Raw genomic sequence first — 41196 nt, forward strand, 5'->3', positions numbered from 1 at the left:
CGCGACTCGTCAGCGGGAGCGGCGAGAAATACCAGGGTGAAGCGTCCCTTTTCACTCTCCTTGCGACGCACCTCCTTGAGCCCCAGCAGGTCGCAATAGAAATGCAGGGAGGCGTCGAGATCGGCGACCCGAACCATGGTATGCAGGTATTGCATGAGAATCTCCTTGTTCACAGTGGGAGCGAATGGGGGCATTCTGTCACCGATCCGCCATCACCGCGACGAGATCGATGCCCCATGAGCGACTATTGTGACCTGGCACCGGCCCACCCGTTTCATGGCCCCTACCATGATCACGAATATGGCTTCCCGGTGGAAGACGACGACACCCTCTTCGAGCGTCTGGTCCTGGAAATCAACCAGGCCGGACTATCGTGGCTCACCATCCTGAAGAAGCGCGATGCTTTCCGCTCGGCTTTCGAGGGCTTCGCCATCGACCGGGTGGCTGCCTACGGTGACGCGGAGCGGGCCCGCCTGCTGAGCGACGCCGGCATCATCCGCAACCGCCTGAAGGTCGATGCCGTGATCCACAATGCCGGCGTGATCCAGACATTGCGCGAGGAACATGGCAGTTTCCGTGCCTGGCTGGACAGGCACCACCCGCTCCCCCACGCCGACTGGATAAAGCTGTTCAAGCGAACCTTCCGCTTCACCGGTCCCGAGATCGTCGGCGAGTTCCTGATGAGCACGGGATATCTGCCCGGCGCCCATCGCGACGATTGCCCGATACAGCGTCGTATCCTCGCCGCCGCACCGCCCTGGAGTCGCGAGGCATGAGCGCGTCATGGATTCGGTGACCCAAGCCGCCCTGGGGGCGGCCATCGGCGGCGTCGTGCTGGGCCGACGCCTGGGACGCCGGGCCGTGCTGTTCGGTGCCGTGTTGGGAACCCTGCCGGATCTGGATGTGGTCATCGATTACGGCGATGCGGTGGCCAATGTCACGCGTCATCGGGGGTTCAGCCACTCGCTGTTCGTGCTCGCCGGCCTGGCAACGGCCCTGGCCCTGCTCGCCCGACGATTGGTACCACGGCTCGAGATCGGCCTCGGTCGTTGGCTGCTGTTCTTCGGCCTCTGCCTGATGACCCATCCATTGCTCGATGCCCTGACCACCTACGGAACCCAGATCTGGTGGCCCCTGGACATCCGTCCCACGGCGTGGCCTCTGGTGTTCATCATCGATCCCTTCTACAGCCTGCCGTTGCTGGCTGGCATCATCGTGGCACTGGTCACCGGCAATGGATATCGCGCCCCAGCCTGGGGGCTGGCCTTGTCCTGTGCCTACCTGGCTGCCTCGCTGGGCGCCAAGACGCTGGTAGAGCATCGCCTGGCGCCGGTTCTGGCCGAACGCGGCCTCACCGACGCCCCGCGCCTGGTGCAACCGACACCTTTCAACATTCTGCTGTGGCGCGCCACCCTCATCGAGGGTGACAATTATCATGAAGCACTGATCAGCGTCTTCGATGGCGATCATCCACCGGTGCTGGAAACCTTCTCGCGCGGGGCCGCGCTGGAATCGTCGGCCCTGACCAGCCAGGCCGGGCAACGCCTGGACTGGTTCGCCGGCCCGTTCCTCCGCTACGACATCGTCGCCCGAGGCGACCGGGAACGCCTGGTGGCCACCGATCTCAGGCTCGGCTTCCCGGGCTTTCATCCGTTTCGCTACGCGCTTGCCGACCGCCAGGCTTCCGCGTGGCGTGTCTTGCCGACGACCCGCCAACTGACCGAAGCGCGTGGCAACGACCGCGCCGCCATGGGCCGTCTCGTCGGGCGTATCCTGGCACCGGACCCCATGCTATGCACCAGTCATTTCGTACCCCGAGAATGGATCGTCAAGGTGCCGGCTCCGTGCCGCCGACCACCACATGACGAAAGGCGGGCGGCCGAAAGACCGCCCGCCGACTCCTCCGAACCGGGATAGACGCCTTAGAGGCGTGCCACCAGCCCGTCGATCGCCTGACGTGCCTCGCCCATGGCAGCGTCGCGCTGCGCCTCGCCCATGGCCAGCCCCTCGGCGAATACGGTATCGACCTCGGTGATGCCGATCAGTCCGAGCATGTGCTTGAGATGCGGCGTCTGACTGTCGAGCTCAGTACCGGCGTACTGGCCGCCACGAGCCGCGAGGATTGCCGCTCGCTTGCCCTCGATCAGCCCCTGAGGTCCCGCTTCGGTATAGCGGAAAGTGACGCCAGCGCGCAGGATGCGATCGAACCAGGCCTTCATCTGTGACGGAATGCCCAGGTTGTAGAGTGGCACCGCCAGCACCAGGACATCATGCGCCTGGAGCTCATCGATCAAGGCATCGGAACGCGCCGCCAGTTCACGCTGCTCGGGCGTGCGCTCGTCCGCCGGCACCTGCCAGCTGGAAAGCTCCGGCAGCCCCAGGTGCGGCAGCTCATCGGCGATCAGGTCGCGGGTGGTGATGGCAACGTCATCCCGCCCGGCAAGCTGAGCCTTGAAATGCTCGGCCAGTGCCAGGGAATTGCCATCGAGGATGGAAGACGTCAGAACGAGAACGCGAGTGGTCATGGTGATCTCCTTCATACAGCAGGCATGGAAGAATGATCACCAGTATATGTTCGTTTTTGTCGATGATAAGCGGGAAAAACCGCACCTAACTTTCGAAACATTCGAACAAGGTATCTCATGCTGAATGTCGAAAAGCCGGCGAGCGAAGGCTAGACAAGGCAAAAATCAGCGAAGAGGCGGAGTTTGCAAGACGTAAATGAGCACTCTGAGCTGATGTTTAACGCCGTATAACCGAGCGCAGACACTTTCCCCACATCTAAGGAAATGCTGAATAAATAGCCGAGCGTCGTGAAGCGCAAGGCGTCCGGAGCACAGAAAGCGAGACATAACATGTCGTTAGGCGAGCTTTCGCGCACCGCATAACGCAGCGATTTGCACGCGCAGGCATTTAAGCAGTATTTCCCTAAGGGGCGATGCCTTGCCCACACCCCCGATACACCCGATCATTCAACGTCAGAGTCACCCGGGCCGGCCAGGGCTGCCCGCTCATGTCGTCGAAACAGGCTCGCGCCTCGATGCGCAGTTCGAAAGGCCGCGCCGCCTGACCGCTGGCCAGCGTCACACTCCCCGTCTCGTTGTCGAGCGAGGTCACGCGATACGGCAAGGTGACTTCGCGATCGCCATAGTCCAGCGTCATGGCAATCCGTGGCGTGTCATTGGCCAGCTCGATGTGCCATCCCGGCTCGTTGCCACTGGCCCGGAACATCACGCCGGGGTGCGACGCCCGGGTCAGGACGCGGTGTCGGGTGTCCTGCTGGCATTCCAGGCGACCTCGGTCGTTCTCGACCACGGCCCCCTCACCCTTTGACCAGAAGCTCAAATCCCCCTGCTCGTAACGGGCACCGCTGGCCACCACGGCCGGACTCAGACGATAGGCGCCATGTGCCGACCACAGGCGAAGCGTCTTCTCGTCATGGGCGGTCACCAGTTCCTGATCCGGCATGCAGCGCCAGCCGACGAAATGCTCGGCATCACCGGGAAACAGCGCCGAAGGCAACAGGGGTGCCTTGGCCGTATCGTCGGAGCCTCCGAAATCCGGCGGCGCGACGCCAGACTCGTGAGCGGACGTGGCACAGCCGGCCAGGCCAAGAACCAGCAGAGAAGCACCGAGATGTCGCAAGGCAACGGCGGGAAGGCGAGGCATGGCAAATATCCTTGTAGAGTTGAAGTCCATCGAATCTACAGGATAACAGCCGCCGGAGGACTTGCCCTCGTCCGGCGGCGCGTTGTCATGCATTTCCCTGCCGCTCAGGCGTGACGCTGCCTCAGCTGCCGTGCGGCCTCGACCATGTTGGCCAGGGCCGGCTCGACCTCGGCCCAGCCACGAGTCTTGAGGCCACAGTCGGGATTGACCCAGAGGCGCTCGACGGGAATCCGTTCGGCCGCTTTCTCCATCAGTTGCACCATCCAATCGACCTCGGGAATGTTCGGCGAATGGATATCGTAGACGCCCGGCCCGATCTCGTTGGGATAGTCGAAATCGCGGAAGGCATCGAGTAGCTCCATGTCGGACCGCGAAGTCTCGATGGTGATGACATCGGCATCCAGTGCGGCGATGGAAGCGATGATGTCATTGAACTCCGAATAGCACATGTGAGTGTGGATCTGGGTGGCATCGTCGGCCACGGCGGCGCTCAACCGGAAGCAGTCCACCGCCCAGTCGAGATAGCCCTGCCACTCGGCCTGACGCAACGGCAGTCCCTCGCGCAGCGCCGGCTCGTCGATCTGGATGGCGCGAATGCCCGACGCTTCCAGGTCGGCCACTTCGTCACGCAGGGCCAGGGCAATCTGCCGGCAGGTGGTCTCGCGGGGCTGGTCATCGCGCACGAAGGACCACTGCAGGATGGTCACCGGGCCCGTGAGCATGCCCTTCATCGGCTTGTCGGTCAGCGACTGGGCATAACGGCTCCAGCGCACGGTCATCGGCTCGGGACGCGCCACATCGCCGAACAGCACCGGCGGCTTGACGCAACGAGAACCATAGCTCTGCACCCAGCCGAAGCGAGTGAAGGCAAATCCCTCGAGCTGCTCGCCGAAGTACTCGACCATGTCGTTACGCTCGGCCTCGCCATGGACCAGCATATCGAGGCCCAGGGCTTGCTGGCGGGACACCGCCTCGGCGATCTCGGCCTGCATGCGCGCTTCATAGTCGGCGGCGGACAGCTCGCCCTGCTTGTAGGCGCGACGCGTCTGGCGAATCTCGGTGGTTTGCGGGAAGGAGCCGATGGTGGTGGTCGGAAACAGCGGCAACGCCAGGTGCCGACGCTGGGCTCGTGCCCGCTCGATATAAGGATGCGCCCGCTCGCTGTCGGTGCGGCTCACCGCCGACAGACGCTGAGCCACGGCCGGACGATGGATGCGCGGCGACTCGCGGCGTGCAGCCAGCGCCGCGGCGGCATCGGCGAGCAAGGCCTCGTCGCTGGCCGTGAGGCGACCGCTCAGGGCGCGACCCAGCACCACCGTTTCGTCGAGCTTCTGCCGGGCGAAGGCCAGCCAACTCTTGAGCTCGGCATCGAGCTCGGTCTCGGCGGCCAGATCCACCGGCACATGCAGCAACGAGCAGCTCGGCGCCACCCAGAGACGCTCCCCCAGACGCGCCTTGACCGACGCCAAGCGCTCGCGCAGCGCCACCAGATCGGCCCGCCAGATGTTGCGACCATCGATGACGCCCAGCGACAACACCTTGTGGGGCAGCAGTCTATCCACCACCGTGTCGACCTGCTCCGGCGCCCTGACCGCATCGAGGTGCAGGCCATCCACCGGCAGGCCGACGGCCAGCGACAGATTGTCCCCGAGCCCGCCGAAGTAGGTTGCCAGCAGCAGCTTGACCGGCGCCGACTGCAGGTAATGATAGGCACGCTCGAAGGCCTGCCGCCAATCCGAAGGCAGATCCTGCACCAGGGCAGGTTCGTCGAGTTGCACCCATTCGACGCCCTGCTCGGCGAGCCGTGTGAGTACCTGGCCATAGACCGCCAGCACCTCATCGAGCAACGCGAGGCGATCGACGTCCTCGGCATTGTCGCCACGCGCCTTGCCCAGCCACAGCCAGGTCAGCGGACCGGTCAGCGCCACCTTGACCGCATGGCCCTCGACTTTCGCTTCCTCGACCTCGTCGAACAGTCGCGAACTGGCCAGCCGGAAGCGTTGTCCGGCATGCAGCTCGGGAACCAGGTAGTGATAGTTGGTATCGAAATACTTGGTCATCTCGCAGGCGGCGGCAGGCTCTCCGCTGGGTGCTCGGCCCCGGGCCATGCGAAAGGTCGTGTCCAGGTCCACCTCGCCCCGGGCCAGTTCGTCTTCGGCGCCGAATCGCGCCGGCACCGCCCCCAGCAGCACCGAAACATTGAGCACCTGGTCGTAGAAGGCGAAGTCACCCACGGTCACCAGATCGAGGCCGGCTTCTCGCTGCGCCGCCCAGTGGCGCCTGCGCAGCTCGCGCCCTTCGGCCTCGAGGGCCTGGCGATCGAGCTCACCCTTCCAGTAGGCTTCGGTGGCTTTCTTCAATTCGCGGTCCGCGCCGATGCGCGGATAACCGAGTACGTGTGTCAGCGTCATGGTGAATCCCGAGCGGTTTGATCGATGCCGCCCAGTCTCGCTAGCCACCACGACTGAATCAAACTAAACTTATTAATCTTCAACATGAATAAAGCTCAGGATAATGCTCGAACTGCGCCACCTTCGCACCCTCGTTGCCCTGCGTGACGCCGGCTCCCTGGTGGAAGCCGCCGAACGCGTGCACCTGACCCAGTCCGCCCTTTCCCATCAGATCAAGGATCTGGAGGAGCGGCTGGGCAGCCCGCTCTTCCTCCGCAAGACCCGGCCGGTGACCTTCACGCGAGCCGGCTTGCGCCTGCTGGCCCTCGCCGAGCAGGTGCTGCCCCAGGTCCGCATGGCCGAGCGCGACCTGGCACGCCTGGCCGGCAACGAACAGGGCCGGCTTCACATGGCTATCGAGTGCCATAGCTGCTTTCAATGGCTGATGCCAACCGTGGACCATTTCCGTGACCACTGGCCCGAAGTGGAGGTCGACATCCCCGGCGGCCATCATTTCGAGCCACTCCCGGCCCTGGCCCGGGAACAGCTCGACCTGGTGATCACCGCCGATCCCCAGCCACTGCCCGGTGTCCATTACGAGCCGCTGTTCCGCTACGAAGGGCTCCTGGCAGTCTCCCGCCAGCACTCCCTGGCCGGCAAGCCGCATGTCACGCCCGAGGCGCTCGCCTGCGAGACCCTCATCACCTATCCCGTGGAGCATGCACGCCTGGATGTCTTCACCCAGTTCCTGGACCCTGCCGGTGTACAGCCCAAGGAAATCCGCACCGCCGAGTTGACCATCATGATGATGCAGCTGGTGGCCAGTGGCCGAGGCGTATGCGCGCTACCCAATTGGGCCTTGACCGAGTACCTGGAACGCGACTACGTCAAGGCCGTGCGACTAGGCGAACGTGGCGTATGGAGCACCTTGTTCGCGGCGATCCGCGAGGACGCCCGAGAAGCGCCCTGGATGGAGGATTTTCTGCGTACCGCCCGGGAAACCTCCTTCGCGGTACTGGAAGGCATCAAGCCGGCCTGAGATCCGTCCTAGGCCCGGCGATGTTCATGCGTTTCATCCATGGGATGTTTCCTGCCAGGGAATCAACAGCGTGAAGCGCGCCCCGCCCAGCACCGCGCTGGTATCCACCACCACGCTGCCGCCGTGCCAGGCCATGACCCTCTGCACGATGGACAGTCCCAGGCCATAGCCGCCCGACCGTCGGTCGCGGCTGTCGTCGAGGCGGGCGAACGGCTTGAATATCTCGTGGCGCGCACGTTCCGGCACTCCCGGGCCATCGTCCTCGACATCGAAACGCACCAGACCAGGCTCGCCCTCCACGCTCACGCGAACCCGCGATACCGCATGGCGACAGGCGTTGGAGACCAGGTTCTGCAAGGCACGCTGCAGATATCGAGGCTCGGCGGTGGCTTCGACCTCAGGACCGTCGACCAGCTCGATGGTAAGATGGGCGTGCAGACCATCCAGGGACGCGATGACCCGCTCGGCCAAGGCGCGCGCCGCTACCGGCTCGAACTGGAAGCCCGCGCCATTGACCGCATGACTGTCGAGCCGCGCATAGGTGAGGATCTCATCGACCAGGGCGTCGAGTTCGGCGATATCGCTATCCGCACCGCGCAACTGGCGTCGCACCGCCGGGTCGTCGGTCATGTCCTCGACCATCTGCACCGCAAAGCGTATCCGTGCCACCGGCGTGCGCAACTCGTGAGAGACCGCACGGGTCATGTCCTGCTGGGCCCTCAGCAACGACTGAACCTGCTCCGCCATGCCGTTGAAGGCCATCCCCAGGCGCCCGAGAAAGTCACCGCTGTGCACCTTGACGCGGGTATCCAGATGCCCGCCGGCGATCCGCGTGGCCGCCTGCTCGAGACGCGTCACACGCGATTCCACGCCTCGCACGATCAGATAGATGACCACCGCCAGAACGCCGAGCACCATCACCACCACGAGCGACAACACCTGAACCGATGGCGGCCGATAGGCTCGCAGGGGCCCGACGGCCAGGCCACCGGTTTCGCGCACCTCCCCCGGCCCTCTCAGATACAGCGATAGCGCGCCATCCGCGGGATGCGAGCGCGCCACGACATCGAGTTCGGGAACCTGCTCGAACCGTTCCGCGACGTCTGGCGGCACGCCGCCTAGCGTCAAGGGCACCGCTGGATTGCTCAGGTCCGAGAGCCGCTCTTGCCGGGCTTGCGGATCCATCTTGCCCAGCCAGGCTCCCAGTACGCGCGCCAGCGCCAGCAGTTGGGCTTCGCTCACGTCGCCCAGTTCGGCCCGCAACAACCGGGACTCGCCGGGTAACCGATGATGCAGCTCCCAGTTCCCGCTCGAGGTGCGACTTACCAGGGTGTGTCCCTGAGACAGGCGCAAGCGTTCGAAATAGCCCAGCGGGTAATTGTCGCTCGCATGCAGGGACAGATCGATGCCGAGCCGTTCACCGAGACGGGCCAGCCAGGCAGCTCGCTGCGCCCGCGCCATCGTTCCCAAACGCTGCGCGAACAGCGTCATCGGCACCTCGGCCAGCCGTTCCTGATACTGCTCGCGACGCACCTGGTCGACCAGAGCGATGGCCGACAGGGAAAGCCCGAAGGCCAGCACCAAGGCGAGGGCCAGCAACGCATAGACGCGCAGGAAGGTACTGTCGACCAGGGTACGTGGCAGCAGGCGAGCCAATGTCATTAAGCATCCCGAACGAACAGATAGCCCTTGCTGCGCACCGTCTTGATGCGATGCGGATGATGCGGATCGTCGCCGATCTTCGGCCGGATCCGCGATACACGGACATCGATGGAGCGATCCTGCCCGTCGTACCGTATGCCGCGCAATTGCGCGAAGATCTCTTCCCGAGTCAGTACGCGCCCGGCATGACTGGCAAGCAGCCAGAGCAGGTCGAATTCGGCGCTGGTCAGGTCGATACGCGCGCCTCCCAGCCAGGCCTCGCGGGTTCCACTGTCGATCTCGAGATCACGGAACACCAGACGAGCGTCGGCAGTCCCGAGATTCGATGGCTCACTGCGGCGCAACAGGGCACGCATGCGCGCTAGCAACACACGGGGCTGCACCGGCTTGGCCACATAGTCATCCGCCCCCATCTCGAGTCCCAGCACCTGGTCCATGTCATCGGTACGGGCGGTGAGCATCAGGATCGGGCCGGCGTAGTCGTCCCGCACACGCCGGCAGATCGTCAGCCCATCCTCGCCCGGCAGCATGAGATCCAGAATCACCAGGTCCGGTTGCAGGTCGAGGATGCATTGTGCCCCTCGGTTGCCGTCGGCCTCCAGCGTCACGCGAAAGCCATTGGCGACCAGATAGTCTCGGGTCAGTTCGGCCAGCCGCTCATCGTCTTCGATTATCAGCACATGTTCCATGTCAGGGGAGTTCACACTAGCTTCCATTCTCAGTCGTCACCTCGACAGGCAGTGGTCGGTCAACGGAGCGTTGTCGTCGGTACGACACCCCGAACAAATGCCTTCTCCCGAGAACCCGGCATGACGTGCAGGTCGGTCGCGTCCGCCGGCGGGAAAAGGCCGTCCCGTGGAAAGGATACTCGACATTGGCCTCTTTCGCTTTATCCGGAAACGACCCGAAAGCGCGTGATCGGCTCAACCACGCGGGCTCGTCGAGCCCCTCGAAATCACCCCCTGAATGCTCACAGCCCCTCCACAGCTTATCCACTTGAAGGGCCGAAAAAAGCACACTATCTTGTGTTCCAACTCAACCGGAACACAAGATAGTGTGCCCTTAGCAACTTTCAAAAATCCTGTCAACAACCGCTCAACGGCGGTCTTCATCACCCATTTTCAACTCCTAAGGTAGGGAACCCCGGCGCCATGGATACCACCGCTACTCCGGACCATCCGTCCGTCTCCGTTACCGCCCCGCAGACGTTGCGTGTCATCAAGCGCAACGGCGACGTGGTGCCCTTCGATGGCGGCAAGATCGCCGTGGCCCTGAGCAAGGCCTTCATCGCCGTGGAAGGTGACAACGCCGCGACGTCCTCCCGTGTCCGCGACTTCGTCCAGCGCGCCTCGGAGAGCATCGAGCAAGCCTTCCAGCGCCGCATGCCCGACGGCGGCACCCTGCATATCGAGGACATCCAGGACCAGGTCGAACTGGCACTGATGCGGGCCGGCGAGCAGAAAGTGGCGCGTGCCTATGTGCTCTATCGCGAAGAGCATGCCCGGGCCCGAGCCGAATCCGGCGCCGACATCACCAAGCCTCACCCCACGCTGAACGTCACCGCGCCCGATGGCAGTACCCGCCCGCTGGACCTCGGCCGGGTCGAGACCCTGGTGTTCGACGCCTGCGAGAACCTGCCCCATGTCGAGCCGGGCAAGATCGTCGAGGATTCGCTGAAGAACCTCTACGACGGCGTAACCGTGGATGGCGTCTCCCAGGCGCTGATGATGACCGCCCGCACCCTGGTGGAGAAGGACCCCAACTACACCTACGTCACCGCGCGACTGCTGCAGGACAACCTGCGCCGCGAGGCGCTCTCCTTCCTCGGCATCGCCGACGAGGCCACCTACCAGGAAATGGCCGACTACTACAAGCCGGCCTTCCAGGCCTACATCGCCCGCGGCATCGAATTCGAACAGCTCGATCCGCGACTGGCGGAATTCGACCTCGAACGCCTCGGCGACGCCCTCGATCATACCCGCGATGCCCAGTTCACCTACCTGGGTCTGCAGACCCTCTACGACCGCTACTTCATCCACCGCGACGAGGTACGCTACGAGCTGCCCCAGGTGATGTTCATGCGGGTCGCCATGGGCCTGGCGCTGAACGAGGACGACCGCGAGGCGCGGGCCATCGAGTTCTACGAGCTGCTCTCCAGCTTCGACTACATGGCCTCCACGCCGACGCTGTTCAACGCGGGCACCGTGCGCAGCCAGCTCTCCTCCTGCTACCTGACCACGGTGCCGGACGACCTGGACAGCATCTACAGCGCCATCCGCGACAACGCCCTGCTCTCCAAGTGGGCCGGCGGCCTCGGCAACGACTGGACGCCGGTGCGCGCCCTGGGTTCCTACATCAAGGGCACCAACGGCAAGTCCCAGGGCGTGGTGCCCTTCCTCAAGGTGGTCAACGATACCGCCGTGGCCGTCAACCAGGGCGGCAAGCGCAAGGGCGCGGTCTGTGCCTACCTCGAGACCTGGCACCTCGACATCGAGGAATTCCTCGAGTTGCGCAAGAACACCGGCGACGACCGCCGCCGGACTCACGACATGAACACCGCCAACTGGGTGCCGGACCTGTTCATGAAGCGTGTGTTCGACGATGGCGAGTGGACACTGTTCTCGCCGGCCACCTGCCCTGACCTGCACGATCTCTACGGCGCGGCCTTCGAGAAGCGCTACGAAGAGTACGAGGAAATGACCCGCACCGGGCAGCTCAAGCTCTTCAAGCGCGTGCGCGCCAAGGACCTGTGGCGCCGGATGCTGTCGATGCTGTTCGAGACCGGCCACCCCTGGATCACCTTCAAGGATCCGTGCAACCTGAGAAGCCCTCAGCAGCATGCCGGCGTGGTCCACAGCTCCAACCTGTGCACCGAGATCACCCTGAACACCTCGGTCGACGAGGTCGCGGTGTGCAACCTGGGCTCCATCAACCTGGCCCAGCATGTGGTGAACGGCGAGTTCGACAGCGACAAGCTGAAGAGGACCGTACGCACCGCCGTGCGCATGCTCGATAACGTCATCGACATCAACTATTACGCCGTCCCCCAGGCAGAGCGTTCCAACTTCAAGCATCGCCCGGTGGGACTCGGCATCATGGGCTTCCAGGACGCCCTCTATGCCCTGGACATCGCCTATGCCTCCGACGAGGCCGTGACCTTCGCTGATCGCTCCATGGAACAGGTCAGCTACCACGCCATCGAGGCCTCCAGTGACCTGGCCGCCGAGCGCGGCCGCTACGAGAGCTACGAGGGATCGCTGTGGAGCCAGGGCGTGCTGCCCATCGACTCCATCGAAAAGCTCAAGACCGAGCGCGGCGAGAAATACATCGAGGTCGATACCTCCACCACCCAGGACTGGGATCGTATCCGCGAGAAGATCGCCGCTCAGGGCATGCGCAACTCCAACGTCATGGCCATCGCCCCGACCGCGACCATCTCCAACATCTGCGGCGTTTCACAGTCCATCGAGCCGACGTACCAGAACCTGTTCGTCAAATCGAACCTGTCGGGCGAGTTCACCGTGGTCAATGCCTACATGGTCAACGACCTCAAGGAACGTGGCCTGTGGGACGAGGTGATGATCAACGACCTCAAGTACTACGACGGTTCGGTGAAAGCCATCGACCGTGTCCCCGACGATCTCAAGGCCAAGTACGCCACGGCCTTCGAGGTGGAGCCCAAGTGGCTGGTGGAGGCCGCCGCGCGGCGTCAGAAGTGGATCGACCAGGCGCAGTCGCTGAATCTCTACATCCAGGGCGTTTCCGGCAAGAAGCTCGACGTGACCTATCGCATGGCCTGGTTCCGTGGACTCAAGACCACCTACTACCTGCGCGCCCTGGGCGCCACCTCGGTGGAGAAGTCCACGGTCGACCGCGGCAACCTCAACGCCGTGAGCAACGCCTCGCCCTCCGCTGCCCCGGCGCCGGGTCCCGAATCCTCGCCTCAGGCACAGGAACCGCGCGGCGTCGACGACTTCCTGCAGGGCAAGAGCGGCAGCGGTTCCCGGGCGCCCTCGGCGGGCGAAATGGACGAGCTGGGCTGCGAGGCCTGCCAATAATCCAGGAGTCGAGAGGGAAGATGACGCTTCCCTCTTCTCTCTTCACTTCCGAGGAACGAGAAAGCACATGATCGATTGGGACGATTTTCACGAAGACGACAGCGCGGTGGCCGAGCAGCCTCAGCCGGCTCCCGCCCCGCAGCCGACGGCCCAGCCGGCCCCCGAAGCGCCCGCTGCGGAAGTCCGCGACAGCGCCGGCACCTACCGGGTCGCCGAACAGGATCGCCTGGCCCGCGCCCGTCAGTCCATCGACGAGCTCGACGTGGCCGCCGGCCTGGAGGAGCTGGAGATGGGCGCGGCGCGCATCGAGGTCGACGACAAGCAGATGATCAATGCCCGCGCCGACCTCAACCAGCTGGTGCCCTTCAAGTACGAGTGGGCCTGGCAGAAGTACCTGGATGGCAGCGCCAACCACTGGATGCCCCAGGAAGTGAACATGAACGCCGACATCGCGCTGTGGAAGAGTGCCGACGGCCTCACCGCGGACGAACGGCGCATCGTCGAGCGTAGCCTGGGCTACTTCTCCACCGCCGATTCGCTGGTGGCCAACAACCTGGTGCTGGCACTCTACCGCCTGATCACCAATCCCGAGTGCCGCCAGTACCTGCTGCGTCAGGCCTTCGAGGAGGCCATCCATACCCACGCCTACCAGTACTGCGTGGAGTCGCTGTCCATGGATGAAGGCGAAGTCTTCAACATGTACCGCGAGATCCCCTCGGTGGCCGCCAAGTCGGCCTGGAGCCTCAAGCATACCCAGTCGCTGGCACGCCCGGACTTCCAGACCGGCACCCCGGAGACCGACCAGGAACTGTTGCGCAACCTGATCGCCTTCTACTGCGTGACCGAGGGTATCTTCTTCTACTGCGGCTTCAGCCAGATCCTCTCCATGGGCCGGCGCAACAAGATGACCGGCGTCGCCGAGCAGTTCCAGTACATCCTGCGCGACGAGTCCATGCACCTGAACTTCGGCGTCGACATGATCAACCAGATCAAGATCGAGAACCCGCATCTGTGGACGCCGGAGTTCCAGGACGAATGCACCCAGATGATCCTCGAGGGCACCGAGCTCGAGATCGCCTACGCGCGCGACTCCATGCCGCGCGGCGTGCTGGGCATGAACGCGGCGATCATGGAGGAATACCTGCACTTCATCTGCAACCGTCGTCTGGCCCAGATCGGCCTCAAGGAGCAATTCCCCGGCGCGCAGAATCCCTTCCCCTGGATGAGCGAGATCATCGACCTGCGCAAGGAGAAGAACTTCTTCGAAACCCGCGTCACCGAATATCAGGTCGGCGGCGCATTGAGCTGGGACTGATCGACGAGCGACGGGAGGTAGCAACATGGTGGCAACCTCGAACTTCAGCGTGCGGCCGCACCTTGCGGTGCGTACCCACCGGCCTCCGTCGCATGGGGAACGGGCCATTCAGTGCCCGCCCCCTTTCCGATGATGACGCCCCACCCGGCCTCGCTGGGTGGGGCGTTTTTCATGGCTCCCGGCGGCTTCGGCACCACCGGCACGTTCGCCGCCCGGGCAAGGCCCTGGCACAGGTGTATCAATGGAGGGCAAACCGATGCATGTATCCCAAGCTAACGGCACCCGACGCGACGCCCATGACTGGCAGTCGGCCCTGGATCGCGCCCTGGCCGCGCATGGTGGCGAAGATGCCTTCGCCCACTACCCGCATGTGGCCTACGCCTTTCCCTCGTCATCGCCGAACCCCTACACCCGCGAATACCCCTTGCTCGACTACCGGGGCCTCAAGGAGTGGGCCACCCACCGTGGCTGGCGCGTCCGTCCCGCGCCCGAACGCGCCCCCGAAGGCGAAGAGTACAGCCCGCCGGTGCGCTTCACGCGCCTCGAGGCCGAGACCCAGCGCTACCACTGAGCCTGCCGTCACCACGCCACCGCCCCCGATGCCAGGGGGCGGTGGCGTCCCTCGTTCGTTACGTCGGCGAGACCGAATCGATTCATCCCGATTTGTCGCCAAGGCGCTCCGGTGAGATCATTCGCGCACTATCCTTCTTCGACTACCGAGGTTGCTTCATGCCCCACCGCGCCGCGTCCTCCCTTCTCGTCGCCGGGACCCTGAGCGTGTCAGGAATGGCCCTGGCCCAGCCGGCCACGCTGGACCCTCTCGAGGTCACTGCCCCGCGTCTCGATCGAGAACTCTACGACACACCGGCGGCCGTCTCGGTGGTGGATCGCGAGAAGATCGCCCAGGGCCAGCAGCGTGAGCGCCTCGACGAAGCACTGGCCACCGTGCCCGGCCTCTACCTTCAGAATCGCCACAACTTCGTCCAGGGCGAGCGGGTATCGATCCGCGGCTTCGGCGCTCGCACGCCCTGGGGCGTGCGAGGCATCCGGGTGCGGGTCGACGGCATTCCCTACACCCTGCCCGACGGCCAGGCCCAGCTCGACGCCATCGACCTGGACAGCGCCCAGCGCATCGAGGTCCTGCGCGGTCCGGCGGCGGTACAGTACGGCAACGCCGCCGGCGGAGTGATCGACGTCACCACGGCCGACGGCGAGAGCGACCCCGGCACCAGCCTGCGCGTCGAGGGCGGCAGCGACGGCTATCGCAAGCTGAACGTCAGCCACGGCGGCGTCAACGGCCCCTGGTCGCACCATGTCAGCGTCTCCGCGCTGGGCATGGACGGCTATCGCGACCACAGCAGCGTCGAGAAGTATCTGCTCAACGCCAAGCTGAAGCGCGAGCTCGACGCCGACCGCTCTCTCACCGCCATCGTCAACCTGCTCGACAACCCGCGCTCGGAAGATCCCGGCGGCCTGACCGCCGAGGCCGTGTCCGAGGACCGTGAAGGCACGATCGACAGCAACTTCTACTCGCCGACCCGCATCGACGCCGGCCAGTCGGTCGATCAGCAGGTCCTCGGCCTCGAGTACGAGGACCGCGCCGCCGGCCCCGGCGAGCTGACCCTGCGCGGCTTCTACCTGCAGCGCGATTTCGAGCAGCAGCTCGCCTATGCCGGCGACAGCTTCGTCGCCTATGACCGCAACTACTACGGTGCCAACGCCGAATATCGCCAGTCGCTGTCGCTCGGCGGACTGCCGCTGAGCTATGTCACCGGGGTCGAGGTGGCCCGCCAGGAGGACGATCGCTACCGCGACGACGTCACCATCGACGGCGTCCATCAGAACCGCGCCGCCGCCGAGACCCAGACGGCCTCCTCGCTGGGTGTCTTCGCCCAGGGCGACCTCGACCTGACCGACCGCTGGACCCTCTCGCTGGGCACCCGCTTCGACCACATCGACTTCGATATCGACGATGACTACTTAAGCGACGGCGACAACAGCGGCGATCGCACCTTCGACCAGTGGAGTGGCAGCGCCGGGGTGAACTATCGCTACCTGCCCAACCACCAGGCCTACCTCTCGGTAGGCACCGCCTACGAGACGCCGACCTTCACCGAGTTTGCCAACCCGGCCGGCGTCGGCGGCTTCAACCCCGACATCGAGCCGCAGAAGGCCTGGAATCGCGAGATCGGCCTGCGCGGTCACTTCACCGACAGCGGCCTGGACTACGACGTCGCGCTGTTCTCGACCCGGGTGCGCGACTCGCTGATCGCCTACAAGAACAGCGACGGTCGCGACTTCTATCGCAATGCCGGACGCAGCCGCCAGGACGGCCTGGAACTGGCCCTGGGCTGGCAGTTCGCCGATGACTGGCGGCTCGACAGCGCCCTGACCCTGGCGCGCTACGAGTTCCAGGACTACGTGGACGACGACGGCAACGATCACGCCAACAACCGCATTCCCGGCCTGCCCGAGCGCACCTGGGTCAACCAGTTGACCTGGCAGGGCGTCGGCGAGCGCTTCGCCACCCTGGAGACCCGTTACGTCGGCTCCATGTACGCCGACGACGCCAACAGCGTGAACGTGGACGATTACTGGCTGGCCAACCTGCGCGCCGGCGACGGCTGGCGGCTCGGCAACGATACCCTGCTCAAGGCCTATGTCGGCGTCAGCAACCTGTTCGACCGAGAACACTACGACAATATCGTCATCAACGACCAGCGCGGGCGCTACTTCTCCACGGCGCCGGACCGCAGTGTCTACGCAGGGATGGAACTGACCTTCTGACCGCACGACCCGGCACGCTTCGCTGGGTGAGATTGCAAAGCCAGCAGCGGAGTGCGCCACCCTTCCCGGTGTCCTTTACTCGACACATGGCCCACAATGAAAGGACACCGGGATGAATCTCATCATGGCACCACAGCGTCCCATCGACACCGAACGCGACCGCCGCTGGCAGGCGGTCGTGCAACGCGACGCCTCGGCAGACGGCCGCTTCGTCTACGCGGTGCTGACCACCGGCGTCTATTGCCGCCCCTCCTGTCCATCGCGCCGGGCAAAACCGGAAAACGTCTCCTTCCACGACAGCCCGCAAGACGCCGAAGCGGCGGGCTATCGCCCCTGCAAGCGTTGTGCGCCGAACGCCGCTTCGGCCAACACCCCGGTCACCGCACTCGTCGAGCGGGTCTGCCGGATCATCGAGCAGGCCGACGAGCCGCTCGGGCTGCTCGAGCTTGCGGAACGGGTCGGCTTGAGCCCTTCCTACCTGCACCATCGCTTCAAGGCCGTCACCGGCCTCACGCCTCGAGCCTATGCCAGGGCGCACCAGGCACGCCGGGTACGCGAAGCGTTGAGCGATCCGGGCATGGACATCACCCAGGCTATCCATGGCGCCGGATTCCGCTCCAGCGGCCGCTTCTACGAAAACGCCGATGCCATGCTCGGCATGACGCCGACGACCTACCAGCGCGGCGGCCCGGACACCGTCATCCGCTTCGCCGTCGGCGAATGTTCGCTGGGGGCGGTGCTGGTGGCATGCAGCCCGCGCGGCATCTGCGCCATCCTGCTGGGCGACGATCCCGACAGCCTGGCCCGCGACCTCCAGGACCGCTTTCCACAGGCCAAGCTCTGTGCCGGCGCGGATGACTTCGAGGACTGGGTTGCTCGGGTGATCGGCCTGATCGACGATCCCACCCTGGGCACCGAACTGCCCCTGGACATTCGCGGCACGGCGTTCCAGCAACGCGTCTGGCAGGCCCTGCGCGAGATTCCCGCCGGCACCACTGCAAGCTACGCCGAGATTGCCGAGCGCATCGGCTCGCCCTCCGCCGCCCGAGCCGTCGCTCGAGCCTGCGCGGCCAACCCCTTGGCCGTGGCGATTCCCTGCCATCGGATCGTACGCCAGGACGGCGAGCTCTCCGGCTATCGCTGGGGCGTCGAACGCAAGCGAGCCCTGCTGGAACGGGAGGCCAACTAGCCGCGCGGCAGGGAGGTCTCGAGATACGGCGCCATCATGGCAGCGAACCAGTCCATGAAGACATCGACACGCACCGCGCGGTGCCGACGATGCGGATACAGCAGCGAGACCTCCATGCCATCGGCCCGGTGCTGGGGTAACACTTCGACCAGCTCGCCGCTTTGCAACAAGTCATCGATATCGAAGCGCGGCACCTGGATGAGACCGAGCCCGGCTCGGCAGCAGGCGATGTAGTTCTCGGCGTTGTTGACCACGACCCGACTTGCCAGCTCGATATCCCGAACCTGTCCATGCTCGACCACCTCGAAGCCCTGCTCGCGCCCACTATGCGGCGAGGCGTAGCCCACCATGAGATGCCCCGCGGCAAGGTCGTCGACCTGGCGCGGCATGCCGTGGCGTCTCAGATAGTCGGGACTGGCGCAGTTGACCAGGGCGACCCGACCCAGCCGGCGCGCGACCAGATCACTGTCCTGCAGAGGACCGAAACGCACGACACAATCGACCCCCTCGGCCACCAGATCGACATGGCGATCCGAGGCCCCCAGCACCACCTGCAAGCGCGGATACCGTTCCAGCAACTGCCCCAGCGCCGGCGCGACGAGTCGCCTGGCCACGCGGCTCGGCACATCGACGACCAGCCTCCCCGACACTTCCTCGCTCGGTAGCCGGAACAAGCGTTCGAGCTCTTCCGCTTCCGCCACCAGGGTCCTGGCTCGCTGCAGGAAACGTTCACCGTCCGGCGTCAGCCGCACCTTGCGCGTCGTGCGGTGCAGCAGCCGCACACCGAGCGTTTCCTCGAGACGCCGCACGGCAAGCGACACGGTCGCCCGAGGCCAGGCCAGCGCCGCGGCGGCCCGAGTGAAGCTGCCCATCTCTGCCACCCTGATGAAGGCCTGCCACTGATCGATTCTATCCATGGCGGTCAGATCCGCAGCACGCCCTGACGCGACAGCATTTCCCAGCACCCCACGCCCAACAACAGCATGGCGCTGCCCCCCTGCATCAGCAGCGCACTGTGGGATGCCGTCAGGGGCAGCAGCAGTGCGGGCATCAACACCAGCCCGACCAGATGCGACAACGGTGGCCGTCCATAGACGACGAACTTGTAGATCGCCATGCCCGCCAGGAACGCCATCGGGCCGGCCAGCAGCACGCTCGTCACCGTGGCCGTCAGGTGCCCGACGGGATGGGCGATCACCAGCTCGCTGCCGACCGCGCAGAGAATCACGCTGCCCAGAATGATGACATGGACATAGTGGAAATAGGCACCGATCCGGCCGGGATCGTCGGATTCAGTGATCACCCGGGAGGCATCGCGAATGGCGATGCGGAAATACACCCACCACATGGCCACGGTTTCCAGGAAGGCCACGCCGAAAGCCAGCAGGGTGCCGAGGCGCCAGTCGCCGGCCCCCGCCAGAGTGGCGCCGGTGATCAGGATCGTCTCGCCCAGCGCGATGATCATGAACAGCGCGCAACGCTCGATCAGATGGCCGCCCTCGATGGTCCAGTGCCGCGTGTATGACCGGCCGAGCCCCGGCAGGCGGAAGCCGAACATGGGCGAGACATACTCGCACGCCACTGCCAGCGCCCACAGGATGAGACGTGTCGTCCCCTCCGCCAGGCCGCCAGCCAGCCAGAACACGGCACCGATGCATGCCCAGCCCAGGATACGCTGATAGTTCGCCGTCAAGTCCGCGAGGCCATGCCCCTTGAGGCTCCACAGGATAAACAGCGACCGCCCCACCTGCATCGCCGCAAAACAACCGGCGAATATCAGGCCCCGCTCACTGAACGCCTCCGGCAGCGCTGCCGCCATCATCAAGGCCAGGGCCATGGTGACGAACAGCACCAGCCGGATGGGCGTGGTGTCCGGGTCGAACCAGTTGGTCATCCAGCCGCTGTACTGCCAGCCCAGCCAGACCGCGAACCACAGCAACAGCGCCTGGGCCGCGCCCAGCAGGCTCAGGTTATCCAGCAGGAAGTGCGAGACCTGGATGATGGCAAAGACGTAGATCAGGTCGAACAACAGTTCGACATAGCTGACGGCGGCCTCGTGTCCGTCACGAGGTCGCATCAGCGGATGGGGACGTTCCGATGTCATGCGGACTCCTGCTCGTTGCGAAAACGACCATGACACACGTCGGCAAGGAGGCGTCTCAAGCCGAGGGCGGCACACGACGCCAGAGACGCCACCATGCCAGCCCGACAGGAATGCCGAACAGCACGGCATGAATCGCCAGCTCCTCACCGAGTGCATAGCCATGAGAGAGGCCGATGGCGAGATTCCAGCCACAGGCCACCAGCCAGACCAGCGCGAACGCCACCACCGCTGGACGCCGGTGTGCCGACGGGCAGTATCGGACGAGCAGCCATACGGCCACGATGCCTATCAACAGGATCAACAAGGTGCGCATCTGTCCTCCCTGAAGGCCAACCTCACCTCTCCCAGCCTAGTCGTTGAATCCTGTCAGACGTACCGAAGGGGCAGAGAGAAACACCGCGGCCGGACCTCCCGGCCCGGCCGCTTGCCACTCACTTGGTGGTATAGCCGCCGTTGGTCAGCAAGGTCTGGCCGGTCATCCACCAGCCATCGGTCACCAGGTGACGGATCAACGGCACCACATCCTCGATATCCGTCAGCCCCGTCTTGCTGAACGCCGACAGGGCAGCGGCACTCTTGTGGAAGGCCACGGCATCCTCCCCCTCCTGGCCATAGAAGAAGGGCGTATCCATGGGCCCCGGACCGACAGCCGTCACCGAGATGCCGCGCCCGCCGAACTCCTGGGCCGCCGCGCGCGTGAAATGCTCCACCGGCGCCTTGCCACCGGCATAGGTGGAATAGTAGGGCGTGAAAGCGCCGAGCAGCGAGGTCACCAGCGTCACGATCTTGCCGTGATCCTCGAGCACGCGACCGGCCTCCTTGAGAAAGAAGAAGGCACTCTTCGCGTTGATATCGAACATGGCGTCGTACTCGGATTCGCTGATCTCCAGCATCGGCTTCTTGAGAACCATGCCCACGGTGTTGATGGCAATATCCACCTTGCCGAACCGGCTGGACACCGCATCGAAGAGCGAAGTGACGTTATCGGCGCGGGTCAGATCGCCCTGGAACAGCTCAGCGTCGGCGCCCAGCGCCTGGACCGCCTCCCGGGTTTCCTCGGCGGCCTGGCGCGTGCCATCGCTGTTGTAGTGAATGGCCACCGCACCGGCCCCGTTTTCCGCGAGATCCCGCGCCAGCAGGCCTCCCAGGTTCTTGGCGCCGCCAGCGATCAGGACCACCTTGCCGTCAAGCGTACGATCCACCATGAAGCCTCCTTTCTATACCGAACAATGACGGTAACGAGTCTAGAAGGCCTCACCGACAAGATAATTCATGCTGTCTGACAGCAGCATCCAGACATCACCAACAATCCATGAACGAGTGCCATGCCCTTTCGAGCAACGTACCGTCCATTTTTTCAGAACAATATTGATTCTCACCCGCTTTTATGGCTAATGTACGGTCGAAGCATGGCGTTGATGGCAAGCAAGGAGGTTCTCATGAGTGAGCGCAAGAGCGTCATCAAGCGCGTCTACGTCCCCACACACGTGCGCCAAACCCCCAATGGCGACCGTGTCACGGTGCCTGGGCACTACCGGAAGCTGGAAGACAGCTGACACACCGACGCCCCGAGATAACGACCGGAGTCTGGCGGGGACTTCCGCAGTCTTTTGTTTCTTGCGATTTAATCATTTGATTAATACACTACCTCGAGACGTCGGCCGCCTTGACGGCGTTTGACCGTTTCGCTCTCGAGGATCGCTACCATGCCCCCCACGCATCGACCGTCGGCCCTTGCCACGCTCCTGTGCGGACTCGCCGGTCTCGCCTTGCTGCTGACCGGTTGTTCACCGGACACTTCATCCGCCACCGAGATACCGACCGTGGTGGACAGTCACGTGGTCCAGGCCGGCAACGCCACCGACATCAGCCGCCTTTCGGGCCGGGTCAAGGCCGCCGAACACACTACCTTGAGCTTCGAGATCGCCGGCAAGCTAGAGCGTGTCGCGGTCGACGTGGGCGACCCTTTCGATGCTGGCGAGCCCCTGGCGACCCTCGATGACGAGCGCTATCGTCTAGTGGCACAGCAGCGTCGCGCCGAGGCACGCGAGGCCGAGGCCTCCTTGATCGAGAAGCGCCAGGACTACCAGCGCCAATCGAGCCTCGCCGAGAAGGGCTACGTCAGCGATACACAGCTTGATACTGCCCGAGCGGGGCTGGACACCGCCGAATCACGCCACGCCTCGGCGGTCGCCGCCCTGGAGCTTGCCGAGCGCGATCTCGCGCAGACGACCTTGACCGCGCCCTTCGATGGCTCGGTCAGCGCGCGCCAGGCCGAGCCATCGGAGCGGGTCGCCGCTAACCAGGCCATTCTCGAGGTCATCTCCGACCGAGAAGGCTTCGAGGTGGAAACCAGTGTGCCCGAGACCCTCATCGATGCCCTCTCGACCGGCTCGAACCACAAGGTCAGCTTCCCCGCCCTGGGCGGCATCACGGCCCCGGCCACGCTCACCCAGCTGGGCACCCAGCCTCGCTCGTCCAACAACTATCCCGTCATCCTGGCCCTGGATGAGCCACCCAAGGGGATACACGCCGGCATGACCGCCGAGGTCGAGCTATCGCTGGCCGGTTCCGCTCGCGACGCCTCCGTTCTGCCCATTCCCCTTACCGCCCTGGTCTATGACGACGATCAACGCACTCACGTCCTGCGCATCGACGAGGACGAGCGCCTGGAAAGCGTCGAGGTGGCGGTGGTCGACATCGGCGAGGGGCACGCCAAGGTGCGCGGCGAGTTGGCCCCGGGCGACCGGATCGTCGCCAGGGGCACCGAATTCGTCGATCCGGGCCAGACCGTGAGCCTGCTTGGCCAGGGTCCGGAACGCTATAACTGATGCGACCATGACCAGGGCCTCCATGAACCTCAGCCAGCTCGCCCATCGACGCCGTCCCGTTCTCTACCTGGCCACCGTGGTGGCCATGCTCTACGGCATCTTCAGCTATTTCGCCATGCCTGCTCGGGAAGACCCGGAGATCACCATCCGCGAGGCGCTGGTGACCACCGCCTATCCGGGCCTGCCGGCGGAACAGGTGGAGCAGAACATCAGCAAACCCCTGGAAGAGAGCATCCGTGCCATCGGCGAGGTGGAACGCATCCGCTCGACATCCATGCGTGGCCGCTCGATCCTGCATGTGGAAATCAAGGACCGTTACTTCAATCTCGAGCAAATCTGGGACGAGTTGCGCAAGAAGGTCGAAGCGGCAACCCCGAAGCTGCCCGAGGGCACCCAGGACCCGGTCATCAACGATGACTTCGGCGATGTCGCGGTCGTCACCGCGGCGCTGACCGCCGACGACTTTCCCCAGGCCGATCAGCAGGAGATCGCCGAGCACATCCGCGCCGCCCTGTACGGTGTCGAAGGCACCAAGCAGGTCGAACTGCTCGGCGTTCAGGAGCAGCGTGTCTTCATCGACATCGCCGAGGCACGCCTCGCCGAACTCGACCTGTCGCCCTCCGAGCTGGCCAGCCAGATCCAGGGACGCAACATCTACCCGCCCGGCGGCGTGCTGGACAGCGGCGAGCAACGCCTGGCCCTGGAAGTGACCGGCGAATTCAAGAGCCTCGACGCCCTGGGCAACACCGAGATTCAGCTACCCGAGGGCGGCACCCTGAGACTGCGCGACCTGGGCGAGATCCAGCGCGGCTACGAGGACCCCGCCAACCGCACCGCCTACTTCAACGGCAAGCCGGCCATCGTCTTCGCGATCTCCATGCTCGAGGGCGAGAGCGTGCTCGACTACGGCCACGCCATCGAGGCACGTCTGGACGAATTGCGCGAGACGCTGCCGGCGGGCTACGACCTCGACATCATGACCTTCCAGCCCGAACAGGTCGCCAACGCCGTCTACGGGGTCACGTCCAGTGTCATGCAGACACTGGTCATCGTGCTCGCCGTGGTAGTGCTGTTTCTCGGCCTGCGCACCGGCCTGATCGTCGGCTCGATCATTCCCGCGGTAATGCTGGTCACCCTGGCCATCATGGGCCTGACCGAGATGACCCTGCAGCGTGCCAGCCTGGCCACCCTGGTGATCGCCCTGGGGCTGCTGGTGGACAATGCCATCGTCATCGCCGAAGACTTCAAGACGCGCCTGGAGGCCGGAGCCACCCGCGATCAGGCACTGTCCGAGACCGGCGGCGAGCTGGCCATGCCGTTGTTTTCCTCGACCCTGACCACCATCCTGGTCTTCCTGCCGCTGATGCTCGCCGAGCATGTTGCCGGCGAGTACACCCGCTCGATCTCGATCGTCATCGCCATCACCCTGCTCAGCTCCTGGTTCCTGTCGCTGACGGTCACCCCGGCCCTGTGCCACCGGTTTCTCAAGCTGTCGAGCGTCGCCCGCGACGACACCGCCCCGAGCCTCTCCGACCGATTGTTCCGCTGGATGTCGGAACGCTACGCCCGGCTGCTGCGGCGCGTGCTGCATCACCGTGCGATCTTTCTGGTCATCATGGGGCTTGCCATGGTGGGCGGCGTGGCGATGATGCAACTGGTGCCCCAGAAGTTCTTTCCCGACTCGGACCGCAGCCAGGTCCTGGTGACCATCGACTTCCCCTCCGACATCGCCGCCAACGCTACCGACCGGCGCGTCAGCGAGCTGAGCGAGGCCTTGCTCGAGGCCCCCTCGCTGCGTGACGACCTCACCAGCGTCGCCGCCTACTCGGGCTTCGGCGGCCCGCGTTTCGTTCTCTCGCTGACGCCCATCGACCCGGCGCCCAACAAGGGCTTCATGGTGCTCAACGTGGCCGACCGTGACCGTGTCGATGACGTGATCCACGACACACGTCACTACCTGGCCACTCACTACCCGGACATCTCGCCCCAAGTCACCCGGATGTTCCTCGGCCCCTCCGACAGCTCCCTGCTGCAGGTGCAGATCAAGGGACCGGACCGAGAGACCCTGTTCAGCGCGGCCAAGAGGGTGGAATCCATCCTCGCCGGCGTCGAGGGCGCCCTGGACATTCGCCAGAGTTGGGAAGCACGTATCCCCTCGCTGACCATCGACGTCGACCAGGCCCGGGCACGCAACGCCGGCATTACCTCCGAGGACGTCGCCCAGTCGCTGAGTGGCGCCATCGACGGCTATCACCTCAGCCACTACCGCGAAGGCGACGACATCATTCCGGTGATGATGCGCTACGACGAACGGCAGCGCGCCAGCATCGAGCGCCTCGAATCTCTGACGGTCTATCCCGTGGAAGCCGCCGGCGAGGGCGTCCCCCTGAACCAGATCGCCGACGTGCGCCTGGACAACGGCTATTACCGGATCGACCGCGAGAACCTGGTACGCACCATCACCATCGAGGGGCGCAACCGCCACTTCACCGCCGAGGACATGGTGTCCCGGGTCGAGCCGGCCCTGCGAGCGCTCGAGGATGAGTTGCCACCCGGTCACTGGATCGAGTTCGATGGTGTGGTCAAGGAATCGGCAGAAGGCCAGGCAGCGCTACAAGCCAACCTGCCATTGTGTCTCGGCCTGATCTTCATTCTGCTGGTGGCCCAATTCAACTCCTTCAAGCGCCCCCTGTTGATCGTCGCCACCATTCCGCTGGTGATCGTCGGCGTGGCACTGGGACTGCTGGCCACCCGGGCCGACTTCGGCTTCATGGTGATGCTCGGCCTCTACAGTCTGGCCGGCATCATCATCAACAACGCCATCGTGCTGATCGACCGCATCGACATCGAACGCCGGACCCTGGCTCCCGAGACCTCTGCCCGCGATGCCGTGGTGCGCGCCTCGGCGCGTCGACTCAGGCCAATTCTGATGTCGGCGATCACCACGGTACTGGGCTTTCTGCCATTGATCATCGGCCATGACCCGCTGTTCTACGGCATGGCGGCCGCCATGGCCTTCGGACTGGGGGTCGGTACCATCATGAGCCTCGGCGTCGTGCCGGTGCTCTACACCCTTTTCTTCGGCATCGACACGACCGAACGCAACGGAGCCACCTGAGCCATGCCCACCGAAGACTCGACCCGCAACCGACTGATCCAGGCCGGCATCCGGTTGTTCGGCGAACACGGCTACAAGGTCACCACCACCCGCATGCTGGCCGACGAGGCGCAGGCCAATATCGGCTCCATCGCCTATTACTTCGACAACAAGCACGGTCTCTACCTTGCCGCGGCACGCTACATCGCCGGTGCCCTGCGCGAACGCCTGGACATCCACGAGCCAATCACCGTGCCCGACGACCGCGAGACCGCCCGCGCGACCCTCGAAGCCATCGTGCGGCGCATGGTGCGCACCTTTGCCACCGACACCGAATGCCGCCACTGGCTGTTGATGGTGATGCGCGAACAGCTGCATCCCAGCGAAGCCTTCGATATCCTGCAGAACCAGGCCTTCGGCGTGGTCCAGGCGACATTGAGCCACCTGATCGCCCGCCTCACCGGACGCGCCGCCGACGACCCGGTCACCGCCCTCGAGACCCACACCCTGGTCGGCCAGATCGTGTTCTTTCTGATCGCCCGGGAGCCCTTGCTGCGGCGCCTTTCCCTCGAGACCTTCGATGCCGACACCCTGGCCACCATCGAAGACCTCGTCGTCTCGCACCTGAGCCTCTACGACGCCCGCCATGACGATCGACGATGCTAGAATGGCGCGATCGTCATCCCTGGAGTTCGCCATGTCAGCCGCCACCGCGCCCACCCTGCATATCGCCGCCGCCCTGATCGAGGATGAAAGTGGGCGACTGCTGCTGGTCCGCAAGCGTGACACCACCGCCTTCATGCAAGCCGGAGGCAAAATCGAACCACAGGAGTCGCCGGCCGATGCCTTGTCGCGGGAAGTGTTCGAGGAACTGGGGTGCCGCCTGCGCCATCTCGAGCCACTCGGCGAGTTCACCGCCCCGGCAGCCAACGAGCCCGGCCACTGGCTGTGCGCCCACCTGTTTCGTGTCGAGCTGGACGGCCCACCCCGCGCTGCCGCGGAAATCGCCGAATTGCGCTGGGTCTCGCCCGACGCCGCCGCCACATTGCCGCTGGCTCCCCTGACCCGGGACGTGGTACTGCCCCGTGCCGGCGTTCCGGCGGCCTGATGCTTCACGAGCCACCGGATGCAACAGGCGATCATCGGCTATCATCGCGACGAGGAGGGCCATTGGGTGGCCGAGCTCGCCTGCGGCCATGACCAGCATGTCCGGCATCAACCACCCTGGACCGAACGCCCCTGGGTACTGACCGAACACGGACGGCGCTCACGGCTCGGTCTCGCCCTGACATGTCGCAAGTGCGAGCGTGGCGAGCCCCGGGACCGACATTGAGTGCTTGCCCATCAACGGAGTGACCGCGTGGCCATCGACCTGTTCTACAACTGCCTGATCTTCCTCGCCGCCGCCGTGTTGATCGTGCCAATGGTCAAGCGCCTCGGGCTCGGCGAGGTCCTCGGCTATCTGATCGCCGGCGTCGTCATCGGCCCTTCGGTGCTGGGCCTGGTGCCCGATGCCGAGGCGGTACTGCAGTTCTCCGAGGTCGGTATCGTCTTCCTGCTGTTTGTCATCGGACTGGAACTCAAGCCGGCTCGCCTGAAGCTGATGCGCAAGCCGGTATTCGGGTTCGGTGGCCTGCAGATGCTGATCACCAGCCTGGTGCTGGGCGGTCTTGCCCTGATGCTGGGACTGTCGCCAATCGCCGCCCTGGTGGCAGGCTTCAGCCTGGGGCTGTGCTCCACGCCCCTGGTGCTCCAGTTGCTCGGCGAGAAGGGAGAACTGACCACACGCCATGGGCGTCTCGGCTTCGCCCTGCTGCTATTTCAGGACATGGCCGCCATCCCGGTGCTGGCCGCCATTCCCTTGCTGGCCGGCGGTGCCGCCATGGCAGTCGGCTGGGACAACATGCTGCGCGACGCCCTGGTCGGCGCTGGCGCCTTCATCGCCCTGATCGTCGGAGGGCGCTACCTGCTGCGGCCGCTTTTCCGCTTTGCCGCAGCCACCCGCAGCCGAGAGGTGTTCGCCGGCACCTCGCTGCTGGTCGTGATCGGCGCAGCCCTGTCGATGGAACTGGCCGGCCTGTCCATGGCGCTCGGCGCCTTCATTGCCGGTGTGCTGCTGGCCGATTCGGAGTACCGGCACAGCATCGAGGCCGATATCGAACCGTTCCGCGGCCTATTGCTGGGGCTGTTCTTCATGGCCGTCGGCATGACCGCCCAGATCGGCCTGCTGACCGAACGTCCCGGCCTGGTGCTGGGCCTCACGACGCTGCTGCTGGCAGCCAAGTGGACGAGCGTGGTGATCACCGCCCGTGCCTACGGTACCGACTGGCGGGATGCCCTGAATCTCGGCGTGCTGCTCTCCCAGGGTGGCGAATTCGCCTTCGTCCTGCTTACCGCCGCCGGTGCCGCGACCCTGCTGGCTCCCGACCTGGTCGGGCTGCTGGTTCTGGTCGTCTCGCTGTCGATGGCCGCCACGCCGATACTCTTCCAGCTTCATGTCCGAGTGGTGCGGCCACGCTTCGCACCACCCGCGCCGAAGCGCGAATACGACCGCCCCGCCGATACCTCGCCACAGATCATCATCGCCGGGTTCGGCCGCTTTGGTCAGGTCATCGGACGCACGCTGCAGGGGCTGAACATTCCCTATACCATCCTCGACATCAATGCCGAGCACGTTGCCTTCGTGCGCCGCTACGGCAACGAGATCTACTTCGGCGACGCCTCTCGGCTCGACCTGCTGGAAGCCGCCGGCGCCGACCGGGCCCGCATTCTGGTGATCGCCATCTCCGATGTCGAGGCATCACTGCGCATCGTCCAGCGCGTCCAGCGCCGCTTCCCGCAGCTGCGGCTGTTCGCCCGCGCCCGCAATCGCCATCACGCCCAACTGCTGATGCGCGCAGGCGTCCAGGACATCGTCCGCGACCTGCTGCCGGCCAGCCTCGAGTTGACCCGGGAAGTGCTGGTCGCACTCGGTATCGACCGCCAGCGTGCACAGCACACCGTGGACACCTTCCGCCACCACGACACGACCACCCTGATGCGCCAACTGGAAACCTTCGGCGACGAGGCTCAGCAGATCCAGACCGCGCAGCAGGCCGCCAAGGAACTGGAAGAATTGTTCGAAGCCGACGAAGACGTGGTCACCGAAGCGCCAGCGCCAAGCACCAATACACCGGATACGCATCATTGAAGGGGCAAGAGGTAAGGGATATAAGACGAGCAGTATGCTGGCAGGTCGTAGCCCACCAGCTAGACCTGCCACCAATCCGGCAACAGCGCCCGATTCTCCCGCCGCGCGAAGCGGTCGTCCATCAGCACCACCACGCCCCGGTCACCGGGGCCGCGAATCACCCGCCCGGCGGCCTGCACGACCTTGATCATCCCGGGCACCCGATAGGCATAATCGTCCCCGCGTCCAAAGCGGGCCTGAAGCCGATGCTTGAGCGCTTCGTTGATCGGGTCCAGGGGCGGTAGCCCCAGGGTGACGACAAAAGCCCCCACCAAGCGTTCGCCCGGCAGGTCGATACCCTCGGCGAAGGCGCCGCCAAGCACCGCGAAGGCAATGCCACTGCCGCCGGGCGCGAAGTCGGCCAGAAAGGCCTCGCGCTCCGGCTCGCTCATGCCACGCCGCTGGGCTCTCACCGGTATCTTCGGGTGCTCGGCTTCGAGCCGCGCCCGGGCCGACTCGAGATAGGCAAAGCTGCTGAAGAAGGCCAGGTAATGTCCCGGCCATCGACGGTACTGGGCCGCCAGCTCCTCGACGATCGGCCCCAGGGATGCCTCACGATCCTTGAGGCGAGTCGAGATATCGGCGCGGCAACGCACTTCCAGCTGTTCGGCATCGAAGGGAGACGGAACCCGACGCACCACGCTGTCGGCCGGCAAGCCCAGCAGGTCGCAATGATACTCGGGCGGACTCAGCGTCGCGGAGAACAGTATCGTCGCGTATGCCGAGGCGAAACGCGGCGCCAGGAAATCCGCCGGCACCAGGTTGCGAATCCCGAGCTCTGCCTGGCCACGACCGTGCCGACGGAGCTCGCAGAGGGAATGATCGCCGAAACGCTCTGCCAGTCGAGCGAAGGCCAATGCCTCGAACAGAAAGTCGCGCAGGGCCGGATCGCCTCCCTCGGGGTGCTCGGCCAGATAGTCGCCGACCGCCGAAACCGTTCGCTGCAGGACACCGAGCCAACCGTCGGGCATCGTGGCCAGGGCCTGCCATTCGGTCTCCGGCATGTCGCGCAGCAGTTCTCGCCAGCGCCGTACCAAGCGCCCCAGCGGGCGCTTCAGCGCCGGTGGCGCCTCGCGATGCAACCGATTGAGCCGCTGCTGGGACAGGCCTGCGCTGTACATGCCCCTTGCCCGTTCCACCAGGTTGTGAGCTTCGTCCACCAGCAGCGCCAGCCGCCAGTCGTCGGCCTGGGCGAGGCCATGCAGCAAGGCGCCGTCATCGAAGTAGTGATTGACGTCGCCGACCAGCACATCGCACCAGCGCGCCAGTTCCTGGCCCAGATAGTAGGGGCAGACCTGGTGCTCCAGCGCCAGCTCACGCAGGCTCTCGCGGTCCAGCCAGCCACGTTCGACCGCGGTCTGACGTGCCTCGGGCAGTCGATCATAGAATCCGCGGGCCAGCGGACAGGATTCGCCATGGCAGGCACGGTCCGGATACTCGCAGGCCTTGTCCCGGGCCACCAGTTCCAGCACCCGCAGTGGCAGGCGCGTCTCATCCCTGGTGTCGGCACCGAGCGACGACAGGGCATCCAGCGCCAGCCGCCGCCCCGGTGTCTTCATGGTCAGAAAGGCCAGCCGGTCGATGTGGCGACGTGGCATGGCCTTCAGGGTGGGGTACAGCGCGCCCAGGGTCTTGCCGATACCGGTGGGCGCCTCGACCAACAGGCAACGGCCGCTCGCCGCCGCCCGGTAGACATCCTCGGCGAGCCCGCGCTGCCCGGGCCGAAAGTCGTCGTGGGGAAAGGCGAGACCAGCGAGTGCCGTGTCACGCCGCGCGCGATGCTTCGCCTCGCGCTCCGCCCACGCCCGGAAGCGCCGGCACAATCCCGCCAGGAAGCCGAGAAGCTCGCCGGCCTCGGCGTCTCGGGTCAGCACCGTTTCAGTGCCGGTGACAATATCCAGGTAGACCAGCGCCAGGGTCACCCGTGTCAGCCCCTCGGCCTCGCACAGCAAGGCACCATAGACCGAGACCTGCGCCCAATGCAGGGCGCGCTGATTGTCCCCCATGCGGGCCAGATCACCACGGTGGGTCTTGATCTCCTCGACTCGCCGAAGGTGCGGGTCGAAGCCGTCGGCACGCCCAGCGACGACCAAGCCCTCCAGGCGTCCCGAGACAGCCACCTCGGCCCGATAGCCCGCCGCCCGGCGGGCGACCACCCGGGCATGCCCCTCGATGCCTTCGCGAGCGCTGGGTGCGGGCGTGAACCGATGATCCAGATCACCCTGACGGGCGGTGAACTCGCACAGCGCACGCACCGCCACTCGATATCCCTCACCCGTCGTCATGGCGCCTCCCGCCACGTTACATGACACACCGCCGCCGGCATGTCCTCCGCCTGGAAGAAGCGTAGCCAGCGGCGTTGATTGTCCTGCAGACGATCCCCCGGCCCCTTGACCTCGATCAACCGATAGCCAGGCGCTTCGCCATCCGGCAGGAACTGGATCAGGTCGGGCAGCCCGGAACGGTTTGCCATGGGATCGGCCAGCAGCCGCTCGAAGCAGGCCCGCAGGTGCGTGGGCGGCAGGCGCGCCAGAGCGAGCTCGACCAGCGGCCGCGATAGCCGCTCCCAATGGACGAAGGTCGCGGCCAGCCCGTGCTTGGACTGCCAGCGGTCGAGGATGCTACGGCGATACCGCCCGTCGTCCAGCTCGGCCAGGCAGGCGTCGAACCGGTCGCGGCGGCGTGCCACGAAGTCCTCGCGCCCCAGGTCTGCCGGCCCGGCCTGGAAGGGATGGAAGAAGGCACCGGGCAATGGCGCGAAGATCGCGTCCCAGCACAGCAGGCCGAACAACCCGCAGATCAGGGCGTTTTCCACGAAATGGACCGGCGCCTCGGGCCCGGCCAGATGCTCGGCCACAGCCAGCTCCACCCCGCTGGCGTGGGGCGACAACGCCAGATCAAAGCGTTCGGAGGGCACTTCCGGCTTCCGGCCTGGCGGCGGCAACCCGAGCCGGCGACACAGCCTCGGTCGAAGGCGCGACAGGGCTTGGGCCTCGTGCTCGCCGACCGGAACCGCCCGCTCGAGCAGGGCATACGCAAGCGCGTGCTCGCCACGCCGTTCCAGCAGGCGCAGCCGACGAATGCGCCCCTCGCCCTCCCCAGCCCGTTCAAAGTACGACAGGGCCGCATCCACATTTCCCCGGCGCTCGGCTTCCCGCCCCAGGCGCACCAGCAAGCGCGCCCGCCGACTCGCCAGCCAGGCGTTGCGCGGCGGCGCCTCGTCGAGACGCTTCCCGAGCTCCAGCGGACACTCGCCCTCGTCGAGGCGCTCGCGCAACTGATGAAGGGCAAGGTAATCATCGACTTCCTCCCGGCAGCCGAACGCCCGCGAGCCGGCATCGAAGGGCACCGTCTCGAAGCGCTGCACGCCCAACTCGGCCAGCACGAATTCCGACCAGTCCTGGCGCATATTACCGAAGAACATCAGGCGCAGACGGTCGCACAGCGGCATCACCGCCAGACGCACCAGGCGATCCGGCGCCTCGGGCCACCACTCGGTCAACGGCCGCGACCGGGTCAGGTGAGGTTCCAGCGCCTCTCGCAGCACCGCCTTCCCCTGCGAGCGCGACAGCCCGGCAGCCGCGATCTCCCCGGCCAATGCCTGACGCAGTTCGGGCAGTCGCAACTGGCGAAACAGTTCCCCGACATCACACTCGGGATCGTCCTCGACGAAGCCAGCTTCCAGCAGCGGCGACAGGGCCGGCTCCAGCGCACCGATCTCGGCGTACTCGAGACGCGAGTGCCGAAAGACCTCGCCGCGACGCATCACCATGCGCACCAGCAAGGCTCGGGACGCCACCGGCAGCCGGGGAAAGGTCGCGAGGAAGCCCCGCTCGGCGTCGTCCAGCAGGTCATCGTGCCGCGCGGCGACCCAGTCCAGCACGAACTGGAAGTTGCTCAGGTAGTAGCGCGGGGCATCGAGGGACGCCGAGACGCGTTCAGTGGAGGAGATGCTGTTCATACGTACAGCATAACAGGCTCACCACGACCGGCTCTATTCCGAGGAGACGTCGGCCGGCACCCGCAGGGTCAGTCGGTCTCCGCTGATCGCAATATCGAAGCGCCCCAGGTAGCTCATGCCCAGCAGGGCCCTGTCGCCCGGCAATCCGTTGCTGATGGAGCCGCGAACCTCCTGCGCGGTCAGGCCACCCAGGCTGACCGTGTCGAGAGTGGTCAGATGGCCTCGCGCCCGACCATTGGCCGTGGAGAACCAGGCCTCGCCCTGACGCTCCAGGTCGAGTCGCTCGGCCAGAGAGCCGGACACCGCCACGAAGGTGGCGCCGGTATCCAGCAGGAAGGGCACCGGCTCGCCATTGATGCGCCCGGTGGCGACGAAATGCCCCGAGGCGTTGCGCTCGAGCGTTAGCGTTTCGCCGGCTTCGACATTGAACAGATGGGCATTCGGATTCTCACGGCGCTCCAGCATGCCCTGCAGCCACCAGGTGCCGAGACCCAGCAACAGCGCCCAGAACAACAGCATCATGCCGAGACCGAATCGCCTCACCTCGCGTCGCTCGTTCCCCACGATTCCTCCTCGGCCCTTGCCACCCCGACACGATGAGCGCCCCCACCACTATGATACTGGACCCGGGGCGTGGCCCATGCTGGGATGAGGGCTTTCCACCGCCGCGGAGACCGACATGTCAGCTACCCGGAAGGCCAGCGAACTCGGCGCCGACCTCCTCTACCGATTGTTCTCGGGCGCCATCGCGCCGCGTCCCATCGCCTGGGTCTCGACCCTGGAATCAGCCGGCAACGCCAACCTCGCCCCCTTCTCGTTCTTCAACGTGGCCAGCGTCGACCCGCCCGTGCTGGCCTTCTCGCCATTGCTGGACGGCCAGGGCGCGGCCAAGGATACCCTGCACAATCTCGACGAGGTGGCGGAATGTGTGGTGCACATCGGCGGAGAAGCACTGGCCGAGCCGCTCAATGCCACCAGCGCCAGCCTGCCCCGCGGCGATGACGAGTTCCTGCATGCCGGCCTGACCAAGACTGCCATGCCGGGATTGCAGGTTCCGTGCATCGGCGAAGCACCGCTGGCCTTCGGCTGCCGAGTACGCGATGTGATTCGCTTCGGCGACCGCCCGCGCTCGGGCAATCTCGTTCTGGCCGAGGTCGTGGTGGTGCATGCCGACGCCGACGTCTGGGATGGCCACCACGTGAACATCGAGGCGCTGCGCCCCATCGGCCGCCTCGCCGGTGCCGACTACAGCCGCACCACCGACCGCTTCTCGCTCGAGCGCCCCCGATAAAGGGCGTTACCCGCCATTACGGGCTTCCCAGTCTCTGGCGGCCTGCATGCCGCGCGTCTGGCTCACGCCCAGGCAGATCACAATGGCGATGATGAACAACGCCGCGCACAGCAGGATCGAGGCCTGCAGGCCAACCACCGACTGCAGCAGGCCCAGGCCGATGATGCCGAACACCCCTGCCAGCTTGTTGGCCAGCCCCCAGAAGCCGAAGAACTCGGCGGCCTTGCGGCGCGGCGAGAACAGGCCTACCAGGGCACGGCTGGCCGACTGGCTCGAGCCGAGGCTGAGGCCCGCCAGGCAGCCAACCACCAGAAAGAGGTGCTGTGCCTCCCAACCGAGACCGAGGTGCGCGTTGAGCCAAGCGGTGAGTTCGGGCGTGGCCCAGATCGCCAGGATCGCCGCGACCCATAGTGCCAGGGTGATCAGATAGGTCACCCGGGTGCCGATGCGATCCTGGATGGCGCCGAAGCCCAGGGCACCGGCGGCCGCGGTGATCTGGACGATGATGAACATGACATTGCGGATCGCGGCGTCCCAGCCGATCACCTGGGCCCCGTAGATGAAGGCGAAGGCGATGATGATGTAGACACCGGCCATGGAGAACAGCAGAGAGACCAGAAACAAGCCCAGGTCGCGAAACCGCCGCAGCTCGTGCAGGGTCGTGGAGACCCGCTGCCAGGCGATCCGATGATAGGGCAGCCCCGGCGGTTGCGGCGTGCCGCGCTCGCGCAGCCACAGGAAGGTGGGAATGGCGGCGAAAAGGAAGAAGGCGGCGGCGAAGGGCCCTACCCAGCGTATCCGGTCGAAGTTAGCGGCGGTGGCCTCGCCCAGCGCTACCAGCGTGAAGCCGGCGGCGAAGAGCCCGCCCACATAGCCCAGCGCCCAGCCGAAGCCCGAGATGCGGCCCAGTGCTTCCGGCGGCCCCAGGTCGGGCAGGAAGGCGGCGATGAAGGACTCGCCCATCGAATAGGCATAGTTGGACACCACGATCAGCACCAGCCCCAGCACCACGTAGCCGGGCGCCACGAAGTAGAGCATGGCGGTGGCCCCGATGGTGGCCAGATAGCTGGCGAACAGGAACCGTTTCTTGTCGGCCCGATAGTCCATCACGGCGCCACACAGCGGGCCGGTGATCACCACCATCAGATAGCTGATCGCCAGCGCCAGGCTCCACAGGAAGTTGGCCAGTCGATAGTCATCGCCACGATCCCCGACGATCACCGTGGTGAACAGCTCGCCGAACACCACCGTGATGATCAGCAGGGTATAGGCCTGGTTGGCGAAATCGAACATTGCCCAGCCGAGGATCTCCTTGCGCGAGGCCCAGGGCTTCGCAGCGGCATCGGCGGTCGTCACGCTCATGAGGGCATCCCTGTCGAGAAAGGCTCAAGATAGCAGGCCTGGCGCGCAACGTGCCATGCTCAGGGAACTCATGGCGACCTTCGGGATCGTCAAGATGAAGAAGTCAACGCCCGACGGAGGACCCCATGAATCAACGTGACGCCTTTATCGAGCGCCTCAAGGACAGCCTCGCCGAATGGAATGCCGAGATCGAGGCGCTGGCCGCGCGGGCGCGCCAGGCCGGCGAGCAGACCCGCGAGCGCCATCAGGAAGACATCGACCGCCTGAAGGCGCGCCGCGACGAGGCACTTCGCCGGCTCGACGAGCTTCAGGCCTCGAGCGAGGAAGCCTGGGATGACATGCGCCTGGGGGCTGACGAGGCCTGGGAACACTTGCGGGACGCGTGGAAAAAGGCGAGTTCTCGCTTCAAGTGAGCCAGACGCCTAACGCGTCTCGTCGCTGGCCGACTCGCCCCGATCCAGACGCTCGGTTGCCGAACGCCCCCGCTGGGCCAGACCTTCCAGCCGCTCGATCTGCGACGCCAGCTGGGGCAAGGCATCGCGGCGATAGTGCGCCAGGTCGTCGATCGCGCCCATGACATCGCCGAAGGCGCGTTCCAGCGACTGCATGTCCAGCGTCGCCGAAGACGCCCGGGTCTGGATGTCCACGCCCTGGCGCTTCAGGGCCTCGGCGGTGCCGGCGATGGTCTCGGAGGTGGCGGCATTGAGCGACTCGATGCGTTCCAGCACCAACCGCTGATTGGCCAGCGCCAGGGCCACCGTCGCCGCCACGCTGAGCGCCGAGACGGTGACGTTGATCGCCCGATCCACGCCCCGCATCAACTCGCGATTGTTGCGGATGATCACCTCGAGGGCCAGCACGCCCTGCTGGCTGACCGCCTGCTGCTGCTGGAGATCGAGGATTCGCTGACGCAGGGGGAACAGCAGTTCTTCCTCGACGAAACCACGCCGCTGCTCATCGAGTTCCGGCAAGGCGCTTTCCAGGCGTGAGTCGATCGCCCGCCCCAGGGCGACCTGGCGCTCCAGTTGATCGAGCGTCTCGCGCAGGGCCTGCTGGTCGTCATTCAGGGTGATGTTGTCGCGCGCCAGCCGGTCCCGACCGCCTTCCAGGTCGGCAATGATGGCATCGAGCGCTTGCTGGGCCGTCTCGAAGCGCTGGAAATAACGTTGCAAGCGAGTGCCCATGCCCGGGATGAAGCGGCGCAGCCGGTCCAGCGGCCCCGGCTCCAGGCGATGGTGACGCGGGTCCAGCGAGTTCATTCGGCCTCGCAACTCGCCCAGCGCCTTGGCCACCGGCCCGCCATCCTCGCCTTCACGGGCCAGCTGGTGCAGTGGCGTCTTGAGCATCTCGCTCTGATGGGCGGCCTGACGCTGAAGGTCCAGTCCCATTTCGTCCACCGCCCGGCGCTGCTCGGCGGCGGCACCGGCGTTGTCCCCCAGGATCTCCTCGACGAAGGCCTCGGCCGTCGCCTCGAGCTCGGGATCCAGGGGCTCTCGATGGTCCGCCCCGTCCCGTTCCAGCTCCTCGGCAATGCGCTCCACCGGCGGCAGCGACAGGCGGCTGCCCGGTTTATCCGCGGAGGCGTCAGTCATGGCGTTTCTCCCTTGTCAGCCAGGCACCTTGCTCAGTCAGACGAGCGCGGCGTCTGCCCATAACGTTCGGCGCCTTCGATGAAACGCCGCAGTTCGTCGCAAGCGCGCTCCGCGCCCAGCGCTGCCTTGGGCCGGCCCGTGACCACCCGGGACAACCTCACCGCGGCATCGTCGAGCGCCGTCAGGGCCGCCTCGTTGCGAGCCGCGAGGCGGCGCAAGGCAATCTCGGTCTCCTCGATCAGCGCCAGCCGCCGCCGCAGGGCCTCGGTCTCTTCGGCGGACAGGCGCGTGGCATCCTTGGCGAGTCGACGGCGTACATAGTCGACATCCATGCCACGAATCCCCTTCGCCCGATCGACCATGGCGTCGAAATCGTCCACCGCCCCCAGGCTGACCTGCTCGATCAACGAACGCGCTCGCTCGAAGGCCAGCTCCCCAGGCTCGAAACGCGCTTCCAGTATTTCATTCACGTGCCGATAGCGGCCATGCAGGCGGTCGACTCGGGACGCCAGCTCGGACCGATCGACATCCAGCAGCTCGCCCTTGACGCGACACAGGGCCCGAACGATCTCGTCGGCGCCAAGCGGCGGGCGAGACGGCTCGAGCTCGACGACACCGGCCTCGGAACGTGCACGCTCGCGCCGCAACGCTGCCTCGTGCCGTCGCTGCTGGCGACGCGAGCGCCAGCGGCGCCAACGGCGCTCCAGGGGCAGCTCGACGGCAATGGCGACCAGGCCCGCCAGCCAACCCCAAAGGCTGGGACCGAAGCCGCCCCATAGCGATGTCAGCCACATCAACAGACTGATGAAGGGCAGCACGGCGCCGTAGCGCACCAGCACACGCCAGCGCTGCGGATGCTCGACGGGCAATGCCAGTTCGGGCTTCACCAGGCCGACCAGGCACCACGGCGGACAAGTGAGGAACAGGCCATAGGCCGCTCCCTGCAGAAACTCCAGCATGGTGTCGTCGATCCTCCCCTTTTACGCATTCGGCCCCATCATGATGCGGTGCCGGGCGCCGCTTAGCCACCCCGCATTGCAAGGCGGCTCACCGAACGTCGCCGTGATATGCTGCCGGGAGCGTTTCGTCCTCCAACAGCACGGTTATTCTCGTGACCCCTACCGAGCATCTCGCCAATGCCACCAGCCTGACCTGGCACCGTCAGCTGGCCCGCCTGTTCCAGGCCGCCGCCGGCAGCGGCTTTCCGAGCCTGCTGGAACAGACACTGCGCGAACTGGTCGGTTTCGACACCATCCTGATCAACACCTACAAGGGACAACGGCGGCCACTACTGATTCACGACAATTACCCGCCGACGCGCCGCGAACAGGGCATCGAACGCTATCTGAGCCAGGCCTACCTGCTGGATCCCTTCTTCAAGGCCGTGTACGACGGCCTGGAGAGTGGCGCGTACCGCCTGCGCGAACTGGCGCCGGACCGCTTCGAGAGCAGCGACTACTATCATCACTATTACCGCGCCCTGGGACTCACCGACGAGATCGGCCTGTTCGCCAGGGTCGATACCGACGTGGTCATGGTGGTGTCGCTCGGGTTTCGCGAAGACGCTCCCCGGGTCACCCGCCGGGACCTGCTGGCGTTGCGGCACATCGCGCCGGTGCTGGAGGTCCTGCTCGGCGAGTACTGGAAATGGCAGGAGCACCGCTTCCACCAGTGTCTCGACGAACGGGAACCGGTGGAAGAGGCCTTCGACAGCTTCGGCCAGGAGAGCCTGACGACACGCGAACGGCAAATCGTGCGCCTGCTGCTGGCCGGCCACTCCACCAAGTCGGCGGCCCGCGAGCTGGGCATCAGCGACGGCACCGTCAAGGTCCACCGCAAGCATCTCTACCAGCGCCTCGAGGTCTCCAGCCAGTCGCAACTGTTCCGGCTGTTCCTCGATCACGTGGCGCTGGTCTCGCGCCAGCAGGGCGGATGAGCCCCCATCCATGGGGAGCGCCTCAGGTCAGGACCGACCATAGAATCACTCCGCCCCAGATCACCAGCACGCCGCCCAGGAGGCGTCCCAGCCAGTGCCCGGCCGGCGCCAGCTTCTCGACCAGCACCCAGAGCGCCAGCCCGGCAATCCAGAGCAGGCTCATGACGCCACCGACGAACAGCAGCAGCATCAGCACCCAGCAGCAGCCGAGACAATAGGCGCCGTGGTGCCATCCCATCAGCAGGGCGCCCCGCCTGCCCTCGCGCCACCGGGTGAGCACAAACTCCAGCGGTGAACGGCAATGGCGCAGACAAGCCTCCTTGAGCGGCGACCACTGGTAGAGCCCGGCACCGATCAGCACCAGCCCCGCCACGCCCTGGCTGGTGAGCGCCAGCATCGGCGACAGCAGTGCCGCCCGCTGCAATCCGTACTGCAGCAGCACCGCTGCCAGGCTGAACAGCATCCAGACGATCAGATAACCGGCAGCGAAGAAGCCCGTCGCCGCGGCAGCCTCTCCACGGGCGCGACGCCGCCGGGTCATAGTGGCATGCAGCAGAAGCATGGGGGCGGCACTGGGCAGCATCATCGCCGCCATCATCAAGGCCCACATCAACAACATCAGCCCCGCATCGAGGAGCGACCAGGCACCCCCCGTCATGGGCATCAGCAGGCTCCCGCCACGCGCCATCAGGGCAGCCTCGGCGATCAAGTAAGCCCAGCACAGAACGATGACCAGGCACAGACCGCCGAGCACCCAGCGCCGATCGTGGCGTAACAGCCGCTCAAGCGGGTTCGCTTCCATGTCGCGACCCTCTAGGCGACGACTCCCTGAGGCGTCTGGATCACATGAGCCAAGGTGCTGTGAGACCCTTGGGTTGTGAAGGCCAGCTCACCGGTACTCTCGATATCCGCCGAGGCCACCTCACCCTCGAGATGCTCGAAGCCTTCCGGCATCACGACCCGGATGCGATGAGGCTCATCGGTCACGGGATTGCGGATCGGCGCCACCCGGGAACTCAGCGCACCGGGAATTTCGATGCGAGCCGTGCGCCCGGCCAGGTCGAATTCGAACTCGATCGGCGCGACGACGGGATCGTGCAGCCGAGCCACGATCAGGCTGAAGATATGGAAGAGCGTGCCTTCGTCGGAATGCGCCCCGGAAAGAATCTCGGACAGCGCCTCCAGCTGGTTAGGGCTGGCGCGTTCGTCGATCAACACCTGAGCATCCCCGTTACCCTCATGCAGCGGCCCCGGGAACTTCACCACCACGAAGAACCCCAGGCCGTCGAGGCGTGTATCGCCGAAATGGCCGGAGGTGATGCGCATGCCCAGGAAACCCTGGCATTCCCCCTCGGTGGGAGGCGCCTGGAAGTCACAGGGACAGCCAAAGGCGCAATTGCAGTTCTTGAGCCAGTCTCCTTCGAGACGCCAGTCTTGGCGGGACATAATGGAACCCTCTCTTTAGCCGTCGGACAGCGGCCGGTGGCCGGATGGGTCGCCGGCCCGTGAGGCTCCTTCCGGGAGCAGGACATCTTTCTCCCTGTCTGACTCAGTGTAGACGCAAAGCCATCGCCTCCGGAGACTGAGGCACCACACACCATCGGCCCGATGGGCAGGGCCTTGTCTCCAGCCCCGCGCCACCGAACACAGCCCCTTCAGGGCGCAGGCGTCAGCGTCATCCACA

Annotated in this window: 35 protein-coding genes (1 of these 35 only partly in view); 17 read left to right on the forward strand and 18 right to left on the reverse strand. The window is 65.5% G+C overall.

The annotated features are described in order from the left end of the window. A protein-coding gene (locus HSDC_RS09775) for a VOC family protein (RefSeq protein WP_064699732.1) crosses the window boundary here: on the reverse strand, positions 1 to 155 show its beginning. It extends 286 nt beyond the left edge of the window; 155 of the gene's 441 nt are visible here — the first part of the coding sequence; it begins with the start codon at positions 153 to 155; the stop codon falls past the left edge of the window. Between the two features lie 81 nt (positions 156 to 236). Between HSDC_RS09775 and HSDC_RS09780 the strand changes: the two genes are divergently transcribed. Together HSDC_RS09780 and HSDC_RS09785 are read left to right on the forward strand one after the other, a co-directional pair. After that, positions 237 to 776, forward strand: coding sequence for a DNA-3-methyladenine glycosylase I (locus HSDC_RS09780; protein WP_064699733.1), 540 nt, complete (start codon positions 237 to 239; stop codon positions 774 to 776). Between the two features lie 7 nt (positions 777 to 783). Then, positions 784 to 1917 (forward strand): metal-dependent hydrolase, encoded by a 1134-nt coding sequence (locus HSDC_RS09785; protein WP_064699734.1) that lies wholly within the window; start codon positions 784 to 786, stop codon positions 1915 to 1917. A 5-nt stretch (positions 1918 to 1922) separates the two neighbouring features. Here the strand turns inward: HSDC_RS09785 and HSDC_RS09790 are convergent, their stop codons facing one another. The 3 genes from HSDC_RS09790 to metE all read right to left on the reverse strand — a co-directional run bounded on the left by HSDC_RS09790 (position 1923) and on the right by metE (position 6080). Beyond that, positions 1923 to 2525: an FMN-dependent NADH-azoreductase gene (locus HSDC_RS09790; RefSeq protein ID WP_064699735.1), complete on the reverse strand. Its 603-nt coding sequence runs from the start codon at positions 2523 to 2525 to the stop codon at positions 1923 to 1925. A 403-nt stretch (positions 2526 to 2928) separates the two neighbouring features. Further along, on the reverse strand, positions 2929 to 3669 hold the full coding sequence (locus HSDC_RS09795) for an MliC family protein (protein WP_064699736.1): 741 nt from the start codon (positions 3667 to 3669) through the stop codon (positions 2929 to 2931). A gap of 104 nt (positions 3670 to 3773) precedes the next feature. Continuing rightward, complete coding sequence (metE, locus tag HSDC_RS09800) at positions 3774 to 6080, reverse strand: 5-methyltetrahydropteroyltriglutamate--homocysteine S-methyltransferase (RefSeq protein WP_064699737.1); 2307 nt, start codon at positions 6078 to 6080, stop codon at positions 3774 to 3776. Between the two features lie 103 nt (positions 6081 to 6183). Here metE and HSDC_RS09805 point away from each other — a divergent pair, with 103 nt between their 5' ends. After that, on the forward strand, positions 6184 to 7098 hold the full coding sequence (locus tag HSDC_RS09805; protein WP_064699738.1) for a LysR family transcriptional regulator: 915 nt from the start codon (positions 6184 to 6186) through the stop codon (positions 7096 to 7098). Positions 7099 to 7131: 33 nt separating this feature from the next. Here HSDC_RS09805 and HSDC_RS09810 read toward each other — a convergent pair whose 3' ends face one another. Together HSDC_RS09810 and HSDC_RS09815 are read right to left on the reverse strand one after the other, a co-directional pair. After that, the gene (locus HSDC_RS09810) at positions 7132 to 8760 is read right to left on the reverse strand and encodes an ATP-binding protein (RefSeq protein WP_064699739.1); all 1629 of its coding nucleotides are present in this window, start codon (positions 8758 to 8760) and stop codon (positions 7132 to 7134) included. Then, complete coding sequence (locus tag HSDC_RS09815; RefSeq protein WP_064699740.1) at positions 8760 to 9476, reverse strand: winged helix-turn-helix domain-containing protein; 717 nt, start codon at positions 9474 to 9476, stop codon at positions 8760 to 8762. The genes HSDC_RS09810 and HSDC_RS09815 overlap by 1 nt, the downstream gene beginning before the upstream one ends. A gap of 435 nt (positions 9477 to 9911) precedes the next feature. Between HSDC_RS09815 and HSDC_RS09820 the strand changes: the two genes are divergently transcribed. The 5 genes from HSDC_RS09820 to ada all read left to right on the forward strand — a co-directional run bounded on the left by HSDC_RS09820 (position 9912) and on the right by ada (position 18109). After that, a complete protein-coding gene (locus tag HSDC_RS09820; protein ID WP_064699741.1) occupies positions 9912 to 12818 on the forward strand; it encodes a ribonucleoside-diphosphate reductase subunit alpha in 2907 nt (968 codons plus the stop codon). A 67-nt stretch (positions 12819 to 12885) separates the two neighbouring features. Continuing rightward, complete coding sequence (locus tag HSDC_RS09825) at positions 12886 to 14133, forward strand: ribonucleotide-diphosphate reductase subunit beta (protein ID WP_064699742.1); 1248 nt, start codon at positions 12886 to 12888, stop codon at positions 14131 to 14133. Between the two features lie 256 nt (positions 14134 to 14389). Beyond that, the gene (locus tag HSDC_RS09830) at positions 14390 to 14704 is read left to right on the forward strand and encodes a hypothetical protein (RefSeq protein ID WP_244534426.1); all 315 of its coding nucleotides are present in this window, start codon (positions 14390 to 14392) and stop codon (positions 14702 to 14704) included. Positions 14705 to 14862: 158 nt separating this feature from the next. Beyond that, on the forward strand, positions 14863 to 16920 hold the full coding sequence (locus tag HSDC_RS09835) for a TonB-dependent receptor family protein (protein ID WP_064699798.1): 2058 nt from the start codon (positions 14863 to 14865) through the stop codon (positions 16918 to 16920). 112 nt (positions 16921 to 17032) lie between these two features. Continuing rightward, a complete protein-coding gene (gene ada, locus HSDC_RS09840) occupies positions 17033 to 18109 on the forward strand; it encodes a bifunctional DNA-binding transcriptional regulator/O6-methylguanine-DNA methyltransferase Ada (RefSeq protein ID WP_244534425.1) in 1077 nt (358 codons plus the stop codon). On the opposite strand, the gene HSDC_RS09845 is transcribed toward ada, so the two are convergent. The 4 genes from HSDC_RS09845 to HSDC_RS09860 form a co-directional block, all read right to left on the reverse strand. Then, a complete protein-coding gene (locus HSDC_RS09845) occupies positions 18106 to 19026 on the reverse strand; it encodes a LysR family transcriptional regulator (RefSeq protein ID WP_064699744.1) in 921 nt (306 codons plus the stop codon). The genes ada and HSDC_RS09845 overlap by 4 nt on opposite strands. Before the next feature lie 5 nt (positions 19027 to 19031). Beyond that, positions 19032 to 20213 carry a low temperature requirement protein A gene (locus tag HSDC_RS09850; RefSeq protein WP_064699745.1) on the reverse strand — a complete coding sequence of 394 codons (1182 nt, stop codon included), beginning with the start codon at positions 20211 to 20213 and terminating at the stop codon, positions 19032 to 19034. A gap of 55 nt (positions 20214 to 20268) precedes the next feature. Further along, complete coding sequence (locus HSDC_RS09855; RefSeq protein WP_064699746.1) at positions 20269 to 20526, reverse strand: hypothetical protein; 258 nt, start codon at positions 20524 to 20526, stop codon at positions 20269 to 20271. A 118-nt stretch (positions 20527 to 20644) separates the two neighbouring features. Next, positions 20645 to 21418 carry an SDR family oxidoreductase gene (locus HSDC_RS09860; protein WP_064699747.1) on the reverse strand — a complete coding sequence of 258 codons (774 nt, stop codon included), beginning with the start codon at positions 21416 to 21418 and terminating at the stop codon, positions 20645 to 20647. Between the two features lie 501 nt (positions 21419 to 21919). Between HSDC_RS09860 and HSDC_RS09865 the strand changes: the two genes are divergently transcribed. Genes HSDC_RS09865 through HSDC_RS09890 form a run of 6 tightly spaced genes read left to right on the forward strand, consistent with a single transcriptional unit; the run spans position 21920 to position 29331 of the window. Beyond that, positions 21920 to 23044, forward strand: coding sequence for an efflux RND transporter periplasmic adaptor subunit (locus HSDC_RS09865; RefSeq protein WP_064699748.1), 1125 nt, complete (start codon positions 21920 to 21922; stop codon positions 23042 to 23044). Positions 23045 to 23051: 7 nt separating this feature from the next. Continuing rightward, the gene (locus HSDC_RS09870; protein ID WP_244534424.1) at positions 23052 to 26162 is read left to right on the forward strand and encodes an efflux RND transporter permease subunit; all 3111 of its coding nucleotides are present in this window, start codon (positions 23052 to 23054) and stop codon (positions 26160 to 26162) included. Positions 26163 to 26165: 3 nt separating this feature from the next. Then, positions 26166 to 26807 (forward strand): CerR family C-terminal domain-containing protein, encoded by a 642-nt coding sequence (locus HSDC_RS09875; protein WP_064699750.1) that lies wholly within the window; start codon positions 26166 to 26168, stop codon positions 26805 to 26807. Positions 26808 to 26838: 31 nt separating this feature from the next. Next, complete coding sequence (locus HSDC_RS09880; protein WP_064699800.1) at positions 26839 to 27249, forward strand: NUDIX hydrolase; 411 nt, start codon at positions 26839 to 26841, stop codon at positions 27247 to 27249. 18 nt (positions 27250 to 27267) lie between these two features. Next, on the forward strand, positions 27268 to 27474 hold the full coding sequence (locus HSDC_RS09885) for a DUF3565 domain-containing protein (RefSeq protein WP_064699751.1): 207 nt from the start codon (positions 27268 to 27270) through the stop codon (positions 27472 to 27474). A gap of 27 nt (positions 27475 to 27501) precedes the next feature. Next, entirely contained in the window at positions 27502 to 29331 is a 1830-nt protein-coding gene (locus HSDC_RS09890; protein WP_064699752.1) for a monovalent cation:proton antiporter-2 (CPA2) family protein, read from the forward strand. A gap of 59 nt (positions 29332 to 29390) precedes the next feature. Here HSDC_RS09890 and HSDC_RS09895 read toward each other — a convergent pair whose 3' ends face one another. The 3 genes from HSDC_RS09895 to HSDC_RS09905 are packed head-to-tail and all read right to left on the reverse strand — an operon-like array spanning position 29391 to position 33895. After that, entirely contained in the window at positions 29391 to 31655 is a 2265-nt protein-coding gene (locus HSDC_RS09895; RefSeq protein ID WP_064699753.1) for an ATP-dependent DNA helicase, read from the reverse strand. Further along, positions 31652 to 33331 (reverse strand): VRR-NUC domain-containing protein, encoded by a 1680-nt coding sequence (locus HSDC_RS09900; RefSeq protein WP_064699754.1) that lies wholly within the window; start codon positions 33329 to 33331, stop codon positions 31652 to 31654. Before HSDC_RS09900 ends, HSDC_RS09895 begins: the two co-directional genes overlap by 4 nt. 33 nt (positions 33332 to 33364) lie before the next feature. Beyond that, positions 33365 to 33895, reverse strand: a complete 531-nt coding sequence (locus HSDC_RS09905; protein WP_082920010.1) for a retropepsin-like aspartic protease family protein — start codon at positions 33893 to 33895, stop codon at positions 33365 to 33367. A 115-nt stretch (positions 33896 to 34010) separates the two neighbouring features. On the opposite strand from HSDC_RS09905, the gene HSDC_RS09910 reads away from it, so the two are divergent. After that, positions 34011 to 34622, forward strand: a complete 612-nt coding sequence (locus tag HSDC_RS09910) for a flavin reductase family protein (RefSeq protein ID WP_064699755.1) — start codon at positions 34011 to 34013, stop codon at positions 34620 to 34622. A gap of 6 nt (positions 34623 to 34628) precedes the next feature. On the opposite strand, the gene HSDC_RS09915 is transcribed toward HSDC_RS09910, so the two are convergent. Next, a complete protein-coding gene (locus HSDC_RS09915; RefSeq protein WP_064699756.1) occupies positions 34629 to 35984 on the reverse strand; it encodes an MFS transporter in 1356 nt (451 codons plus the stop codon). Positions 35985 to 36109: 125 nt separating this feature from the next. Between HSDC_RS09915 and HSDC_RS09920 the strand changes: the two genes are divergently transcribed. After that, entirely contained in the window at positions 36110 to 36397 is a 288-nt protein-coding gene (locus HSDC_RS09920) for a sll1863 family stress response protein (protein ID WP_064699757.1), read from the forward strand. Positions 36398 to 36406: 9 nt separating this feature from the next. On the opposite strand, the gene HSDC_RS09925 is transcribed toward HSDC_RS09920, so the two are convergent. Then, positions 36407 to 37576, reverse strand: a complete 1170-nt coding sequence (locus HSDC_RS09925; RefSeq protein WP_064699758.1) for a toxic anion resistance protein — start codon at positions 37574 to 37576, stop codon at positions 36407 to 36409. A 32-nt stretch (positions 37577 to 37608) separates the two neighbouring features. Beyond that, on the reverse strand, positions 37609 to 38535 hold the full coding sequence (locus HSDC_RS09930; RefSeq protein WP_064699759.1) for a hypothetical protein: 927 nt from the start codon (positions 38533 to 38535) through the stop codon (positions 37609 to 37611). A gap of 152 nt (positions 38536 to 38687) precedes the next feature. Between HSDC_RS09930 and HSDC_RS09935 the strand changes: the two genes are divergently transcribed. Further along, positions 38688 to 39512, forward strand: coding sequence for a helix-turn-helix domain-containing protein (locus HSDC_RS09935; RefSeq protein ID WP_064699760.1), 825 nt, complete (start codon positions 38688 to 38690; stop codon positions 39510 to 39512). A 22-nt stretch (positions 39513 to 39534) separates the two neighbouring features. Here the strand turns inward: HSDC_RS09935 and HSDC_RS09940 are convergent, their stop codons facing one another. Both HSDC_RS09940 and HSDC_RS09945 read right to left on the reverse strand, forming a co-directional pair. After that, positions 39535 to 40314, reverse strand: a complete 780-nt coding sequence (locus tag HSDC_RS09940; protein ID WP_064699761.1) for a DUF2182 domain-containing protein — start codon at positions 40312 to 40314, stop codon at positions 39535 to 39537. A gap of 11 nt (positions 40315 to 40325) precedes the next feature. Continuing rightward, positions 40326 to 40958 (reverse strand): DUF1326 domain-containing protein, encoded by a 633-nt coding sequence (locus HSDC_RS09945; protein ID WP_064699762.1) that lies wholly within the window; start codon positions 40956 to 40958, stop codon positions 40326 to 40328. Between the last annotated feature and the right edge of the window lie 238 nt (positions 40959 to 41196).

This window comes from Halomonas caseinilytica, from assembly GCF_001662285.1.
GTDB lineage: Bacteria > Pseudomonadota > Gammaproteobacteria > Pseudomonadales > Halomonadaceae > Halomonas > Halomonas caseinilytica.

What these genes read in the sequence shown, in the direction of transcription:
- HSDC_RS09925 (WP_064699758.1), bottom strand. Translation starts at nt 37,576, where the DNA reads ATGACTGACGCCTCCGCGGATAAACCGGGCAGCCGCCTGTCGCTGCCG.
- HSDC_RS09940 (WP_064699761.1), bottom strand. Translation starts at nt 40,314, where the DNA reads ATGGAAGCGAACCCGCTTGAGCGGCTGTTACGCCACGATCGGCGCTGG.
- HSDC_RS09885 (WP_064699751.1), top strand. Translation starts at nt 27,268, where the DNA reads ATGCAACAGGCGATCATCGGCTATCATCGCGACGAGGAGGGCCATTGG.
- HSDC_RS09875 (WP_064699750.1), top strand. Translation starts at nt 26,166, where the DNA reads ATGCCCACCGAAGACTCGACCCGCAACCGACTGATCCAGGCCGGCATC.
- HSDC_RS09880 (WP_064699800.1), top strand. Translation starts at nt 26,839, where the DNA reads ATGTCAGCCGCCACCGCGCCCACCCTGCATATCGCCGCCGCCCTGATC.
- HSDC_RS09930 (WP_064699759.1), bottom strand. Translation starts at nt 38,535, where the DNA reads ATGCTGGAGTTTCTGCAGGGAGCGGCCTATGGCCTGTTCCTCACTTGT.
- HSDC_RS09835 (WP_064699798.1), top strand. Translation starts at nt 14,863, where the DNA reads ATGCCCCACCGCGCCGCGTCCTCCCTTCTCGTCGCCGGGACCCTGAGC.
- HSDC_RS09865 (WP_064699748.1), top strand. Translation starts at nt 21,920, where the DNA reads ATGCCCCCCACGCATCGACCGTCGGCCCTTGCCACGCTCCTGTGCGGA.
- HSDC_RS09920 (WP_064699757.1), top strand. Translation starts at nt 36,110, where the DNA reads ATGAATCAACGTGACGCCTTTATCGAGCGCCTCAAGGACAGCCTCGCC.
- HSDC_RS09810 (WP_064699739.1), bottom strand. Translation starts at nt 8,760, where the DNA reads ATGACATTGGCTCGCCTGCTGCCACGTACCCTGGTCGACAGTACCTTC.
- HSDC_RS09805 (WP_064699738.1), top strand. Translation starts at nt 6,184, where the DNA reads ATGCTCGAACTGCGCCACCTTCGCACCCTCGTTGCCCTGCGTGACGCC.
- HSDC_RS09790 (WP_064699735.1), bottom strand. Translation starts at nt 2,525, where the DNA reads ATGACCACTCGCGTTCTCGTTCTGACGTCTTCCATCCTCGATGGCAAT.
- HSDC_RS09870 (WP_244534424.1), top strand. Translation starts at nt 23,052, where the DNA reads ATGACCAGGGCCTCCATGAACCTCAGCCAGCTCGCCCATCGACGCCGT.
- HSDC_RS09795 (WP_064699736.1), bottom strand. Translation starts at nt 3,669, where the DNA reads ATGCCTCGCCTTCCCGCCGTTGCCTTGCGACATCTCGGTGCTTCTCTG.
- HSDC_RS09945 (WP_064699762.1), bottom strand. Translation starts at nt 40,958, where the DNA reads ATGTCCCGCCAAGACTGGCGTCTCGAAGGAGACTGGCTCAAGAACTGC.
- HSDC_RS09895 (WP_064699753.1), bottom strand. Translation starts at nt 31,655, where the DNA reads ATGACGACGGGTGAGGGATATCGAGTGGCGGTGCGTGCGCTGTGCGAG.
- HSDC_RS09900 (WP_064699754.1), bottom strand. Translation starts at nt 33,331, where the DNA reads ATGAACAGCATCTCCTCCACTGAACGCGTCTCGGCGTCCCTCGATGCC.
- ada (WP_244534425.1), top strand. Translation starts at nt 17,033, where the DNA reads ATGAATCTCATCATGGCACCACAGCGTCCCATCGACACCGAACGCGAC.
- HSDC_RS09830 (WP_244534426.1), top strand. Translation starts at nt 14,390, where the DNA reads ATGCATGTATCCCAAGCTAACGGCACCCGACGCGACGCCCATGACTGG.
- HSDC_RS09785 (WP_064699734.1), top strand. Translation starts at nt 784, where the DNA reads ATGGATTCGGTGACCCAAGCCGCCCTGGGGGCGGCCATCGGCGGCGTC.
- metE (WP_064699737.1), bottom strand. Translation starts at nt 6,080, where the DNA reads ATGACGCTGACACACGTACTCGGTTATCCGCGCATCGGCGCGGACCGC.
- HSDC_RS09915 (WP_064699756.1), bottom strand. Translation starts at nt 35,984, where the DNA reads ATGAGCGTGACGACCGCCGATGCCGCTGCGAAGCCCTGGGCCTCGCGC.
- HSDC_RS09845 (WP_064699744.1), bottom strand. Translation starts at nt 19,026, where the DNA reads ATGGATAGAATCGATCAGTGGCAGGCCTTCATCAGGGTGGCAGAGATG.
- HSDC_RS09820 (WP_064699741.1), top strand. Translation starts at nt 9,912, where the DNA reads ATGGATACCACCGCTACTCCGGACCATCCGTCCGTCTCCGTTACCGCC.
- HSDC_RS09910 (WP_064699755.1), top strand. Translation starts at nt 34,011, where the DNA reads ATGTCAGCTACCCGGAAGGCCAGCGAACTCGGCGCCGACCTCCTCTAC.
- HSDC_RS09855 (WP_064699746.1), bottom strand. Translation starts at nt 20,526, where the DNA reads ATGCGCACCTTGTTGATCCTGTTGATAGGCATCGTGGCCGTATGGCTG.
- HSDC_RS09850 (WP_064699745.1), bottom strand. Translation starts at nt 20,213, where the DNA reads ATGACATCGGAACGTCCCCATCCGCTGATGCGACCTCGTGACGGACAC.
- HSDC_RS09860 (WP_064699747.1), bottom strand. Translation starts at nt 21,418, where the DNA reads ATGGTGGATCGTACGCTTGACGGCAAGGTGGTCCTGATCGCTGGCGGC.
- HSDC_RS09780 (WP_064699733.1), top strand. Translation starts at nt 237, where the DNA reads ATGAGCGACTATTGTGACCTGGCACCGGCCCACCCGTTTCATGGCCCC.
- HSDC_RS09815 (WP_064699740.1), bottom strand. Translation starts at nt 9,476, where the DNA reads ATGGAAGCTAGTGTGAACTCCCCTGACATGGAACATGTGCTGATAATC.
- HSDC_RS09825 (WP_064699742.1), top strand. Translation starts at nt 12,886, where the DNA reads ATGATCGATTGGGACGATTTTCACGAAGACGACAGCGCGGTGGCCGAG.